This is a genomic window from Nostoc sp. DSM 114161 (assembly GCF_052692665.1).
Map to the genome: position 1 here is coordinate 3,810,844 of NZ_CP195141.1, position 57,671 is coordinate 3,868,514.

Consider the following 57,671-nt stretch of genomic DNA (forward strand, 5'->3'; position numbering starts at 1 on the left):
ATCTGTGCAAGTAGCCATCAATTCTGCCTTGAATGTGTCATCATCTACTTCCCAAACTACCAATTGGTTAGAACAGGGAAGGAACCTCTACAATTCAGGACGCTTCGCCGAAGCAGTGACGGCTTGGCAAACGGCAGTACAAAAGTATCATGACCGAGGCGATCGCACAAATGTTGCCCTAAGTTTGAGTTACCTCTCATTGGCACAACAAGAACTCAACCAGTGGGAAGCAGCTAAACAATCTATCGAACAAAGTGTAAAAATTTTGCAAACGGCTAAACCCTCCGCCGATGCAATTATTTGGGGGCAAATACTGAATACCCAAGCAAACTTAGAATTACGTACTGGGAAAGCTGAAACCGCCTTTGAAGTTTGGCAGCAAGCTCAAAAATATTATGAGCAAGCAGGCGACACAATGGGGAGTTTAGGCAGCCAAATCAACCAGGCACAAGCCTTACAAACTTTGGGATTTTATCGCCGCTCAAAACAACAGTTGGAGGTGCTGACGCAAAAGCTGTCAGCGATGCCAGATTCGGAAATCAAAGTTAGTGGATTGCGATCGCTCGGTTTAGCTTTGCACGCCATCGGCGATGGCAAAAGCCAAGAAGTGTTAGAACAAAGTTTAGCCATAGCCAACAAAATTGGTGCTAAAACCCAGTTAAGCTCGATTCTGGGGAATCTAGGCAAAGTGGCCTCTGACCTCCAAAACCCAGAAGCAGCATTAAATTACTTTGAAGATGCCCAAACAGCATCTACGAACCCAAATGAAGTTCTGCAAGCACGTTTAGCTCGGTTCAAATTGTTAGTAGATTACGACAAACTCGAATATGCCATTCCCATAGCACCTGAATTACAGCAACAGTTGGCACAACTCCCCCCAAGTCATGGTTCCCTTTATGCCACGATTAATTTTGTCGCAACCTTGAATCGATTGGAAAATCCTGAGCGAATTTTACCAATTAAAGACCTTGCACAACTAATGGCAGTTACAGTTAAGTCTGCTCAACAGATTCAGGATACAACCGCCGAAGCTTACGCGCTGTATCAATGGGGACAACTATATCGGCGGACAAAACAGTGGCCCCAAGCACGAGAATTAGCTGAGAAATCCCTTAGTATTGCTCGTCAACTGCAAGCTGACGATATCATTGCTCAATCGGCATGGCAGGTAGGACAGTTGTATAAACAACAGAACAATCGGCAAGAAGCGATTGCAGCCTACACGGAAGCAATTAAGTCATTAAAAGCACTGCGAGGGGATATGGTTGGTGTTAACCCCGATGTGCAATTTTCCTTCCGCGAAAGTGTAGAGCCTGTCTATCGGGAACTGGTGAGTTTACTTTTGGATGAGCAACCAACCCAGGATGCATTAATGCAAGCACGGGAATTGATTGAATCACTGCAAATCGCTGAACTCGATAACTTTTTCCGCGAAGCTTGTTTAGATAAAGCCCAGCAGATTGATGAAGTTGACCCCACAGCAACGGTGATTTATCCGATTATCCTTAGCGATCGCTTAGGAGTAATTTTCTCTAAAGCTGGACAACCACTGCGTTACTATGTCGCTCAAAAATCTCAAGTTGAAATCGAACAAACTCTCAATAATTTCTTAATTGCTCTCAACCCAGTCTCAGACTCAACACTTCGCCAGCAATTGTCCCAGCAGATTTATGACTGGCTGATTCGTCCAGCAGAAGTAGATGGAGCCTTCCAAGACACTCAAACATTGGTATTTGTTTTGGATGGTCGGTTGCGGAATGTTCCAATGGCAGCCTTGTACGACGGCGAACGATATCTGATTGAGAAGTATGCTGTGGCGCTCTCACCAGGATTGCAACTAATGGCGGCGCGATCGCTTTCATCAAACCACATTGACGCAATTGTTGGCGGTATCAGCCAATCTCGCGCTGGTTTTACTGCTTTGCCAGCTGTGGAATCAGAAGTGAAGCAAATCTCCCAAACAGTACCATCTTCGATGTTACTCAACCAAAAATTCACTAGTTTTGCCCTTGCCGATCGCGTCAAATCCGGTAGTGCCAATATTGTCCACCTAGCAACCCACGGACAGTTTAGCTCCCGTCTGGAAGATACCTTTTTACTTGCGTGGGATGGACAAGTTAATGTCAAAGAGTTGTCTGAACTCCTGAAAAATCGTAGCGGTAATTCATCAAAAGCGATCGAATTGTTGGTACTGAGTGCCTGCGATACCGCAACCGGCGACGATCGCGCCGTTCTTGGACTAGCAGGCTTGGCTGTCAAATCCGGTGCGCGTTCCACCATCGCCACACTTTGGCCAGTCAAAGATAAAGCAGCCCAAATGCTCATGACTCGCTTCTACGACCAACTACGGCTACCCAAAATCACTAAAGCTGAAGCACTACGACAGGCACAAATTAACCTGATTCGCCAAACTGATTTTCGCGACCCGTTCTTTTGGTCTGCCTTTGTTTTAGTTGGAAACTGGCTATAATTGCGATTTACGTAAAATTACTGTTAATTTACCCACTAATAAAACAGCTTTTTTATATAACTTTAGTTGTAATTCGTTTATAACTACTAGTATCCTTCCCTAATTAGCTAGCGTTTACAAATATTCCCTGATTTATCAACACAGTGATTTTAGTGTATTTTCTATCACTGTTTAATTAAACGAGGTCAAATACCATGAAACGTCGATATTTAATTAGTCCATTGACCATTATTGCTCTGATTGCCAGCAGTACCTGGGTTAGTGCCTATGCTGTAACATTTACTCCGCCTGCAAAAAATAGCGCTCCTCGACAGGCAACAGGAGGGGCGTCTCGTGGCAACCTTTTCACCCCAACCAAAGGGAATAGCGCCCCTAGACAAGCAACAGGAGGAGCTTCACGTGGCAACCTTTTCACCCCAACCAAAGGGAATAGTGCCCCTAGACAAGCAACCGGAGGAGCTTCTCGTGGCAACCTCTTCACTCCTGCCGAAGGTAACAGCGCTCCTCGACAGGCAAGTGGAGGTGGTTCCCGCCTTAGTACTTACTACTTGAATCCATCGGTTGTAGCAGCAGAAGGGCCCGCAGCGCTAATCGCACTTCTGCCCCAAAGCTTTTATGGGACAACGGTATCTGAACGTCCCACAATCTTGGTATATCTCCCTGCTTCTAATGCCGAAGAAGCTGTGTTTAGCCTCAAAGATGAAGCTGGTAATACACAATATCAAATGACCATTCCCGTTGCCCTGAAAGCTGGAGTAATCGCAGTCAAATTACCAGCCAATGCACCCGCTTTAGCCGTTGGGAAAAACTATCAGTGGTTCCTAGCGCTGAAAGTGGACGGAACGCTCAGCCCAAGTACGCCTTACATTGATGGTTGGATTGAGCGCATCCAGCCTACTGCCGAACTGGCAACAGTGATACAGCAGGAAGATGCTCTCAAACGTGCAGCTGCTTTCGGTAAAAACGGGGTGTGGTATGACTGTGTAGCAACAATGGCTGCGCTGCACACTGCCCAACCCAAAAATGTAACTATCATTAAGCAATGGGAAGAACTTCTCTCCTCAGTTAGCTTAAAGGATATTGCAACAGTTCCCTTAGTAGCGTCTGGTAATTAGGGGGTGGGGAGATGGGGAGATGGGGAGCAGGGGAGCAGGGGAGCAGGGGAGAGTTTTTGTACAAGTTCTTTCTGCTTTGGCCCTCTGCCCCTCCGCCTCTTCTGTCCCATGCCCAATACCAGACAAAAGCAATGCTAATCAATATTATTTGAGCCTGTAGCGGAATTATGTGGGGTAAATTCCAAGCTTTCATCCAACGCTTTGGCAGTATTTTGATTATTACTCCCAGTGTTGCTCTGATAGTTATTGTTGGGCAATCATTGGGACTTTTTAATTTGGCTGAGTGGAAACTTCGTGATGAGTGGATGCGGCAGCGTTCGTGCGAAGCAAGCACCCTTGTTGTGTGTTTGCAAAATACCATAGCTGAGGAAATCGTAATTGTCACAATTGATGAACGCGATATCCAATCAGTTGGTAAATGGCCAATTCCAGATTGGTCGTTAGCACAACTGCTAGAAAAAATCCACGCGCAACGACCCCGCGCCATCGGCTTGGATCTCTATCGGGATTTACCGGAAGGCAACGGATACGATCGCCTTGTAAAAATCTTCCGCAAAGCTGACAATCTGATTGGTGTTGAAAAAATTACTGGGGAGCGTGTCAATCCGCCACCAGAATTGAAAAAACTCGATCGAGTCGGATTGGCAGATTTGGTGTTAGATGGCGATCGTCATGTGCGTCGTGCCTTACTGACAGCGGCAGATGCCAAAGAAGACGGAAAAATTAAAGCAGGGCTGGCAACTCTTGTTGCCCTCAAGTATCTTGAAGCCGACAAGATAACGTTAGAATCTGTTGACGAAAAGCAGCAAAAGTTTCGGTTGGGCAAGCAAATCTATCTGCCACTACAAAATCAAGAAGCAGGTTATTCCGATGCCGATGTAGGAGGGTATCAAATTCTGCTCAGCTGGCATGGTTCAGAAACCGCGTTTCGCACAGTTGCTATGCGGGATGTGTTGGCAGGAAAAATTACGCCAGACCTCATGCGCGATCGCATGGTGTTTATTGGCTCAACTGCCGCCAGTACCAATGACTTCTTTAGCACGCCCTTCAGTTCCTCCTTGATTTCTGCCCAAAAACCCACATCTGGTATTGTCATCCATGCCAATATTGCCCATCAACTGGTGCAAGGGGCAAAAACAGGCAAAGCAAACCTGCACGGTGTTTATGGCATAGCTGTGTTATTGTCGATTATCTTATCGTCTGGGATCGGTTCTGGTGGTAGTTGGTGGTTAGCTAGTGCGCGTAATAGATGGCAAATACCAGGCGGTAAAATTCTTTGGGCAACTGTAGGCATCAGTGGCACATTTATTGGTGGTGGCTACGGGATGTTTTTGTACGGTGTTCTGATTCCAGTCACACCCGCTTTAACTGCATTCATCAGCAGCGTAATTGCCACAACCAATGCCTATAAACAGCAGAAGTTAGAAGAAGCAAATCGACAATTAGAAATTGCCAATGGTCAACTATTAGACTACTCTAAAACCCTGGAGTTCAAAGTTGAAGAGCGAACTCATGAACTTTTGGAGGCAAAACAAGCTGCTGATGCTGCTAACGAAGCAAAGAGCGAGTTTTTAGCTAATATGAGCCACGAGCTACGCACACCACTCAATGGCATCCTTGGTTTTGCTCAGGTGCTAGAAGCATCACAAAACTTAACAGACAAAGACCTAAAAGGAGTCAGCATTATCTACCAGTGCGGGACACATCTGTTAATGCTAATCAATGACATTCTCGACCTTTCAAAAATTGAAGCTCGCAAACTAGAATTGGTTGCGACTAATGTACATCTGTCCACTTTCTTACATAGTGTCACCGAGATTTGCAGTATTCGAGCCGATGGAAAAGGAATTGGATTTAACGTCTCAATAGACGATCGCCTACCAGTTGTCATTCAAGTTGATGAAAAGCGTCTACGGCAAGTCTTGATTAACTTACTAGGCAACGCTATTAAATTCACAGACAACGGTAGCGTGACGTTTAAAGTAGATGTACTGGAAATTGGGGACTGGGGACACTTCAACAAGCTCAGTGCATCGCTGGGGACTGGGGAGATGGGGGGCAGAGGGGCAGAGGAGCAGGGGAAGCAGGGGGAGAATAACCAATCCCCAATGCCCAATCCCCAATGCCCACTTGCCCTGAGCGTAGCCGAAGGGATGCCCAATGCCCAATGCCCAATCGCCAAGATTCGCTTCCAAATAGAAGATACAGGTATTGGCATGTCGCCAGACCAACTAGAGAAAATCTTTTTGGCCTTTGAGCAAGTCGGTGATGCAGGACGGAAGTCTGAAGGTACTGGCTTGGGATTAGCAATCAGCCAAAGGATTGCGGCATTGATGGGCAGCCAAATTCAAGTGCAGAGTCGCCTGGGTGAAGGAAGCTTATTTTGGCTGGATTTGACAGTATCAGTACCAGTTTCCCATGATTGGCAAATAGAAACCATCCCCTCAAACCAGAAAATCGCTGGTATTCGGGGTAATGTACCTCAAATTCTAATTGTTGATGATGATGACAACCACCGTTCCATATTGAGCAGTTTGCTACAAGAAATTGGCTGTGGCATTTTGCAAGCAAGCGATGGTAAACGTGGGCTACAAATGGCAACTGAATATCAACCGGATGCGATTGTGCTCGATCTAGCCATGCCCAATATGGATGGCTTTGAGCTAATGATTCACTTACAAGAAAATTCCCAAACTCGTTCTATTCCGATTATTGTTTCTACTGCCAGCGTATTTGAAGAAAATCGACAACGCAGTTTACAAGCAGGAGCAAAAGCATTCTTACCGAAACCTCTCCAAATTGATGAACTATTTAATGCGCTGCGTTCGGTACTAAAAGTTGACTGGATTTATACCCAATCCAAACCTCAGCAGTTATCTGTTAAGAATGAGCAAGTAAATAATAGTGAATTGATTTTGCCGTCTGGGGATATTTTGCAACAACTCTATCATCTGGCAATGATGGGAGATATTCCAGCAATAGAGGGAATCATAGGAGAGCTAATCAAACAAGACAGTAGGTTAACTCCTTTCGCAACTGAGTTGAGTAAACTCACTGCCAACTTCCAAACCGCAAAAATCCGTAAGTTCCTCAAATCATTTGTAACAACGGAGTTACGTCCATGATCGCTGAACCTCTTTTGAAGCCAATGCATATTTTGTTGGTGGACGATAATCCAAATAATCTGAAGGTGCTATCTGAAGCGATTGGGCGATGTGGTTGGAAAGCACTCATGGCAACAGATGGAGAGTCGGCGATCGAACAAATAGAATACGCCCATCCCGATCTAATTCTCCTCGATATTATGATGCCGGGTCTAGATGGATTTGAAACTTGCCGCAGGCTCAAAGCCAATGCCGTCACACAGAACATTCCGATCATTTTTATGACTGCTTTGTCCGATGCCACAGACAAAGTGAAAGGACTGGAAATTGGTGCAGTTGATTACATTACCAAACCTTTTCAACAGGAAGAAGTCATTGCTCGATTAAAGTTACATCTGAAAATTTCCCATCTGACGCGGACATTAGAACAACGGGTGCAAGAACGCACCGCTGAATTGAGTCAATCTCTACAACAGTTGCAACAAACCCAACTACAACTAATTCAGAGTGAGAAAATGTCCACCCTTGGGCAACTTGTTGCAGGTATAGGTCATGAGATTAATAACCCAATTGGTTTTATTAGTGGAAATTGTTCTCATATTGAGGAATATGTCAACGCTCTCTTTCGTTTGGTGAATTTACAACAGCAAAAGTTACCCCACTCAGACCCAGAAATCGAAGAATTTGTTGAAGAAATTGACTTAGAGTATATGGCTGAGGATCTACCAAAGCTTCTTTTATCAATGCACCAGGGAATTGGTCGTCTTAAGGACATCAGCCTCTCTCTAAGAACATTTGCTCGTGCTGATATTTCATCTAAGGTAGAGTTTCAAGTCCACGAAGGAATTGATAGTACTTTAATGTTATTAAAACATCGGCTCAAAGACCAAGGAGACCGCCCTAAAATCGAGGTTGTCACACAATACAGCGAACTACCTTCTATTACTTGCTATCCCGGACAACTGAACCAGGTATTTATGAATATTATCGCTAATGCTATTGATGCATTTGACGATCTTCATCAAAATCGGTTGAATCGAGAAATAGCCGCCTGGGATAATACGATCGCGATTACTACATCAGTCGATCGCCAGCAAAAAACCGTTACAATTTGCATCGAAGATAATGCTCTTGGTATGCCTCCTGAGGTGCAAGCGAGAATTTTTGAACCATCTTTCACAACTAAGCCTGTGGGTAAGGGAACTGGGCTAGGATTAGCTATCAGCTACCAAATTATTGTCGATAAACACAACGGACAAATTAACTGTTCGTCTATTTCTGGTAAGGGAACTAGGTTTATTATTACTCTGCCAATTTAGTTTTAAGTAAGTTAGCTGAATAGAAGAAAACATTTTTGATTGTTTGTTCAAAATAAGATATCTAAGCAAAAGCATTGAGTTGAGATTGGCGATCGCTTGTCAAATTCTCATCAAAAAACATTCCATAACAATCGAATTGGAATTAAATTACTGAGTTTATTACTTTTTAAAGTAAAAATTATTACTAAAATACTAGCATAAATACAGGAAACAGAATGAATCTTGATTAATCATTCAAAAATGTGTATAGTTAACAAATGCAAACAATAATTGGGAGACTTCAATCACCCCGTGGTTCGGCAACGAGAGTTTGATAAGGACGAGGCTTTAACAATCATCATGGATTTGTTCTGGCAGCGTGGTTATGCCAACACTTCCATGAAAGACATTGTGCAAGCCACAGGAATCCAGCCAGGAAGCTTATATGCTGCCTTTGGCGACAAAGAAAAGTTATTTCAGCAAGTATTTAAAAAATACACACAAGAATTCTTTCGCGCTTCTATGCCACGCCATTGTCCACCCTTGGAATGTATTCAACAATGGTTCGATCTATTGGCAAAAGCGATGATCGACGACTCGAAACAGAAGGGTTGTTTGATTATTAACACAGCCATAGAGCGCGAATCCCATTCACCCAGCACGATCGCGATTATTGAGGATCGTTTAGACGAAATTGAATCATTCTTTCGGCTGAATCTTGCTCAAGCAATTGAGGACGGAGATTTGCCGAAATCATTTGCGATCGATCCGAATGCTAAAGCATTGCTGGGATTAGTTGTGGGTATGTTAGCTGTTGCAAGAATCCGGCGTGATGCTCCAACCCTTAACAGTATTGCAGCAGGAGCCAGGACAATGCTTCAGTTAAGCTCATCCCGTTCCCGTTCCTAAGAGGCGATGGGATTTCATATTGACTGTTGACTGTTAACGTAACCGTTAACAGTTAACTTTTTGGGGTGTCTTTTCTTCGATCCCTAAAAGGAACCCAACGCTTTTTCAGAAACTAATTTTAGAATTTGGTCTTGACAATGATTTTGTTTAGTTTTATCTTGAATGAGTGTTCAAATTGAATAAACGTTCAACAACACCGCTAACACCTCAGGAGTAAACCTTATGTCCAGCTTAGTTGTACACGGCTTTCCAGTCAGTCCTAATGTTCGTTCTGCTCGCATTGTCTTAATCGAGAAAGGAATTGACTACCGCTTCAACGAAATCGGGTTTGACTATCTGGGGACAGACGAATACGCCAAGCTCAACCCATTTCGTAAAATGCCCGTATTGGAACACGGAGATTTCGTCCTGTACGAAACTCCAGCCATTTTAGGTTATGTTGATGAAGCTTTCGACGGGCCATCCTTGCAGCCTACCGATGCCAAAGCACGCGCTCAAGTGCGTAAATGGATTGGCATTGCGGCAAATTATTTCTATCCAGTCGGTGTAATGCAATTGTTTTTGCAACGAATCATGAGTCCAATTATGGGTGGTATACCTGATGAAGTTGTTGTTGCAGAGTCAGCAAACACTACCAGTCACCATTTAGATGTCCTCGAAAAAGAGCTGACAACATCATTTATTGTAGGTAATACATTGACCTTGGCTGATATCATAACTGGGTCAATGGTGTACTACGTCAATATGACCAAGGAAGGATCGGCACTGATTAAAGCTAGACCTAAAACAGCAGCGTGGTTAGACAATCTCAGCCAACGCAAGAGTTTTCAGCAAACTCTCGCTGGACTCCTGGAAGGAAAAGCACAAGGTTAGATCCAAATAGCAAGCAGATGTGCTTTGAAGTTGCACGGTTTAAATTGCTAAAGAAACGCAGATTTGAACGATGATTGGTTTTTCCATAAATTCAGACCATCATCAACACCTCAGATAACATAGGTGGGCGCTCAATGACATGAGGGCATTGTCAGAAGAGGCAGGGGAGCAGGGAGCAGGGTGAAAACTCAAACGCAGTTTGTACCCAACAGCAAGACTGCCCTAGAAAGGCGAGACACCCTCCCCATGTTCCACAACGCTTGTCGCAGTTCTTGAAAAGACTTGCTCCCCCTGCTTCTTGGGTCATTGTCGATCGCAAACTTCCGAAACAATCAATTCACTCTGATAAATACCCTCAGTCAACGAGTGTTCATTAAAAAATTTTCCCAGCAGAATATATTACTCAGGAGACTTTCAGCAATGCAGTTAGAAGGAAAGCATGTAGTTGTGGTTGGTGGTAGCCAGGGCATTGGCTATGAGACTGCCCGATTAGCAAAACACTTAGGTGCAGAAGTGACAATTGCAGGTCGCTCATCAAGCAAATTGGAAGAAGCATCTGAGCGGCTAGGAAAGGTTTACACCGGTCTAGTAGACATCACCGATGAAGCAGCAGTAGAGCGCTTGTTTAGCACAACGGGACAGGTTGACCACGTTTACATTGCAGCCGGTAGCTTTGTTGGTGGTAAGATTCTCGATGGCTCTGTTGACCAATTTCGCCCTGCTATTGAAAGCCGTGTTTGGGGAAGCGTTTATGTAATTCGAGCGGCTGTGCCAAAAATGCTTTCTGGTGGCTCCATTACCCTTACCGGTGGATTATCCACCGATCGCCCAGTTCCCGGCGCTTGGCCAACTGCGGTGGCGACCGCTGCGGCCGAACAAATGTCCCGTGCTTTAGCTGTAGAACTAGCCCCGATTCGAGTCAATGCTGTTTCCCCTGGTTGGACTGATACTCCCATGTGGGATGGAATTTTTGGCCCGGCTAAGCAAGAAGCTTTTCAAGACGTTGCCTCTAAAATTCCCACTAAGCGGTTAGTAACACCTGAAGAAGTTGCCAGCGCCGTTATTTTTCTGATGACCAATCCCTCAATTACAGCAGAGGTCATTCATATCGATGGCGGTCATCGCTACGTGTAGGTATATGGGAGGGCAATAGGCAATAGGGAAAAGTGAAAGATTAATTGCCTCTTGCCTTCACATATAAAGTATTTTTCCACGCAATCAAACTGGATATATAAATGCAGTATCGATTACTGGGACGAACGGGTTTATACGTCTCCGAAATCTGCCTTGGTACTATGACCTTCGGTGGCGCTGGCTTTTGGAAAGTGATTGGCGAGTTGGATATTGATGCAGCGACAGAACTCGTGAAAACTGCTTTCGATGGAGGCGTGAATTTTTTCGACACAGCCGATGTCTATTCAGAGGGGCAGTCTGAAGCTATTTTAGGAAAAGCGCTTGTGGAGTTGGGATTGCCTCGCGATGAAGTAGTAATTGCCACAAAAGTACGCGAGAGATTAGGAAACACCCCAAATCAAGTTGGATTATCTCGCCATCATATTTTAAATGGAATCGATCGCAGCTTAAAACGTCTGCAAGTAGAATATATTGACCTTTACCAGGTTCATGGCTTCGATCCACTGACCCCAATTGAGGAAACCCTAAGTACTCTCAACGATGTAATCGCCGCTGGTAAAGTCCGCTATATTGGATTGTGCAACTTTTCTGCTTGGCAGATTATGAAAGCATTAGCGATCGCAGATAAATATCAGTGGCATCGCTTCGAGTCTGTACAAGCATACTATTCTTTAGCTGGTCGCGATTTAGAGCGCGAAATTATTCCATTAGCTCAAGACCAACAGTTGAGCATTTTACCTTGGAGCCCTTTAGCGGGTGGTCTATTAAGTGGTAAATTTCAACGCCAGAAAGACAATCCCACAGGTGCAAGACGCACTAGTTTTGACTTTCCTCCGGTTGATTTAGAAAGAACATACAAAATTATCGATGTTTTGCAGCCCATCGCCCAAAGCTACAATTGTTCCGTGGCTCGAATCTCCCTCGCATGGCTACTGAGCCGTAGCTATGTCACAAGTGCGATCGTTGGTGCGAAATCTGTAGAACAATTACGCGATAACCTCATGGCTGCTGAGTTAACACTTACAGATGACGAACTTGCAGCCATCGATGAAGTCAGCCGTTTACCTGTGGAGTATCCCCAATGGATGCTCAATTACCAAGCTCAAGAGCGATCGCCTGGAGGGAGTCGTCCTCCCTCATAATTTAATGCGCTTCAGTTAGGGATATGGGGAGGCAGGGGGGGCAGGGGAGACAGGGGAAGCAGGGGGGCAGGGGAGGCAAAAATATTGTTGAAAATGACTCTTTCTTTGGGTGACCTACACGGCAATTTTGGGTTGGTCAAGTAATAGATGAAATCTGAATTTAAGTAGAAGGACTAAATTAAACCTAACTTGAGGTTGCCGGCTTTCGACTTCGCGGAAGTTGAGCGTAGTCGAAACTCAACCCTCATTTTCTCAAGGTTCGAGCATTGAGCGCAGTCGAAATGCGTCTTCTAAATAATTATGTCGACTTACTTATTAATTTTGAATTGCGAATTGATATAAGTCCTATTTTCCATAAGGGGGTTTTGATATGCATCGACCTCAACTTTACGGTTGGGCATTTAGCAACTATGTTCGTGCTGTGCGAATTTTGTTATTGGAGAAGAAGGTTGATTATCATTTTGAGACAGTGACGTTTCAAGATTTGACAGTGGATGATTTTACTCGCCTGCATCCGTTTCGCAGAGTCCCAGTATTAGTTCACGATCGCGAGATTATTTACGAGAGTCAAGCAATTTTACACTACATTGATGAGTCATTCGATGGAGGCTCTTTTCAACCCAAAACGCCTTTAGAGCGGGCGCGAATGCACCAATGGATGAGTGTGACAGTCAGTTATATTCAACCAATTGCCATCGGACAAATTTTTGTGCAGTGTGTCTACATTCCTGAAAACGGCGGACATGGCGATGGAGGAAAAATTAAGCGTGCCGTAACTGCGATCGCCTCTCATCTTGATGTGTTAGAAACAGCACTCACCGAAGCTTATTTGGTTGGTGATTCCATTACTCTGGCAGATATTTTCATGGCACCTGTTCTTTTGTCAATGAAGCTAGCCCCAGAGGGCGAACAACTAATTAACAGCCGTCCGCAATTAAAAACTTGGCTAGATCGCTTAGCAAAGCGCCCCAGCTTTTTGGACACCGCCGTACCCGTCCCCAAGTTTGGACTAGAATTAGTTGCCTGATTCAGATGCGGTTTTGAACCCCAGTTTATGAATCCAGATGTAGAGACGTTGCAATGCAACGTCTCTACAGAATTTTGATATTATGCACAATCGTTTTCATACATAAAATTAGCAACGCTCTTAATCCCTAGTCCTAAATCATCCAAGCAATGAACCTGAAAATCTCTGCCCTAGTATTGGCAACTTTAATAACCATATCTGCAAAAACAATCGCCCAGGCCTTGGATCGTACTGCCCCTCTGGCATTTCAAGGTCGTTATCTTGTTTCCATATCCGATGCAGATATGCTAGCTTCCGCCTATGTCGATGGTAAACTCGGATCTCCTGAAGGGCGGGATGCTATTAGTGTAATTCCTCTGACAGGAAAACATATCCGAGATTTACGCGCTTACGAAGTTGAGGCGAGTAATTCAGTTGCCGGGCCACCTGCGGCGGTAGCGGTTACGCCTGATGGCCGTTATGCATTGGTGGTTGAAACCCTTGAGCAAAGACCAAAGGGCGATTGGCAAAAGCAAACCTTTACGGATCTCAAGCATGGTAAGCGCTTGTTGGTGTTTGACTTGAGCAACCCTACTCGACCAACTCAAGTGCAAGAATTAGCGATCGCTGAGCGTCCTACATCTGTCAGCATCAATCGTGATGGTTCGCTTGTATCAGTTACTTTTCATCCCAAAGGAGCTGGGGCAAAAACTCCTCTAGCATTAATTCCTTTAACTAATGGCAAACTGGGGCAACCAATTTACCCTCCAGTGTCATCCTTACCACAAGGAGACGAACTAATCCATACAACTTGGCATCCTACTCAAAATACCCTAGCACTCGTTAACACAACCACTGCCGAAATCTCTTTTGCCAAAGTTGTGGGTAAAGATAGTAATCTTGGGCTTGAGTCTTGGGGAAATGTGGTCAAAATAGAAAAGGCTCCCTATATTGCACGATTCACACCAGATGGCCGCCATTTGATTGTAAATAATCTCTTTTGGGGAGCAGATGTACAAGGAACTTGGAATGAAGCCCCACGTGGTAGTGTGGTGAGTATTCGCCTAGAAGCCGGCGCACAAACCGATGGTTCCCCCCGCCATGCTTTGGTGTCACGAGCTATGACAAGTGTCAGCCCAGAAGGATTGACAGTTAGCCCCAATGGTCGGTATGTCGTCACTACCAATTTAGAGCGAAGTTACTTAACCTATAACGACAATCGCATCACTTGGTTTTCATCGCTGACATTGATGACCTTAGATCCCCAGACAGGGCAACTCAACCGAGTAGCAGATTATCCTTATGATGGGATTTTGCCCGAAGCTGCTGCGTTTGATGCCTCTAGCCAATATCTCGCAGTTGTCACCTACGACCATTTTGACGATCGCATCAAAGGTGGTTCCATAGATTTCTGGCGAATTGCTAGCGACCCGCTCGATCCCCAACCGCAGCTAGTACAGACTCGTTACTCTATTCCAGTCACACGCGGCGCACATTCAATGGTATTAGTTCCCTAAATCAAAGTTAAAGAGCAAAAAATTTCGACTTCTTGGTAATCTTGAGCAATTATACTTAGCGAAGATGCGATCGGTAAAACTTTTATTGATTAACAATCTCAACATCTGATTTAATAATTGAATTAACCTGAGAATCCCACTTAATTTTTAACAAGTTATACTGTAGATAAGACTGGTAATTAATTGTGTGAAGCAACTCTCGTGTAACTCAAAAATGTCGATTACCTATCCGTAGAGGCGCGACTAATCGCGTTTATACTCCAGTAGCTGCTTGGCTTAATAAGTTCAGAAATGAAACCACATTGCTAAATTCCAAACATACAGCAGATTTCAAATCAAGTGAGCTACACAACAATTCTTGCCAAACCCAGGTAAGCCGAAAAATATTCAATTTGCATAACCAAATTCAGTATAACTGTTGTGGGGTGGGCATCTTGCTTACCCCAATTATGCATGTTAAATGTGGAAAAGCCGATCGAGCTTGTTTTACTTTCTATGGATTATGCTGTATTTTGGATATGTTTTCCTTGTAGATAAATCCTTCTTAACCTGTCACCAATAATTCTGCAAAACTGATTAAATAATTAATTAAGATCTCTATTTCAGTAATTATTAAAAAATTCTTAACCTATTACGCAGTAAATATGCATAAAATCTTAAACATTCTCTGATACATTTTAGGAGTTTAGGATATTTAGGATTGCTGTATGTCAGCAAGAGATTTTCTCAAATCTAAGTTTGATTCGCTCTACCCTCATCTGAATGAAAGATCGATACGGCTGTGGGCTGCCGCAGAAGCTATTGCATTGGGTAGAGGTGGGATTACGCAAGTTTCTCAAGCTACAGGCCTTTCACCAAAAACAATTCGGGTCGGAATTCGTGAACTGGAAATTAAGCCAGATACTCGAATTAAAAACACGCAATTTACAGAGAAAATTAGATGTAAGGGAGGTGGCAGAAAACCTCTGTTAGAAATTGACCAAACTTTAATTCCAGACCTGGAGGGATTAATTCAACCGCTAAATTGTGAATATTCAGACTCACCTTTACGTTGGACTTCCGAAAGCACCACAAAAATAGCTGAAAAATTGCGAACTAAGGGTCATGTCATTAGTCCGAGAAAAGTTGCTTCCTTGTTGTCTGAACTTGGCTACAGGCTACAAAATAACCGTAAAACGAAAGAAGGAGACTGTCCCTCAGACCGTGATTTTCAATTTCAACATATTCACGATCGAGTGCGAAATTTCCAAGACCGCGGTCAACTTATAGTCTCACTTGACATCAAGAAAAAAGAAGCGATTCCTGCGGACAGCTTCGCTAACGGCAAGTACAATAACGATGTACAAGAATGGCAATCTCAAAAACAATTTCTCAAGGAGCAAACTGATTATTTCACCGATCCAGAACTTTTAAATTTTGTTCCATACGAGGCTTATAACTTAACTACAAACCCAGAGTGGGTAAATGTGGGAATTAATCAGGACACCGCAGAAGTAGCTGTTGAATCAATTCATCGCTGGTGGCAAGATATGGGCAAAAAAATGTACAAAAATGCTACAGAACTGTTGATTATAGCAGACTGTAGTGAAGCCGACGAGTATTGCTTGGGGTTATGGAAGGCCCAACTCCAAAGACTTGCTAACGCATTTAAACTGATCGTTGAGGTTGCACATTTTCCTCCAGGCACAAGTAAATGGAACAACATAGAACATCGGATGTTTTGTCTGATTACAGAAAACTGGAAAGGTAAACCGCTAACCATTAAAGAAGTAATAATTAATCTAATCAGTACTCCTACCACCAATCAACAACTGATAATTAAAACTCCACACGATCGCAATAAGCCTGAGATAGACTCAAAAATCAATGACAAAGAATTGTCAACAGTCTTTGTGCAAAAGTCTGGCTTCCATAATGACTGGAACTACCGATTTATACCTCAAAATACTTTGGAATTATGCTCTCCATTGAAAATGGGTAGCACACTCTTTGAGATAGACAAGCAATAAAAACTATACAGGTGTAAATTAGTTATAGTTGCATGAGTTGTTCTGATTGATACAAAACTAGTCATGCAACTTTACCGAAGATTTGAACAAAAAGCACTACTTCAATAAGTACCTATATTTTCTGAGGCTTACATACAGCCTTTTGCAAGTACATGAGGTACACCCCTCCCCAACCCTCCCCTTGGCAAGGGGAGGGTGCGCGATAGCGCGGGTGGGGTATTTCTGTACCTCACGAAGTTAAAATCTGCTGTAATTGCGGGATAATTTTGGAATTTACATCTCCAAAAATCTCTAGTGCTTGGTATGTCTGGTGTGTCTTAACATCAGCCTTAATCATTCCATTATTCACCAATACTCTTTGTGAAGTTGGATGGGAATTTTATCTAATGTAAGTTTGCATAGGTTTTACTTTAACAGCCAATACCATTTTTGACAATCGCAACCTAATTATAATCTACTGATATCCCTATAAATCCTGAGTATGACATCTTTTGCAAAAGCTAATGAGTTTCCAAAATAAGTAACTTATTTTTGCGCGATCGCTAATGGTCAAATCTTACTTGAACAGTCATTTCAGTTATGTTATTGTAATTTCGTAAAGATTAATTTCGCAACAGTAAACAATGCTAAACAACAGTTAAGCCAAAATTACATGTTTAGCATTGGCTACTACTCTTCCTGATTTAAGTTTTTTTCAGCAAAATAGCTCAGTTCCACGGCAGCAGTTCTGAATTGTGTAGTGCTATAGGGTTAGTAATGTTCAATTATTAGCTCTTGTAAAACAATACCTATAGGTATTGGTCTAAGGCTACTGAATTTATCTGCGTTAAGTGGAAATTGAGTAGTGTAATTCTTGTCTGTTTCTATCAAAGCTTACGCATTAAAAGCTTCCTATTTTGGTAGCTTCAATAATGTGTCGATTCTCATAATTTGCAACCACAACTCAAAAGAGCTAGAAAGGCAAAAATGGCAAGAAAATTCAATGTCGGAACTCAAGAAAATGATTCTATCCTGCTGATAGCGTCACAAGATAATAATACTGTTATTGCCCTGGCAGGCGATGACATAATCTCTACTGGATTAGGGAATGACTTTATTAATGCAGGTACTGGCAATGATGTTGTTAGTTCTGGAGATGGGAACGACGTTATCGACGCAGGCGAGGGTGATGACGTAATTGACGGACAAGAAGGTAATGATTTTATAAATGCTGGTGCTGGAAATGACCTGATTGATGGTGGCCTTGGCAACGATATCATCAGATCTGGAACTGGCAACAACAATATCAATGGTGGTTCTGGCGACGACATTATTTATCTTGCAGGTGAATCAAACACAGTTTTTGCTGAAGCTGGCGATGACAAGATCTTTGGTGGTGATAGTGTAGATGTGGTTGATGCAGGCGATGGTGACGACATTGCTTTTGGTGGTGGTGGAGATGACTTTTTAACAGGTCAAGGTGGTAGCGATCGCCTTAATGGTGGACTTGGTAACGACTTAATAGAAGGTGGAAGTGGAGACGACGAACTTTCTGGAGATGTAGGTAACGACGTAATATTTGGCAATGATGGCACAGATTCCTTGAATGGTGATGCCGGTAACGATGTCGTCAATGGCGGTCAAGGAAATGACGTGCTGACGGGTGGTACTGATAACGACACTCTGATTGGCGGTAATGGCAACGATGAACTGCAAGGCGGTAGTGGTAGCGATACACTAATTGGCGTCAATAACGATGCTAATTCTAGCTTTGGACACGGGGATATTGACGTTCTCACAGGCGGTCTGAGTGCAGATACTTTTGTTCTGGGTGACAAAAATACTGTTTACTACAGCGATGGTAAGCCAGGATCTTTTGGATTTGAAGATTACGCCGTTATCAAAGATTTTGAATCTGGAGTTGATACTATCCAGCTTAAAGGTTCAGCATCAAATTACTCATTGATAGCATCTTCTGGGGATCTTCCAAGTGGAACAGCTATATACTATTTTGACAGTTCAAACATTCTTAGCGAACTGGTTGGTGTGATTGAAGGACAACCACTAGCTAATTTCAATCTGAATAATACCAGTCAGTTCTCTTTTGTAAATGACTCGTCCACAAGCATATTCATTGAAAATGCTGGCTTTGAAGAGCCAGAATTGGAAGATGGAAGCTTTAATATTGCAAACGTACCTGGTTGGGTAGTTTACGACCCCAATGGCTACATACCCGAAAATCCCAACGGAATTGAGACTTCCAATTATGATGTATTAGATCCCAACACCGAATACTTCATTAATGAAGCACCAGAAGGTGAAAACGTTGCCGATCTTTATGTAGTTCAACCCCCTGGAAGTGGTGGTGTTTTAGGTCTATTCCAACAACTCGATACTGTTTTAACAGCCAATACCGAATATACCCTACAGGTAGAAGTAGGTAATATCGGAGGTATCTATATCGGAATTGACTTGAGTGGCTTCCCTGGATATCGTGTGGAATTGCTAGCAGGCGATACAGTTATCGCATCTGACAATAATAGCGTATTCATTGAAGATAAAACCTTTGAAACCTCCACAGTCAAATTCACTACTACCGAATCAAACCCCTATTTAGGTCAGAATTTAGGTATCCGATTGATCAATCTCATAGATGGGCCTGGGTTGGTAGTTAATTTTGACGACGTTCGCTTAACCGCGCAAACCCTACCAGAGATATCTGCGTCAAATAGCTAGGTTAATCATCGTCTGTCTGTCCCAAGACTGATATCAAGTTCGGGTAGCCACTTGTGATTAAAATCTCTAGGCGTTCCAACGTCAGTCCTAATGATAATATCAAGTTCGCTTAATTACTTATAAATTCTGAAACACCCCACCCGCCTTACGGCACCCTCCCCTTAGCAAGGGGAGGGTTGGGGAGGGGTAACGCCAGGACTGCAATCATAACTAATCATCCGAACTTGATATAAGTATCCAACCGGACTTGATATTACACATTTTTCTCGTATGTATGCATTCATCCTAGTGTGAATGCTTGAATCCGACTTCTTTGCAACAACAATCTACAAAAGGAAAAAGCAAAAATGGCAAGCTTATTTATTACCGGAACCGAAGGAAATGACTTTATCATTCAGATTTCCTCAGAAGACGATATCACCGTTAATGCCCTTGGAGGTAATGACATTATCTCTACTGGAAGCGGCAACGACTTGATTTATGCAGGTGCTGGGGACGACATTATTCCCACCAGAGAAGGCGACGATACTATTTATGCAGGTGATGGCAACGATTTGGTTCCTGGGCAAGAAGGTAATGATTTTATAGATGGTGGTGCCGGTGACGACTTTCTTGGAGGCGGGCCTGGTAACGATACGATAATTGCTGGTAGTGGCAACGATAGTATCATTGGTGGTGCTGGTAGCGATATTATCTATCTTGCAGGTCAAGCAGGTGAAGTGAACGTAGTCTTTGCCGAGGGTGAGAATGACATCATCTATGGTGGTGATGGCGTTGACTTGGTTGATGCAGGTGACGGTAATGATAGTGTTTTTGCTGGTGCTGGAGATGACTTTTTTACCGGCGAAGGTGGTAACGATATACTCAATGGCGAACTCGGTAACGATACCGTAGTTGGCGGTAGAGGAGACGACAGGCTGTTTGGCGATGTAGGTAACGATATACTCTTTGGAAATGATGGCACAGACTTATTAAATGGTGGTGCTGGAAACGACATCTTAGATGCTGGTGCAGGAGCAGACAGACTAATTGGTGTCAATACTACTTCTGGCTTTGGCAAAGGTGAGATTGACGTTCTCACAGGTGGTAAAGGAGCAGATACTTTCGTTTTGGGCGATCGCAACGCTGTTTACTACAATGATGGCAATAAATCATCTGTTGGAAATCAAGATTACGCTCTCATCAAAGACTTCCAATTAGGTAGCGATCGCATCGAACTCAAAGGCCCAGCATCAAATTATTTATTGATCCAATCTTCTGGTAACGTTCCCAGCGGCACATCTATATTATTTACTGGCGGTTCCAACATTCTTCCCGAACTAATCGGCGTAATTGAAGGACAAGTAGCTACAACTTTAAGCCTCACCAATAGCAGCCAATTTTCTTTTGTTTAACCCAGTTAAACGCTTTGAAAAGCTAAAAATCTAAGCTTTTCCAGAATGTAGGCAATCTGTATTTGTGATGATAATAGTTGTGGTATTTGGTACCACAACTATTCACAAAATTTGAATAAATTTCAAGTCAATTTAGACTAGATTGAGAACGTAACTATCATGGTTGCGTCCCATGTTAGCGACTACCAAATGATAGCTTTAATAAAAATTGTTACACCACTTTACAAAAGTTATGAATAGCTCTATGCTGGAAACAAAGCTGAATTTAGAAACTTGCGATATTCAAAAAGCAGTTAAAATTCTTGGTTTAGAAATCTCTGACCTAGAATTGGATGAACTCAAATCTGGCAATAATATTTCACTGAAAAACAGAGATTTAAGTGAAATTGGCTCAGTATTCATCCTTGCAGACGCTATTTTAAGAACCAAAATAGTCAAAGTTAAAAATGTCACCTTTGATGATTTACAAAAGGTAACAGAAGACTTTTCACAGCACTCTGGAATTCCAATTTATTGCTGGGATTCTGAATCTAGCGGTAAGTGCTGCCTCTTACTAACTCTAATAGATGGTCAACCTAATATCCGATTGTCAAGGGGGAGGTCAAATTGATACCTGTAAAATTATCTGCCTTGGGGATTTATTTACCGACTCAGGTCATGACAAACCACGATCTAGCTAAAATTGTCGATACGTCTGATGAATGGATTCGTACAAGAACTGGGATAGTTGAGCGGCGAATCGCTTCTAGTGAAGAAAGCACCTCTACTTTAGCAACAGCCGCTGCAAAACAAGTCTTGGATAAGCGCGGTATCGAATTACTAGAAATAGAAATGATTCTAGTGGCGACTATGATGCCTGATATGCCATTTCCATCAGTCGCTTGTAAAGTACAAGATAATATAGGAGCCTTTAATGCCTTTGCTTTCGATATATCTGCGGCCTGTTCGGGATTCGTCTATGGACTGGAAACAGCAGCTTCTTTTATCAAAGCTGGTGCGGTTCGTAATGCCTTGGTTATCGGTGCAGAAGTTCTTTCTAGATGTATAGATTGGCAAGATCGTTCTACATGCGTGTTGTTTGGAGATGGTGCTGGAGCAGTTTTACTAGAGTCAGGGGAAGAAAATTGTTTTCTTGGTTCTGTACTGCGTACTGATGGTTCGGGTGGGGATCTGTTGTATATGCCTGGCGGCGGGACTAAACAGCCGGCTTCAGTTCAAACTGTGGAAAACAGACAACATTTTCTAAAAATGAATGGCCCGGAACTATTTCAAGCGGTAGTACCTATCGTCTGTGAAGCCATCACCGATACTTGCAATAAAGCTGAGATTTCCATTGAAGATGTTGAATTGATTATTCCCCACCAGGCTAACATTCACATTATTGAAGAAGTAGCCGTGTATTTGGGAATTCCAATTGAGCGTTTTATGTGCAATCTTCACAAATATGGGAATACCTCTGCGGCTTCAATTCCAATTGCTTTATATGATGCTGTTCGAGATGGAAAAATTGTCCCAGGCGATTATGTAATGACGGTTGGGTTTGGAGCAGGACTAACTTGTGGAGCCAGTTTAATTCGCTGGGATAAATCCTTTGTTTGCTAGAGAATCGTTTAGATATTACAAAAATCAAATGTTTATAGAAGACAAAATTTGTGTGTCTTCTGTTCAGTCAGCAATTCAAGTCAAGACCGGAATAGATATTATTTCGGTCAAAGATATCAAAGATTTAGTGGATGCACCGATAGGAGTCTGGCTGACAGAGCGAGAGTGGAAAGATGCTTTAGCTCTTGGCAATGCAAATCATCGGCTTCAAAGATTAGCAGGAAAATTCGCTTGTAAAGAAGCAATTCTTAAGGTTTTGGAAGCGGGTATTAGTCAAATTGAACTGGTTGATATAGAAATTTTGCACGATGTTTCTGGAAAACCAATTGTGATTTTACATGATACTGCTCTCCAATTTTGGCAACAAATTTCAGCTAGTCATTTGGATGTCAGCATTAGCCATGACAAAGATTTCGCGATGGCGATCGCCATTGCAATCTGTTTAAAAAATTAAAGTTTTAAATACTTAAAAAGGTGTTAAAATATGTCAAGAATGGAAGCATTTGTTTTCCAAAATAAGCGGGGAGAAAACCTTGTAGGTGTTTTACATCACGGACAAGGAAATGAGCCTAGACCTTGTTTAATTGTTTGTCACGGTTTTGCAGGTACAAAAATTGGCGGAAGTCGCCGATTTATAGAATTTGCTCGCTATGCAATCCAACATAATTTCTCAATATTTCGCTTTGATTTTGCAGGTTCAGGTGATAGTGATGGCGATCTAGTAGACCTGACTCTAGATAGAGAATTAGAAGATTTAGAAGCCGCAATTGATTTAATTGCCACTATAGACGGTGTTGACCCAAACGCCATTGGATTAGTTGGACATTGCTTAGGTGCAGTCACCGTTATCCGAGAAAGTGCGAGAAATTCAAGGATATATAAAACTGTCGCCTGGGCACCGTTTACCGATTTAGCGGGTACTGTTATGCGGTTGATAGGTGAAGATTCATTTTCTGTTTTAGAAGATGGCGATGAAGCGGAATTTATCTACCACGGAGAACTAATGAAATGCGGGCCGGCAATTCTCACCCAATCTCCTGAGCTTGATATGTTCAAAGAGATTGAACAAGTTAATCAGCCTTTATTAATTATTCATGGAACTGAAGATGCAACAGTTCCCTTACAAGAAGTTAGGCAATTAGTAGAGCAAGTGCAAATAACTTCTAAAAATCCACCAAAATTACAGATAATAGAGGGAGCGCATCATTCTTTTCCATTCCATCAGCAAGAATTGTTTGAGCTAACAATTGATTGGTTTAATAAATAAACTAGCTCTTTTTGTTATCAGTTATTTACAATAAATAACCGACAACAGACAAATATCACCAATAATTATGCAAATTAATTTGCATAACATCTCAATTACAACCTCTAAACATTAAAGGAGAAGAATATGGTTACTATCAATGAAAAAGTCACTCAAATACAAGCAGTTTCTTTTGAAGATTTTTGTAATGCTGTTGCCCAAAGATTAAACATAGATCCAAGTAAACTTCGTCCTGATGCTTATTGGGTAGATGACGTAGGCATATCTTCTGTAGATATTGTCAAAATTGTGATGCTAATACGTCAAAAATTTCATGTGAAGATATCCACAACTCAAGCGGGAAAAATAAAAACTGTAGAAAATGCTTATCAATTACTCGAATCAGCATTAAATAATAAGTAGGATAAATTTAATTACTGACAATCAAACAATTTTGGATTTTAGATTTACACCATAGTTGTCTGTTGTGCGTTATCACTCTTTAAGTAGTGGCTCGAATTAAGAATTTCAAATTATTCTTTTCTCAAATAGCTTGGTTCTCAAAGAGTGAGTATACAATCATTAGGTTCGATATCCTACACCAATGGATACTTATAAACTTTAAATCTTTAATCTAAAATCCGTCTTGAAAAGTTAGAGCGGAGGTTTCCTCCAATCTAACTTTTGTCTCCGACACGCTACGCGTAGCTTGCTTCGACCTAGGAGTATGCAAAATTTCAAGTCTAAAATTTGCAAATTGAGGTTTTATTTCAACCATGAAAACATTAAGAACGGCTGATTATGCCTTAGTGTTTCCAGGACAAGGTTCTCAATATGTGGGAATGGGTCTAGAGATTTTTAAGGAGTTCATATCAGCAGAAAAAATTTTTGAATCTGCCGAACAAGTTAGCAAGTTAGATATTCGCAATCTCTGTTTTTTTGGTGATGAAGAAAACTTAATGGAAACTTCCATCACACAACCTTGTTTATTAGCGACAAATATAGCACTATACACTGTTTTTCAAGAGCATTTTGCGAGAAAACCAAAATTTGTCTGCGGGCATAGTGCTGGAGAATATTCTGCATTGGTGGCTGCTGGAGTATTATCTTTTGCAGATGCTATGAATTTGCTCCAGGTTAGAGGAGCTTTGATGTCGAGAACTCAGGGGGGTGGTATGCTAGCCCTCAAAGGAGTTACATTCGAGCAAGCAGAAAAACTATGCAGACAGAATGTCCAGCCAGGTGGCGTGTTAGTTCCTGCTAATTTGAACTCGCCAGAACAAATTGTGATATCTGGTGATATAGATTCTATAGAAGAAGCTCTTATTTTTGCCTTTGACAATAATCTCAAAGCAATTCCTTTACCTGTTTCTGGGGCTTTTCATTCTCCTTTAATGCAAGAGGCTGCACAAGATTTTGCTAATATAATTGGTAATTTTCAATTCAATGATGCTGGTATACCTGTAATTTCAAATGTTACGACCAAGCCAGTCATCAACGGTTATGAATGGAGCCAGTTATTAGAGCAACAAATAACTTCTGCCGTTCGTTGGGAGGCTTCAATACGTTATATCTACGAAAGGGGAATTGAAGTTTTTGTTGAAGTCGGGCCAAAAAAAGTTTTATCAAAGTTAATCAAAAAAATTGTTCCGTCTGCTGTAACTTTGAATGTAGAGAATGTGAAATCTTTGCAGGAGACATTGCTCCAACTACAACAAGTTTCCGACCTACAACTTGTCTAATCTAGAGATTTTGCAATAAATCTAATAATTGCAAATACATTTTACTCAAATAAATAGTAGAGGAAAATTAATGGTTCATGTATTAGTCACATTAATACCTAATCCTCAAGCATCGGAAGCTGCTGAGAATTATAAAAAACGGGCTGTAGAAATTCGTGATGAATATGGAGCAGAAGTAGTTTTACGTATGCAAGCCAAAGAACGATTACTGGGTTCTTTTGAAGAAGAATCTATCCGGGTTTTAAAATTTCCTTCTGTTGACCATGTACGAGGATGGCTAACAGATCCACGTTACTTAGAAGTTTTGCCATATCGAGACCAAGCTTATCACAAAGTAACTATTACTGTTTTGGAAGATTTGTGATTGCGAAGAACTTTTGATAACCAAAAGAAAAATATTTCTTTCGCACATCGTTTAGAACTTTTATATCTCATAAACACAATCAGAGGTGGATCGTGAATTTGAATACATATGCAGTTGTTGGTAGTGGCGCTACTGGTATTGCTGTAACTTACTATCTACGTCAACGTGGTTTTAATGTTGAATTAATTGAACAAGATGATGCCATTGGTGGACGTATTCGCCCATTCCTCTTAGGAGATAGACCAGTACAATTGGGAGGAAAAAATATTGGTAGAACCTACCGTCTTTTTAGAGAGTTTACAGCAGCAATGGGTAACAATCCCTATGAATTTTTCGGGCTGAATTCTTCTCAAGTTCAGAACAATAAACTATTGACTTTAGATAATAGTCGCCGGATTAAAGCTACCTTGGAATTTATGAGCCAAGGTACTCCTAGAGATATTTGGCGGTTTTGGAATGTTTGTGGAGCCGTGATGCGGAATATGCAAAATGGTCTTTTGGGCGGCCCTTACTTCAATGACCTTTGTAGACGTTTTGGAGACCAACCTCTGAGTGAATACTTCAGTTCTAAATTCTGTCAGGTTGTGATGCGACCTATGACTGTTCGGATGAATGGAGCAGAACCAGAAGAAGCTTATGTTGGTAATTTGGGTAGTAATCTCCGCATGGTTCTTGATACTTACGACCAGCTGATTCATGGAATGCAACCTGTATTGGAGCAATTTGCTAAAACTGGGCCTGTGAGATTAAACAGCCGTGTAGAGTCTTTAATTGTACGCAATGGACGTGTTGCGGGTCTGCGTTTACGCGATTCTTCTGGCGTACAAGAAAGAGAGTATGCAGGTGTGATATTAGCAACTCCAGCAACAATTTCTTCTAAAATAGTTGCATCCCAAAACTCACAGCTAGCTAAAATTTTAGACACTGTTAACTACTATCCTGTAACTGTGGTTGTAGCAGAATACGCCCGCGATGTTTTCTCCAAAAAAGTACGCGCTTTAGTCTTTAATGACACATATCCTATTAGCAATGCGGGAGCTTATGGTATTAATGAGCGCAACGTCATTCGATACACCTTTAGTGGTCGTACTGGTCGCCGCTATATGAAGGATGGTGCTACTCCTGAAGAATTGATTCGTTTAGCAGAAGAAGCTCTAAATCAATACATTCCTATTAGTGGTTCGGATCGGATCAAATATGTTGCGAAATATCATCCAGTTGGGTTGTGTGCATATACTAGCAATTACAATCAATTTGCTAATAATCTCCAAACTCAGCTTTCCCAACTACCAGGGCTTTTCCTCACAGGTGATTACATGAAAGGAGCATCTTTAGAAGCCTGCTTTGAAGCTGGTAAAGTTTGTGCGGCTCAAGTAGTTCAATCTCAAGAATTCCAAGTTTCACAAAAATCGGAATTGGCTGCAATTTAGCAAATAGTAATTCAAGATGTAGAGGATCGCAATTTGAGAGGGCAGTGTTTTAGCAACAACAGCCCTCTCTTTTCATTGGGACTGCTTTGAAAATAAAACGGTTGGTAGCGATGGGGGTAATAAGAGAATAGAACATGAGTCTCCAACTTCGCCTTCGTTGGAGACTCACGTTAGATTACATTGCAACTTGATTGCTAGACTTTTCAAGTATAAACTTGCTCTGTTTTCTTTATTCGGAAGATACGTATTATATATATAAGTATAATTAAAGTTCATTTAAACGGCTTTGTTGCATGAAAGAAAAAAAAGACACACCAATTTGCTATTAGAACAGAAGTTAGTTTTCTACTTTGTAACTGTCTGGCTTGCCCAAGTGGATCGTGCGATTAAGCGCGGCACATTGTAGGAACAACTCAACAGCCTGATTGTCAAAAAAGCGTCTTCTCAACTTACCGCCAAAGATGGTTTTGAGGCGAAAGATAGCAGTTTCGGACAAAGAACGGCGATGATAACCAGACTCTTGTTTCCATTGCTTGCGTCCCACTTGGTTACAGTAGCGCAGGTTTTCATCTCTAGGATGCGGGTGTGCTATCTCGTGTGAGTTTTGTTGAATTTTGGCATTGCTGCGAGGTGGAATTGTCGCTTTGGCTCCTCGTTCGGTAATAGTGTCATAACAGCCAAAAGTGTCATAGCCACCATCACCAGAAACTTGCTCTATCGGCTGTTCAATCTGCTCCAATATGTCTGGTAGCACCTCACAATCAGCTACATCATTAGTAGTTACTAGCGCACCCAGAATTTCACCACTTTCCTCATCAGAGCCTAAATGCAACTTGCGCCATGTCCGCCTTTTACCAACCCCATGTGTGCGAACAATGAAAATCTCCAATCAATTTGGATAAAAGGCGATCGCTAGTTTTCTCAGGACGGGCGATTGCCTTTGTTTTTATGGACAACGTTGTGGGGAAGTCACAACGCATTCACAGATTTTTGGCGTAGCCGTAAATTGAATCTCAAAGCTAGTGCGATTTGAGCATGACCAAGGCAAACAGGGATGGTTGCAAAAGCCTACTTTTGATTGCGCTTGTTTGTGCTGGCTGTTTTGATAGCGATTTACTTGCCAAGGTTCTGTAAGAGAAGAAAATCATTTTTCCTTTGCTCTTGTACCTATTAGTAACAGAAATGTCCCAACAAAAGCAGAAAGCTAATACACTTAATACCGCAATCGATAACTTTATAAAAACCACCCATAACTACTGGTCTGGACTTTTTCATTGTTACGAAATTGAAGGGTTTCCCAGGACTAATAATGACTTAGAACATGCTTTGGTATGCTACGTCATCATCAACGTCGTTGTACAGGTCGTAAGGTTCCTCCCTCATCTCTCGTTATTCGTGGCTCTGTCAAACTTGCTTGTGCGTTCGGCTTTGCCGTTACCGTTCGCGCAGCGTCTCCTACAGGAGAAGGCATCGCTACTAAACTTCATTCTTTTACCACATCTGATTTAGCACAGGTTGATATTCATACTTAGCTCGAATTACGCTCTCAATTGCAAAAACACCACGCATTGCCAGAATTGAACAGTATCGATTTCGCACAGACCCCAAGGCTTACTTAGCTAATCTAGAGAGTCGTCTTCTCTAGTGAGTTTTACCACACTAGATTTTTAATTCTTTTCTTAATCCCAGCAGTGCTTAAACATTTTATACATTTTACTGAAAGCTATGTTTTAGCGATCGCCTAACTTTGGAGTGGAGCATCGTCACTCGTTTTTGCCCGACTTCAGAAAATCGCGTTGCTCCCAGAAACTGCCAAATATCGTCAACAATAAAACTTGGTTCGCGAATATTTTCCGCGAACCATCCCCTCCTTTTCCACATCCCGTGAAAAGTCAGAAACTAATCCGTTTGATTAAGCCCAGTTACGTACTACAACAATTTTGAAACTGCGTTCCTCAGAAAAATCGTAATCTAGAGAACCAAAACGCTCTAAAGCCCACTCACGTAAATCTTGCACAGCAGGGGCAAAGATATCATCAGGAATAGCCCAAGATGCACTTTGGGTTTTATTTTCATAATTTTCTAGCAGTTTGCCAAGAGTCTGTTTAAACGGCCATTTAGCTGCAATTACTGTTTCTAAAGTTGCGCCTTGTGCTTCCAATTTTGCTAATACTTCCTCTTGTGTCGCACCATAACGAGGTAAAGGATGACCATAGCCATCTAATATAGCCCGCCAACGCTGAAAAAATTCCCACCTATCAGGATGAGTACCTTCAGGAGGTTGGGTAGCATTAGCCTGACCATGACTATAGAGGTAAATTCCACCAGGTTTTAAGACGCGCCGGATTTCTGCTAGTGCTTGTTTCCAAGCTGAAATTAGATGAAATACATGAACCGTCAATGCGACATCAAAAGAATTATCTTCAAACGGTAAAGCAGTAGCATCTCCTTGAACAGTTATTAGTTTGTGGGAAACACCATCTAATTTTTGGTGCAGTTCTGCTAACATTTTTCCTGAGACATCTATACCTGTATATGAATAACCCCTCTTAGCAATGGGAACGGCAATTCTACCTGTACCAATACCAGTTTCATAGAATTTAGTTTCTGGTGTTGGCGAAACTAAGTTCAAAATAAAGTCAGTCACCTGTTCAGAAACCCCTGGTGGCAAGCCTCTGGTAGCATCGTAAATATCAGAAACTCTGTCAAAAGAAACAGTAGCGATCATAATATATATCCTTGATACAGCTTGGTTAGAAATAAGTTAAAAATGCAGTTAATATCGTACTTCGGAATAAATTTTAAATCTTGTAGCGGAATTTATTGGAAGAATAATTAACAATAACTTCTATAGATTTTTGATTTTAATTCCACATTAAATCAATTAATTTGCAACTGGATTTGTTCTTAATTGCATTAATTTCACCATTTGGGGCAATTGTTGTATAAATAACAGTGAACCCAAAATGCAGACTATACCACCTAAAATCAATGTATTGGTAGCTTGAAAGTAATTTGCGAGAGTTCCTGCTAGGAGATTCCCGAATGGAGCCATACCCATAAAGCACATAGCATAAAAACTCATCACCCTGCCCCGCTTGCTATCTTCCACAATAAATTGCAGCAATGTGTTGCTTGCAGCCACCTGAAGTGTAGAACTCCAACCAACTAAAACCAAAGCTAACTGAGAAATCCAAAAGACTTGAGAGATAGAGAAAAAGATAAATCCAATCCCCATCATCCCAGGGCAGAAGGCAATTAGACGCTCTAAACCTGCTACATTTTGCCGAAAACTCAGATAAACACAGGCAAAAACCGAACCCATAGCAGCTGCTGCGGTGAGAAACCCTAATGTTTCTGAGCCTCCGTGTAGAATTTCAACTGCAAAGATGGGTAGAAGTGTTGTATATGACATACCAACTAGACTAGCTGTTGCTAGTAACAGCAAGATAGAACGCACAGGTAGGAAATGGTAAGCATATTGAAACCCTTCTTGCAACTTTCGCCAAGGATTACTTGTCTGTATTTTTACTGTATGAAGCGTAATATGCATTGCAGCGATCGCCCAAATAGCCACAAGATAGCTGAGACTATCGTAGAGAAAGCAATAGCCTGCGCCAAACTTAGCAATAAAAATCCCACCAAGAGCAGGGCCAATCAGACGCGCTCCATTGAGAAAAGCTGCATTAAGCGCGATCGCATTTGCCATCAGTTCGCGACTAACCATATCACTGACAAATGCGTGACGTACAGGAACATCTAACCCTTTGAGCAACCCTAACAATGTACTCAGGATCAGCAATGTCCAAAAATTAGCCCAACCCAAAAATGTGATGACTGTCAAAATTACAGATAAAGAAATCCCGGCAATTTGAAGTAACAATAATAAATGATGGCGGTTGTAGCGATCGGCTAAAATTCCTGAAATTGGAGCTAAGGCAAATACTGGTAACTGTCCAAAAAATCCTGCTATTCCCAATACTAAAGCCGAATCGGTTAATTGATAAATCAACCAAAGAACCGCTACCTGTGTCATGAAATTGCCTGTCATCGACAAGGCTTGTCCTGCAAAATAGAGGCGATAATTACGCGATCGCAACGCAGGCAAATCGAGATTCAATCTAAATTGAGATAATAATTTCATATATAGGATTACGCAACTTTCACTAGAGCCAATAAGCTAAATTAATCTGTATAAATTTTATGACCATTAGGGAAGTGAAAATCAAAATTATCAATTCCCCACCAGAGAGTTAAGCCCAATTTCGCACTACAATAATCCTGAAGTTGGTATCACTAGATAAGCCGTAGTCTAGAGAACCGTAGTGTTCTAAAGCCCATTCGCGTAAATCATTAAAGGCTTTGACAAAGATATCATCAGGAAGATGCCAACTAGGACGATAGACTCTGTTTTGATAGTTTTCCAGTGATTGACTTACAGTTAATTCAGATTTCCATTGAGCTGCAATTACTATTTCTAAACTTGCATCTTGAGCGCGTAGTTCTGCTAATACTTCTTCTTCTGTCGCACCATAACGAGGTAAAGGATAACCATAACTAGCAATAATATCTTCCCAACGTTGTCGAAGAATCAGATTGTGATTAGGATTTGCTGAGTTGGAATCCATAGTCCCATGAGTATATAGATAAGGGCTACCGGGTTTGAGAACTCGGCGGATTTCGGCGAGTGCTTGCTTCCAAGCAGAAACCAGATGGAACACATGAACCGTCAGTCCGACATCAAAGGAATTATCAGGAAACAGTAAAGCTGTAGCATCTCCTTTGACAGCTGTAAGGCGGTGGGAAATACCTTCTAGCTTACGATGCAACTCAGCCAACATCTTTTCTGAGATATCTATACCTGTGTAGGAATAGCCTCTTTTGGCAATGGGAACAGCAATTCTGCCTGTACCAATACCAATTTCAAAAAACTTAGTCTCTGATGTCGGTGAAACTATGTTGAGGATAGTGTCAGTCGCTTGCTCAGAGATTTCTGGCGGTAATGCTCTTGTGGCGTCGTAAACATCAGATACACGGTCAAATGAAATTGTTGATGTCATATTTTTTACATTTGTAAATAGGTTAATTGGCAAATAGAAGACAAATTGATAATTAATAAATTTACATCGCCAAGCTTTTTTAAAGCAAAAAATAGTTAAAGCTACAACATTTACCCAAGGTGAATATTCAAATACATAAAAAGGTTCAACTATTTGACCATTAGGCATTTGACAAGTGTCAGCCCGTAGTGTTCGATTGACCTCTCCCCAACCCCTCTGATTTGAAAAGTTCAGAGCGCCGGCTTCTGGTGCTCCGACTTTTCGCTCCGGCGCAAAGAAGGGCTTAAATATCTGTAGTTACTGACGAAAAATTAGCTTTTGAAGCCTCTGTACCACTTGCTACAACGCTCTGAATCCGCGCAACGCAGTGGCTCCTCGTGCTAGGGGAGAGGAATGGAAGCGGGGTTTTTGCAATCCATCTACTCACGTCAAATTTAGCTGACTCCTACCTTAGCTGGCTGTTTCCAAACTGCATCTGCATACAGTGATGGCTCGAAGTCTGGTGCCACATTATCACTAGTAATTCTGGCTTCGTGTAATGACCAATCAGCAAAGAATAAGTCGTGACTGATACGTGATACTATTGCTGGCACATCACGCCGGATGCTAGGTACATCGCCAATGGGCAGACCGAAGCTGACAAAGCCAGCAGGATTAAACACATGAATATCCTTTAAGTAAGGCGCGCTGCCAGGGACTTTTTCTTGGTATTCATGGGCGTTGCCAAGGTAAGGGTAAGTACTGAGTTGTTCATTGCGCTGCTCGGTTGGTGGCTCGTAGCGATCGCGCCATAAAGCTATATGATGGGCAAAATCAGCGAGTTCCGGCCGCTTGGTTGGATCGACAAAATAGCCCGTACCCGCGATCGCAAAATCGAACTCGAAAACATTATCATTCACCTGAGCCACAATGCGATCGCCCTGAGTATGAGTCTCTCTCCAAGGCGCAGATAGGTGCAAGTGGAAATTAGAAAACGCAGTTACTCGTTCAATTGCGTCTGGTGGTGGTGTAGAGCCAACCTGATTAAACCGCCAAGCTTGAAACCAACGAGCCTCATCCGGCAGTTGTGCATAGTTGTAGTAAGCACCAGGATAACCCCGCACACGAATTACTGGCAGAGATGCAATTTGAGACCGCCGTGCAAACAAATGTACTTCTTTGGCACCTGATTCTAGTGCCACTCCTGCCGCATCGAAAGCCGAAGCCGCCGCACCCAAAACTGCTACTGTTTTACCACGCAACGCACTAAAGTCTATTTCATCAGAGGTATGTGCATACAAAGTGCGTGGGAGAGATGCTAATACAAGCGGTATGTTAGGGCCACCAGTGCCAGCTACACCATTAGCAAAGATAATCTTACGTGTCGTTTCCACCTGCGGAACACCGCTCACTTCCAGATGTATACGAAAGAAACCTGCTGCTGGCTCAATCCGCACTAACTTCGTCTGATACCTAACTGGAATATTCAAGAAATGCCGATACCAACTGAGATACTCAGCCCATAATACTCGTGGAATCCGGTCAATGGCTGCGTATGCCTCAACACCGTGCCGTGCCTCGTACCAAGCTTGAAAAGACAGCGCGGGAATGCCCAGTTCTGGCCCTGGCAGATTTTTTGGTGTACGTAATTTTTTCATCCGCGCTCGTGTCAGCCATACACCTGCATGGGTTTCGTCAAGAGCCGCGTCGATAACTGTCACGCGACCAATACCAGCACGTCGTAGGGCAAAGGCGAAAGTACTACCACTGCCACTACCACCTACTATTGTGACATTGTGGTCAATGCCTGGGCGATCGCTCACCCAGTTTTCGGGATCGGGACCGAGTAGGCGCAACGCCTCACGTGCGGCAAAATCGAGGTCAGTCGTTGTTGTCATATCTGTCTTTCAAAATGAAACAAGGTTTTACGAAGATTAGTACTGGGAGAACCAGAATTTTAAGCGCGGCCGGGTTACGCCTACGCTTTTAAAGAAAAACGTTTGAGTTGGCTGAAAATTCTAAACAATTTGAATTCCTGCTTGGGAACACGTTCGCGACGAGTAGATTGTTGTGGTGGTAATTCCCAAATATCACGTATCCCATTTTCTTGCTTATCTGATAATTCAAAAAGTTGAGACTGATGTTCACAGAAGCCAGGTTGGCCATTTAATAATTCTCTTTCTATTCCGTCAAACATACATATTTTCTCCCTAATTGAAAATAAGTTATTGGCATTTGGCGATATCTTCTTTCAAACTGCTGTCCCAGAGTTGTTTGACATCGACTTTTTTAGGAATTACACCCGCTTGGAAAAAGGTATCAGCAACCTTTTGCTGAGAAGCTATGGCTTCGTTAGACACAGGAAGTAATTCTTGACGACGCTGTTGTTGACCTTGCTGGGCATCTTGATAAACAATGTTTTCGTCAACATCAATGGCAGTTGCATAAGTCTTCGACCATTGTTTGAGATTAGATTCCCGCCAAGTTTGGGATTTTTGTAAACGACATAAGAAATCAGCAATTGCAACTTTCTTTTGCGGATCGGCAATAGCATTTGGTGAAGCGATAATCACGAAATTACCGCTCAAAATATCTTTTGCCGATTCCAGCACCCGCGCCCCTTCTTTTTGCGCTTGGGGGATAGAGTAACCGTAGGTAGCCCAAGCATCCAGTTCGCCTTTCCGAAAAGCGGAAAGTCCATCGGGTATCGATAAAGGAATTGCATTGATATCCTTAATCGTCAGCCCGACTTTTTCCAACATCTTAATTAGGAAGTAGTGGGCAGTTGTGGCTTTAACGTATCCGACTTTCTTACCTTTGAGATCGGCGATGGTTTTTGCAGTCGAATTCTTCGGTACAAGGACAACTTGACCAACCGTAGGCCCCTTGAGAGTGGCAATAATTTTTACAGATGCCTTCGATTCAATCGCAAAAATCGGTGGAATTTCACTAGCTGAAGCCAGGTCAATCGCGCCAGCATTGATTGCCTGTACCATCAAATTACCCCCAGTAAACTCAGTAAATTGAGTTTTGTAAGGAAAATCATCTAGCCCAGCTAACTTCAAACCTAAATCCCAGCCACCTTTGTACTTAGCAACACGCAATAGAGTTGTATTCGATGTTGCAATTTGTGATGCACTAGAATTAGCAGCGATCGTTGTTGGATTAGTAGACTTAACCTCTGAACAAGCCGTTGCTAAAGCGAGTAAACAACCCAGAGGCAAGATAAAATTCTGCCGCAACCAATTGTTAGACACGTCAATTCTTAGGTATAAAAAGACAAAATTTTCTGATAATCTCTTTGCGTACCTCAGGGTTAACCTCCGCGTGCCTTTGTGTTAAAATTAGTCATTGGTTAATAGTCAATAGTCATTAGTTTTTTTACTCCTCTGCTCCCTTGCCCTACCTAACCGCAGTAGTTCCCAACGGACACACAGATGCAGCAATATCGACTCGTTGCGGAATAATTTTTTTCTCTAATAACCAGTCAGCTGTTTTCTGAAGTTTGGCGACATCTTCAGCATTCGGAAATACGTAAGACTCCGATCCTCGATTTTTAGTCACCTGCTTGGCTACAGCATCTGATAGTTTTAACTCTTTAACTAAAAAATCTGATGCAGCTTTAGTATTCTGATTGAGCCAGTCACCATCTTGGCTCAAAGCAGTCAGAGCAGCTTTCACTGCAATGGGATTTTCTTTAGCTGCATCACTACGAACAATCATAATGCCGTAGGTAGGCGCAGGATGTGTAGTAGTAATTCTTTGCGCTTTATGTTCTAATTCGGCAATAGAAATATAAGGCTCCCAAACAGCCCAAGCATCAACAGAACCTTGGTATAGAGCAGGTGCAGCATCATTCGGTGATAAGTAAACTCGCTGGACTTTATATGAAGGAATATTTTCTTTTTCCAAAACCTTTAATAATAGATATTCGCCTGCACCACCTTGATTGACTGCGACTTTTTTACCTATTAAATCAGCAGGTTTACGAATGGGAGAATCGCCACGAACTAAGATGGCATTACCCAAAGAATCTGGACGAGGACGCTGTACATAGCCAATACAAAGAGGTTGTCCAGCAGCAATACCAGAGATGGAAGGAATATCACCACACCCGCCAATATCTGCTCGATTACCATTGAGAGAATTTAACAGTGTGGCGCAACGGTCAAATGGCCCAATCCATTCAACTTTAATATTTTGCGTTGCTAACTGACGCTCTAACTCACCTCGTTGACGCGCCAAGGGAATAATCCCGCCTTTTTGGTAGCCTAAGCGGATCGCATTATTTTTTTCTGTTGTTTTGGTAGTAACAGTATTTGAGGTTGTATCTGATTTAGCTGAGACATTGGTGGCTGTTTGTTGGCTGCAACCAGAAGCGATCGATTCAATCAAAAAAGCTGCGATCGCTAATATCTTACCAGCAGGATATTTCAATTTCTCCGAAAAGCGGTGTTTTGTGAAATTATTCACCACAATTGACTCCTTGATATCAATTTTTAGGAGTTGAAGCAGCCATATTGATAATGATAGTGGAGAAAATACGGTAAACCAGTCGATTTACAGTATTTAATAAAATTAGCATACCATCTTTTGATAGACTGCCCAAATCAAATCAATATTTCTTTATCTCTGAAGCAGAGAATAAAACTCTTGTAAATGCAATTATTGACATACTTTTCTTTGCATCTATACGCGAGACATTTTTTTACAGGTACAAGCCTTCCCTGATATTCTTTAATTACTTTATCTCTCAAGGCTGTGTTTGGTTGTATCCAATCATTAAAGGTAACAACTTGAATTTCCAAACATTCTTGGGCTGCTAGATTATTATTTACAAATTTCAGGATATCCTGAGAAACTATGCCAGTTACCCTAACTTTAATTACTTCTTTTTGCTCTGTTTGGCTAATTGTCTTCCTGTTATCAGTATAATTTTGAGGTGTTTGTTAACTGCAACTAGCAAAGGCTAAAGAAGCAGCAAGCGAACCTAAAGGTGTTAAAAAAATCTGCGTCTATTCATAATAATTTTAATTAAGAAGGATGATTAAAAGCTTTGCTGAATATGAAATTTTAAACGCAAAGGTACGCGGAGGTTAGCGCAAAGCTATAAGTCCTTTATCAACTTCTAAAGCGTTTAAAATTTCAACCCTCAATTCCTCCTAAAAGAACCCTCTCTGCGGCAACGGCGTACCATTTATCTCATAGTCCCCAATTGCACGCGCCTTAAAGTGATTTGGGTTGTGTGAGGACAAAGTACGAGCATTGCGCCAGTGGCGATCGTAGTTTGAGCTTTTCTTTGTTGTGGAAGCCCCACCAACTTCAAACAGCAAGGTAGCCGAACGTAATGCCAAGTCATCGACAATCAATTTGGCTTTGGCTGCACTCAGAGAAGTTTCTAACGCCGCAGCTGTCTGTGCCTCTTCACCTTGAGCTTTGGCAGCAGGAAGGCGATCGAGTCCATCAGCTGCCGCCAAAACAATCGCCTCAGCAGCAAAAGCATTGGCAGCAACCTGTCCAACAGTCTGCTGCAAAATTGGATCTTCAGTTGCTTGCTCGGTTACGGCATGATAGAAAGTCCGAGGTCGAGTACGGACGAGGTTTGTGGCATCGCGCAGAACGCTGCGAATAATGCCAGCGTTGATTGCTGTGAGGAATAATTGCGGAATGATGTTGTATGGCAGGTTGTCTTTGTCTGTGTCTGTTTCAAAAATTACTTCATCTGCCTCTACTCGGACGTTAGTAAAGTTAGTCGTTCCTGTGCCTGTAAGTCTTTGCCCGAAGCCGTCCCAGTCATCCACAAGGTCAATACCCTCACGGTTAGTAGGAATTAGTATGAACGCTGTAGTGCCATCTGGTACTAGTACACGCACAAAAATCAAGTCTGCATAAAGGCTGCCAGTGCTGTAATACTTCGTCCCATTCAGACGATAGCCGTGGCCATCGGGAGTTAATTTTGTATTCACGACTTGCCCGCCGCCAGCCCGTTTAACTTCTAGTTCGGTGGAAGCGAGTCCAATAATTGCACCATCGGCAACGGCTTTAAGCCAGCGGCGATTCCTTGGAGTGCGCTCAGAACGTAAAATTCGCTCTGTGATAGAGAAATGATTCCGCACAATGTGAGCGACATTCGGATCGGCATCTCCTAGTTTAATCACGACCTCGAATAGTTCCCGTGCAGTGCTACCACCACCACCTTCGGCTAGGGGGATTCGCAATGCACCTAACCGAGAACGCCGGATTAATTCAATCACATCAAAAGGCAGGATACGATCGCGATCGCGTTCACTTGCTCCCAGTGCAATAAAATCAAAAAGCTGCTGGAGTTCCGGCGAATTTGCTCTTACAGGAGCCAAAAACTGAATTGTCGTATCTGCAAGTTTCTCTGGACTCTTAATCATTAGTTTTTATCTCCGAATATCCTGTGAAAAATCTATGTTGGTGAACTGTTTAATCAAATCTGCAAACTGAGTTAGATAAGATTACAATAGGTGGGCTACGTATAAAGTAGTTAAGTAGCCTTTAGTAATTTGACCATTGAACTTGGTATTAATTAATTGGGCGATCGCATCAAAAAAACGCGCCCTTTTAAGACTATCTAAATTTATATGACCGGAGTAAGTATTTAAAAGGTTGAGATAACTTGCACTGTCGTATGTTGCATCCCATCGATAAGAGCGATAGACTACTTCACCAAACAAACCTATTTGCTGAATCTCACCTATTTTACTAGCGACTTCATGCTCGCGAGGAAGAGGCTTGTCATCCTTAACTAATTCAGGAACCAAGCGGCGATATAGCTCCTGTACCTCCTCAAAGAAGCCATTACTAGCATCACTATGTACGTGTTCATTCCAAAATAGCGCGATCGCTCCTTGGGATGTGAGGGCTTGAGCCATTTTTTTGTAAGCAATACTTGGGTCAAGCCAATGGAAAGCAGTCGCACAAATCACTAAATCAAAGGCATTTTCTTCTATTATCCAATCCTCAAAAGCGATGTTACGCACTTGTACTTGGGGATAAGTAGCCAGATTTTTTTGGGCAACTGTAGCAAGATTCTCACCCAACTCAATGCAGAGTATACGATAACCCCGGCGGGCAAAGGGCACAGTTGCCTGACCAGTACCACAACCAATCTCTAATATCCTTCCGAAGGAAGTGATTTTTGAGAGAGACACCACATCGTCAAAAAGCGCTTCTGGATATCCTGGTCGAACTTGGTCATACAACAGTGCTACTTGATTAAAAGTGGTTCTTAAATCACTTCTCTCATCTGTCATTGAAGCATAATCTATTGTCAATTTTTTTAGGCTTAATTTTCATTGCAAATCTTCAGGCTTAACATCTGATGGAGTATGAGCAGCATATTGTTCAGGGGAGAGAGTCGCATCCCTAACATTAATTTTCTTGGTGATGAATTTTTGCTCATAGAACAAGTCAGCAATTTTCTGCTGTCCTGATAAAAATTCTTCACTCAGGGGAAATTTTTTATTTTGCGGTTAGACTTTGTTTACTAACTCTCTCATCTAAATAATCTACTGTAAACCGACCAATTTACAGTAAATTCTAATTGCACCGAACTTACCACAAGCTAATTTAAAAATCAAGCAGCGAGGATAACGGTGCTATTGATGCAAGTGGTAAAAGGAATGAACAATAGGTGTAATATTAGCGATCGCAGTTTACACCAGACTGGTTTGGAAGAAGCGATTAGCAGAACGCGCCAGACCCAGATTTTCACGCAGCGTTGTACCCTCATACTCTTTGCGGAAAATCCCACAACGTTGGAGTTCTGGCACAACCCCATCTACAAAATCGTTCAACCCTTCAGGAAGATAAGGAAACATGATGTTGAAGCTGTCAGAGCCTTCCTCAAACAGCCATTTTTCCATCTCATCGGCGATGGTTTGGGGTGTACCAACGAAAGCCAACCCGCCATAACTGCCAACGCGTTGCGCCAGTTGTCGAATAGTTAGATTTTCGCGTTGCGCTAAGGCTATTACTCTTTCTCGTGAAGAGTGACCAGCGTTAGTTGGTGGGATTTCTGGTAAGGAGCCATCTGGCTCGAAACCGGAAATATCGTAGCTAAGCGCACTATTCAGGCTGGTAATTCCACTGACATAGTGTACTAAGCTATCTAAATAAACACCCTTGGACTGAGCTTCGGCGATGGTTTCTCCCACGATGACTAAAGCACCAGGAAGGATTTTTATACTGTCTGGGTCGCGCCCAATTGCCCGCGCCCGTCCTTTGATGTCGGCAAATAAAGCCTTGCCAGCTTCCAGATTACCAGCAGGTGCAAACACAGCCTCGGCGGTTTCGGCGGCTAATTGCCGTCTGGCTTCCGATGCGCCCGCCTGAACGATTACCGGCCAGCCTTGAACAGGTCTAGCAATGTTCAATGGCCCTCGCACCGAGAGATATTTTCCCTTATGATTCAGAACGTGAAGCTTGTCGGGATCGAAATAAATCCCGGCTTCCACATCTCGAATGAAGGCATCGTCAGCAAAGGAATCCCAAAGGCCTGTAACGACATCATAAAATTCTCTAGCTCGTCGGTAGCGTTCGTCATGCTCTATTTCTTTTTCTAAACCAAAGTTGAGTGCTGCGTCTGGATTAGCTCTAGTAACGATGTTCCAGCCAGCACGACCGCCACTGATATGGTCGAGAGAGGCGAAGCGACGAGCGATGTGCTAAGGCGCGTCATAAGTTGTGGAAGCAGTGGCTACCAATCCGATGTGTTCGGTGGCGGTAGCGACGTTATTTTTTTACCTAATAATTCGACGTGGAATTGACCAGTTCTGCGATCGCAAAACTCAATCCGATACCCAGCACAAACATGACACCAAAAGCTTTAATTCTTTGATGCTGAAATAAGTTTCTCTATTTTAAAAAACCTAATAACTCATTGATGGTTTGCTTTAACATAAATTAATCCTGATTAATGTCACATTTTCTCAATGCAATCTTGGTTTTTAACAAATATTTTGAATTATTTTTAGGCATAAAGAATTATCTCGTCTCTATGCCTAAAATCCCAAAATTTGTTAACTTCTTTCCAAAAAATTAATTCTATTAGAAATAATATAATATAGCAAATAACTTATAATTGTTGTGTTAGTGGCAACTAATTTTGATTTTTTATGTAAATCAATCAAAAATATTGAGATTTTTATAATTTTAAAAAATTATGAAAATATTACTAATTAAATTAATAATTAGTAATATTATTTCTTATGAATACAGCTTCAATAATTAATAAAATATTTGTTCTCTTACTTATTTATATTCCTTAAAAGTTTGAATAAATAGTGGGCATTAACTAGTGTATTTTATATGTAAAGGTAGTTTTACTAAAAAATGCCCACCCTACTGCTTAATCATTTACGCTCACAAGTTTGGGCAATTTAGTGACAGGGATATCCAAGAAATAAGATAAAACTTCTCGCCGCCAAGCATCGTAAAGTATTGGCAAATCATCAATTTCAATCCCAATAGCTTTTTGACTCAACCGCCAATGATCCCAAAGATAAGGATTTCGTCGGCGTTGACCTTCTTCATCAGCTTCTAGAACCTGTGCAACTAAATCCTGTTTTTCTGTTGGCGAAGCTCGATCGAATTTACGTTGCCACCAGTCTACAACTCCCAGGCGATGTGCTGCTTCATCTGGCAGGATTCTTTCTGCGGCATACTTAGCTGAGTCTGGGTCATTGATTTTGCTGGTACGACTATTGATGAATAGCAAAGCCACAATATGAAGTTCATAGTGCAACTCAAATGCTAAAAAGCCTTGCCAATTACGAATGGGTAAATCACCCATATAATCCCAATGCTTTTGTACTTGCTTTTGAATATCCTCAATTGCGTTTCGTCCTGATATCGCCTGCGCTCTTAAACGAGTATTTTGCGCGTGTGCGCCATCATCCCCTATTTGTCTGCTCAAAAATAGCTGTAATTCTGGGTCGGGTATTTGGTCAATTATCTTAGCGCAGACTTGCACAATAAATAGATCGTGGGCTGCACCAGCAACACGGAAATGGTAGAAATTCTCTTTTTCTTCTTCAGTTTCTGGTGGTCTGGGTTCTTCTAGTCGCTTTTTTGGTAAGTGAGGGGCGTGTTTATCAAGCAGTTTGTCAAAAATTTCCAGTTCTAAATCAGTAGTCCAAGCTGGACGAGTAAGTATTGCAGTCATGATTTTCCTTTATAAACGGGACTTGAGAAGTAACGTTAGCGGTAGCACTAGCCTCTAATACCAATTCGCCAAAATTAGGCAACAGATACAAACCACGAAAGTCTTGCTGCATCTTACGTTTCTTAATTGCGAATTGCGTTAGCGGAGCGGGGCGTTAGCCCATTGGGAATTGCGAATTGCTATTAATGCCCGAACTCGTGGCATAATCTCCGCAGAAAAACGCTCCATTTCTGTGGCAAAGGGCTGGAATTGCAGCATGAAAGTACCGACTCCTACCTTGGTAAATTCAGCAATTCGATTAGCTACAGTTTCATAACTACCAACTAGTCCTGCTGCTGTACCGCCATTGCTCCCCACACCAGGATACTCAGCCATGTTCTTAAACATGACTACCTCAGAATCTACTCCTTTGAGTAGTTCGGAGCGATCGTCTTGTGCTAGTACCATTGCTCTTAAATTTTGATATTCTGCTTCTGCTTCTTCGTCTGTCGGTCGAGCAATAACAAAGGCTGACATGGCGAAGCCTAGAGGTTGAGCGCGAAATTTAGTTTTTTTCGTAACTTGAGCAATAGTTTCGCGGATGACTTCAATCGGACGACCGTTGAGGAAAAAGGTATGCGCTTCTTTTGCGGCTAGTTCTTGGGCTGGTTCTGACTCTCCACCTACATAGATGCGCGGATGTGGTTTGGCTATGGGTGGTGGGCTGAATTTTAAGTCATTAATCTGAAAATAGTCACCGTGAAAGTTAACTTTTTCTCCACTCCACAGAGCTTTGACAACTCTAATCCATTCGTCAGAATATCGATAGCGTTCATCGTGGGGAAGGAAGTCGATCCCTGGTTTTTCCATTTCTGGTCTGAACCAAGCACTTACTAAGTTAATCGCAAAACGTCCGTCGCTAATTGCATCAATACCTAAAGCCATCTTTGCTAAGACGGCAGGATGAAATAGTAATGGTTTAACTGCTGCAATAATCTCGATAGAGTGTGTCGCTTCTGCAAGTGCTGCTGCGGCTGTCCAGGTTTCTAGCTGGTCAAGCTCTTGGTTCCTGGGATTGATAATATGTTGCGCTATTAAAGTTGTGGTAAATCCGCACTTTTCGGCCAATTGCATAAGGCTCTTGGCTCGTGAGTAACTAGCGTCACGAGGTTCAAGAGGATGGTTCATAACGCCGCAGTTGCCGTAAACGGGAATCCAAATCCCGTAGCGTGGTTCAGACATAGCTTTCTCGAACCTTGATAATTAGGTGCTAAAAGTTGATTTTGCACTAATTTAAACTACGGTAATTTAATCGTTTTACTGTAGTATACTATGAGATTTGCACACATAAGCATAAAAAACAAGGGGGGTATTAGAGATTAAGTTACTCATCTTTGGGGAAACTCAAGCCAGATGCCCCTCATATCCTTAAGGAGGCAAGAATGTCAGAACCTCGATACGGTATTTGGTCGCCTGTGGGCGGTAACTTTGGCCCTCTCAATACACCAGATGAGCCGATTAATGCTAGTTATGAACGCACGCGATCGCTAGTATTAGAAGCAGAACGTTTAGGATATGTCACAACCTTAGTAGCACAGCACCTTGCCAACCCCCGCAGTCTAGAGTTAGACCAATTAGAAACTTGGACAGCTTGTGCAGCATTGGCTGAAGCTACAGAAAGCATCGAAATTATCGCCGCAATCAAACCTTTATTATTTCATCCCGCCGTTCTAGCCAAGATGGCCTTAGGAATTGATGCTATCAGTCGCGGGCGTTTTGCCATAAACCTAATTAGTGCTTGGTTTTGCCCAGAAATGGAGCGTACTAATATCCCCTTCCCTCCCCATGATGAGCGTTATCGCTACTCTGGTGAATGGTTGGAGGTGGTTCGCGCTTTGTGGAGTGGCGAGAGGGTAAACTTCGAGGGTGAATATTTCAACATCAAAGATTTGAGCCTACGGCCTTTATCTGTTGCTCAACCCTATCCTCGTATTTATCTTGGAGGCGCATCAGACCCAGCGCAGATTTTAGCAGCCCAACAAGCTGATGTTTATTTCATCAATGGTCAGCCAATTGAAGATGTCCGTAAAGTAATTCAACAAGTTTCAAACCGTCCCCGTTCCTTACCTCAACCAGTCCGTTTTGGTCTGTCAGCCTTTGTTATTGCCCGTCCCACAGACGAAGAAGCGCAAGCAGAACTCGAACGACTCATGGCACTGCAAAAGCTAGAAGAACAATATAAATTGAGTGTTGCCAAAGGAGTTGACCCAGAAGCCGTTATGTTTCAACTCTTTGCCAAAAATCCGGGTGTTGGCGGCAATGGTGGCACAGCCGCAGGACTAGTTGGTAGTTATGCTACTGTAGCCACTCGCGTTGCAGCTTTCGTTGATGCAGGTATCGATACTTTCATGTTGCAATTTAATCCCTTTCTCACAGAGATGACACGTTTTGCCGAAGAAGTAATGCCTCGCGTGCGACATCTGCAAAAAGTTGCTCCCTTGTTAACCCAGCCCTTCGGTTAGAGAACAGAGTGGTGAATTTAACTTGTAACGCTGAATGTTTGGCAAATTAACAATTAGGGTATCATACTAACAGTAATTTGCCGTACATACTCTTTGTATAGATTATGCAACCTCTATCTATTGCATATTTTAGTCAGACAAAGCAGCAGTTATTACCTGCGGTAAGTGCGATCGCTAAGGCAATTAATAGACCACAAAGCAGATAAGCAAAATACACCAGTATAACTTTCTTTTGTCACTCTAGGCAGAGGAAAAAGAGAAATAGTCTGACCAAAGAGATAAAAATAGATGATTGTGCAAGGTATTCATGATGGAATGGCACTAAGAAAAGCTCTAAGCTATGCGGAGTAAGAGCTACAGCTGGTAATCTGGAGGATAATAAAGCAGCCTACAAACACCAGTATGATTATTGACAGCCAAACTTGACGTGAGAGTGAGAAGAAAATCACACTTATTCCGATCGCAGCTTGAGCTACAACAATCACACGCTCTAAGCCCACAATTCCTCGTCTCATCGTGAGATACAAACAAGCAAACAACGAACCAATGGGTGCTGAAGTACTGAGGTGAGCCATTGTAGTTGCATCACCATTTAAAACTTTTGCTGCATCCAATTAGTAAAGGTAAGAATCGTTAAAGCAAGGGAAACGCTAATTCCCAATATCTGCATCACCATTAACAAGTCACGCCGACTCCAGCGATCGGATAATACGCCTGAAAAGGGAATCAGTAATAACGTCGGTAAAAATTGTACAAATCCTGCAACGCCTAATAACCAAGCTGATTTAGTTAAGTCATACACCAGCCAAGGAATAGTCAACTGCTGGGTCATAAATGTCCCAGACATTGATAGTAACTGTCCTCCAAAAAACAAGCGAAAATTACGCCAGCGCAAAGCGGGTAAATAGTGGTAAGTGATATTACTGATGCTCTACCCTAGTTGTCTATACCAAATTCTCATGAGGAAAATTTTATTATGATTTACTAATAATTAGATTAACTAAGAACTGTCAAATAATCGCGTAGTTTGCTGCCCAGGCATCGCTAATCTGTCTGAGCTAAGGCTTTTGCACATTGACATCGGATTGCTATAGAAGGGGATTGGTCTGTAAAAACGTAGGAAGTTACTATTTAGCACCTGTATACTACGATAAATCTATCGGAATAGTGTATGATAATTTCAGTTATGCTCCCAGCATGGGAATGTTGTTAGCAGATATTGGGTATCGGCAAAATTCCCAAGGAAATAGGCGAGCGTGAACACCTCCCGACAGATAAAACTCTGGAGAATCCTAATGGGCTACAAACATATAGAAGTTAAACAGGTAGCTGGTTTCATCGGTGCAGAAATCGGCGGCGTAGACCTTTCCCGCTCTCTTTCTGAGGATCAAGTCCAAGAAATTCGCAAAGCGCTATTAAAGTGGAAAGTTTTGTTCTTCCGCGGCCAGAACATCGATCATGCTGCCCAGGTCGAGTTTACATCTCGTTTTGGCGAAGTGACTTTCGCCCATCCCTTGGGAGAGCCGGAACCAGTTCCGGGATTTCCCCAGATTAAACCCGTAGACCGTAAGCTTTATGAAAAGCAGTATGGTTTTCGCACTGGCGGCCCTTGGCACACGGATGTAACGGCGGCGATTAACCCACCAGCAGCGTCAATTTTACGCGCAGTTAATGTCCCTAATTTCGGTGGTGATACCCAGTGGAGTAATCTCGTTGCCGCTTATGAGGGACTCTCAGCACCCCTGCGATCGCTAGCTGATACATTAAAAGCGGAACATCGCTTCAATGGAGGCGGTTATCAACCCCGCAATGGCAAATTCGACGAGCGCATTGCTGTCAATCCTTTAGTTTCTATTCACCCAGTCGTCAGAGTTCATCCTGAGACTGGTGAGCGTGCCTTGTTCGTAAACCCTGGCTTCGTCTCCCGCATTGTTGATGTATCACCAGAAGAGAGCAGGCTGTTGCTAGAGTTGTTCTTTAACCAAGTCACCAAACCTGCCTATACCACCCGCTTCCGTTGGAACAACGGTGATATCGCCTTCTGGGACAACCGCGCCACCGTACATTTGGCTCCTCAAGATTTGGATCATTTGGATGTTGAACGTCTCCTCTATCGCACCACCATCACAGGCGATGTTCCAGTAGGAGTTGATGGTTACCGTTCAGAAGTGGTTCAAGGTGAAGCTTTCAGCGCTGAAGTACCAAGCGTCTTCAAGCAAAAAGCTGAGTTTAAGGAAGCACAACCAGTCCTTTCGTAAAGCTGAGTTATAAGTCAAACCAATTCGCAATTTCCAATTCGCAATTAAAATCAGTGGTAGGTTCAGAGCTAACACTGATTTAAGACCACTGATTCTTTGAATCAGTGCTTGCTTTGAAACCCGCTAATTAGCAATTAAGCAATTAAAAGATTTCTTGTATTTAACTGCGAATGGGCGAAAAAGCGAATTGACAATACTTATAAACGCAGACATTAACCCTTGTTGCTCTACAAGGGTAATTTTTGCATGACCAGTTGCTCGTATAGCCTAAATCTTAAGGAGACCTGATTATGACACTCACGGCAAGCCGGATTGAGATTACACCCACCGGAGCGGCTCTTGGTGCAGTGATTACCGGATTTGATGTTAATTCTGTGGAACCAGAGGCGATCCTGCAACTCAAACAGGTATGGCGCGATCGCCATCTTCTCATTTTTAAAAACCAAATATTAACTGACGATCGGTTGTTAGCCTTTGCCAATTACTTTGGTGATATTCTTCAACAACCTGCTTATATCCGCAAAGGAGAAACAGAAGAATACCTGCCGCCCCTAGTTCTCACTCTCGCAAATGCTGCTCCTGAAGAAAGTTCAGTCAATATTCGACCGAACTATCAGGAACTTTTACCTCACATCGATCACTACTGGCTTCCTGTGCCATCTAGCGGTTCTTTCTTATATGCCGTAGAAGTACCTGAGAATGGCCCCAATACCTATTGGGTAAATTTGGCTCAGGCTTACGACGAGCTAGATGATGCTACCAAAGAGCAAATTTCTGGCTTACAAATTCGCTACTTCAATTTCTATGGCAGTAAGGATCGGGATGAGTATGGTCAACCTAAATATGCAGCTGGTCGCGCTCCTGAACCAGGCGAACGAGTAGCAATTCATCCTCTGGTTCGCACACATCCAGATACAGGTAAAAAGATCCTCTTTTTCAATGCAGCTAGCGATGTAGACATCGTGGATTATGACCATGTAGAAGGAGCAAAACTAGTTGCAAAGTTGCAAGAGCATATCAAACAACCCCGATTTGCCTATCGTCACCAATGGAGCAAGGGCGACCTGCTTTATTGGGATAACCAAGCAACAGCTCACTACCGCCCTGAATTTGATGCCAATGCCACTCGTATTCTCAAACGGGTTAGCCTTCGGGGTAGTCGTCCTTTCTAAAGGTTTAACAATTTAAGAATAATGAGGTCGTTGATCGTTGACAGTTAACACTCAACGGTCAACAGTAGCCATTGCGTTGGGGAGGCAGCGCGTTGGACGGGTTCCCCGGCTTGAAGCGACTGCCGTCGGCTATGCCGACTTGTAGCAAAGGCGTTCAACAGCCAACACCACGGGATTGACAGCCATGATTAAACCTTATGTCAGGAAACGATTAATTTCCAGGCGAGATTTGCTTTATACCTTATATGGGTTCGCCTCTTTCGCTACATTGGTAGGCTGTGGAGCAAATGGTGGTAGAAGTAGGGCTGAAGTTTAACGATGTTCAAGGTGTGAATTTGACTGTTGCTGATGGACAAGCAGCATTTTTAAACAAAACTGTTGATGCCTATGTAGCGATCGACCCTACACCGATCAAGCTTCAACAAGAGGGAACGATCCGAGTGTTGCGGGATGCTCAGGGAATTAAAACACCAGGATCTTTCTACTTAGCTGCCAGGGAGTTTGCTAGTAATAACCTTGAACTCTTCAAAGCAATTCTAGAAGAGTACTACCAAGTTGGAGAGTGGGCAAATCAAAATAGGCAAGCAGCCGCTCAAATCCTTGCTCCCAAATTAAAGGTTGATGTGGCAACGATGGAAACAATGTTATCTCGGCGCAAGTACGATATGCAACCCATTAATGAGCAAGTGCTGCGAGATCAACAGCAGGTTGCCGATCTCTTGTACCAGTTAAAAATTGTGCCAAAACAAGTCGATGTCCGGGAAGCAACTCTGACTTCTCAGCAGTATGCGGCAATTATACCGGATAGTATCAGAAATAAGGCATGATTTAGCGATCGCAAACTAGCTAAACGAAAATAAAAAGTGTGTGTCAGAAGATGCAAGACTGGGTGAAAAAGAGGATAACTAATGCTAAATAGCTAATATGTCCTTTTCCTGACAGCTATTGCCTTTTTTCCACATCTATGGGATTTTTATCTTAAGGAAGTACGGTTTGGCGACCAAATTATCGTAGTTTAAATCGGGAAAATCGTCAGAAACGCGCTACAGTATTTGGTTGCTTGTTAGCGGTAAATTTGACCCTTTAGCTTAAATCCCTAGAAACAATCCAAATGTGCATATTCAATAAATTCAGTAGGGGTCAGATTTTTGCTCAGTCGTTGCTGGGCATTTTGTTGTTAACTGCTTGTTCTTCCCCAACCTCAAATTCTCAGTCTTCAACCACCTCTACTCCCAGCGCGTCTAATCCAACAGCAGCGAGCGATACTTTAAAGCTTCTCTATTGGCAAGCACCAACTATTCTTAATCCCCATCTAGCTCAAGGTAACAAAGACTTTGAAGCCAGTCGAATTACTTACGAACCCTTGGCCAGCTTTGATAAAGATGGTAAATTGGTCCCCTTTCTCGCAGCAGAAATCCCCTCCTTAGAGAACGGTGGAGTAGCAAAAGATGGTAAATCAGTGACTTGGAAACTCAAACAAGGAGTCAAATGGTCTGATGGTAAACCTTTTACGGCTACAGATGTGGTGTTTACCTATCAATTTGTTAGTAATCCAGCTGTAGGTGCAACCACTGCTGCTAATTATCAAGCTGTCAAAAGCGTTGAAGCCTTGAACGACTATACTGTTAAAATCAATTTCCAGGAGCCTAACCCAGCTTGGTCATTGCCGTTTATTAGTTCCAATGGGTCAATCATACCTCGTCATATATTCGAGAAATACAACGGTAGCAACGCCAGAGAAGCGCCAGCTAATCTACTTCCTGTAGGAACTGGCCCCTACAAAGTGGTAGACTTCAAGCCTGGTGACATTGTTGTTTATGAAGCTAATTCCTTTTTCCGCGAAGCAAATAAACCTTTTTTTAAGCGAGTAGAACTTAAAGGTGGTGGAGATGCAACTTCAGCTGCTAGAGCAGTATTGCAGACTGGAGATGTAGATTTTGCCTGGAACCTCCAAGTAGAAGCTCCCATCCTGAAACAGCTGGAGGCAGCAGGAAAAGGTAGATTAGATATCATCTTCGGTTCTTATCTAGAACGGATTACTATTAATCAAACTGACCCTAACAAACAAACGAAAGACGGTGAACGTTCCAGCATAGAGTTCCCCCATCCTTTTTTTAAAGACTTGAAAGTGCGTCAAGCTTTTAATTATGCTATTGACCGTGACACTATTAATCAACAGTTATATGGTCAAACTGGTCGTGCTGTTACAAATATCGTGGTAGCGCCAGATATTTATAATTCAACCAATACGAAATATGAATTTAACTTAAAAAAAGCTGCTGCTTTATTGGATGAAGCTGGATGGAAAGATACCAACGGTAACGGCATTCGGGATAAAAATGGTGTAGAACTCAAAGTTTTGTTTCAAACTTCAGTCAACCCAGTCCGCCAGAAAACTCAGGAAATTGTTAAACAATCGCTAACTTCTATTGGTGTAGGGGTAGAACTAAAAAGTATCGATTCAAGTATTTTCTTTTCTAGTGACCCTGCTAACCCAGATACTCTTGCTCACTTTCACGCTGATTTACAAATGTTTAGTGGTGGCAATAGTAACCCAGACCCAGGTACTTATCTGAAGGCGTGGACTTGTAGTGAAATTTCCCAGAAGAAAAATAATTGGTCGAAACCAAATAGTTCTCGTTACTGTAACCCTGAATATGACAAGCTTTGGTTACAGTCCAATACAGAATTAGACCCACAAAAACGCCGACAATTATTTATTCAGATGAACGACTTGTTGATTAAAGAGCAAGCTGTAATTCCTCTAATTTCTCGCGCTAATGTTAATGGAGTTAGTAACAGACTCGCTGGTATAGATTCAACTCCTTGGGACGATCGCACCTGGAATATTAAAGATTGGCAACTCAAGTAAGTGAGGATTGAAGATTTTGAAGCAAGGAAACTTGCTCTCTTTCCCTGAGCTAAATATCGAGGGTTGGCTCGACGTTGCCAAGAGTCGTAATGTAATTAATTCATCACTACTTGGCAAGATTTAGACTAGCTATCAGCGAGGATTGTCGGAATTACATTTGAATGCTTCGCTCAACGCTGAACCGTTTTATCAAGTTAATGGTTATATAAATGAAGGTTTTGAAGAACATATCTTGCGTTCCGGTCGAAAAATGCCATCTGTTCGGATGAGAAAAAATTGTAATTGAAGGCTAGTAATAATAGTGTTGTGTTTCCATGAATTGACTATAATCTCGGATCTAGTGCATCTCGTAAAGCATCACCTATGTAGTTAATGCTTAACACCGTGAGAAATATCGCTGTACCAGGGAAAATAACTATGTGAGGAGCATATTCTAGAAAGTTTTGCCCTTCGTTCAGCATTCGCCCCCAAGTTGGGACATCAGGTGGAAAACCTAAACCAAAAAAGCTCAGGGTTGATTCGGTAAGAATTGCAGTACTTACCGAAAGAGTAGCAGCAACTAGTACGGGACTAATGACGTTGGGCAAAATATGAACCCAAATCAACCTTGCAGGGGAAGCACCAAGGGCGCGTGCTGCGGTAACAAATTCTAACTCCCGCACTGTCAAAAAGCCTGCTCGCACTAATCTAGCTACAGACATCCAGTTGAGTCCACCAATCACCAATACTATCAACACAAATATACCTATCTCTGGCCCGGCGATCGCCTTGAGCGCATCCCGAAACAAAAATATTACCAGTAATAATAATGGCAGTCGTGGTAAAGCTAGACACAAATCTGTGAAACGCATTAAAACAATATCCAACCAGCCGCCATAAAATCCAGCAAGTGCGCCGATGAGTGTACCGAGAGTTATGGCTACTAACATCGAAAAAATTCCTACTGCGATCGATATTCTTCCGCCATGCAACACTCTGGCTAATATATCTTGACCTAAATCATTAGTACCAAATGGATGCGCCCAACTGGGACTAAGAGTAGATTTGGCAAAGTCAATTTTGTTGAAAGGAATTTGATAAATAAAAGGCCCAAAAATGACGCTTAACACTATGATGAGCAAGATTACCATCCCAAACATAGCTTGACGATTACGCCGAAACTTGCGCCATGCTTCTTGAGTGAGTGTTTCTGGCTGAGAAACAAAATTGGTGGATGGTGGAGAAACTGAACCCTTGGATGCTTCGGAAGTTTGATTAAGCGATCGCTTCAACATAAAAGATGTTATAAATTTAATTTGTATACTACCGAGCAGAAAGTTAAAACCACTTTTGAATAGACTTTTTATAACCTTTTGGCATTTTCAAAAAATTGACTTGTTCAAGGGTAAAAATCCCTATGTCTTTTTTGTTCATTTTTAAATATTTAGCTACTTCGTATACTTGACGCGAGGATCTAGTAAACCATAGAGAATATCGGCAACGAGATTAAAAATAACAATCAAAATTGCATATATAAATGTAATTGCCATGACTACTGGTGTATCATTCTTATAGATAGAATCAATTAATAAAGCACCAATACCTGGAACACGAAAAACCTTTTCTGTTACTAGAGCGCCTGTAAAAACGCTGGGAATATCCAAAGCTACCAATGTAACTACAGGAATTAACGCATTCCGCAAAACATGACGATTGATTACCAAGAATTTGGGTAATCCTTTAGCATAAGCAGTACGCACATAGTCTTGATGGATATTCTCTAAAATTTCTGAACGTACAAAGCGCATTAGCATTGCTGTCTGCCAGATTCCTAATACAGATATAGGCATAATAGATTGTTTAACTTGAGCGAGAAAACTCTGCAAATCTGTTACCTGTAAGGTACTGTTATAGATGAAAGGAAACCATTTTAACTGGATACTGAAGATAATAATAAATAGTAAACCAGTAAAAAATGTTGGTAAAGAAAACCCAAAGAAGACTAAAGTAGTCAAAACTGTATCAACAATGGTATTACGTTTGAGAGCCGAGATTACCCCCAAAGGAATAGCTAATAAGACACCAACGAGGTAAGCAGAACCTACTACCCACAAGGTTGTTGGTATGCGTTGGAGAATTAAACCAATTACGGGACTACGACTAGTAAAAGAATAGCCCATATCTCCACTGATAAAAGCGGTAAACCACTTGACATAGCGAATATGAATTGGTCGATCTAAACCTAAAGATTTTCGGATATTTTCTCGCACTTCAGCTGTGATGGAAGGATTCATGGCAAATTCTCCCATTGGATCGCCTGGTGCTAATGCCAGAATAGCAAATATCACAATACTGATGGCAATTAAAGTCGGAATAGCAATTAGTAATCGATTGATTAAATATTTACTCATTAGCCATTACAAAATCAGCTTGACCGATAGGATACATCTGGTAATTCAGGGGTATTATCTCTCAACTGCACGATTTTATAGGTTTACAACGCAATTCCAATATTAGTAGGTAGACGTGCAATATGGTTCGGATAAGCACTCTTCATCTTTGATATCGGCTGGGAAAAGAATAAGGGGAAAGGGAAAGGTTTGAAATTATCCTTTTCCCTTCCACCTAACCCTATTGGGACATCGCCTGGTTCAAGTCGGGATGATGAAACTACCTAGCTTGACCAACTTTTGTAGCTTCAGGAACTTCAATTAATTGCCCTGTTTTAACATTGTAAATATAACCATAAATAGGAATTTCAAGAGGAACTAATGGATGCAAACGAATCCTTTGCACATCTACATAGACGCTTTTCGCAAGATCGTCAATAGTCAGCCAATTGATAAACTTGCCTTCGCTCGATCCCCCATCAGATCCAATATCAAACCAACCTGTTTCATCCAGTTTGGCTGTTTTGAGGCTACTAGCAAGTAAATTACTGATGATTTCATTTGTGAAGGTTTCCATCCCGCAATTAGTATGATGAATTACGAACCATTCACGAGTACCAAGTAATTTGTAAGAAATTACTAAAGAGCGAATTGCATCATCGCTAGCACGTCCACCTGCATTGCGAATTACATGAGCATCCCCTTCAGCTAATCCAGCAAATTTAGCTGGGTCAAGTCGAGCATCCATGCAAGTGAGAATTGCAAACCGACGAGATGGGGGTATGGTGAGATTACCCTTATCACCGAAGTTTTCAGTGTAAGTAAGATTAGCGGCCAGAACTTCTTCTACAATTTGGCTCATTTTTAGTATGTGTAGGCAAGCACTTGATTAGTAAACCAAAAGCTAAATTTATATCTATTTACTCTAGTTTCGATAAAATTATGAGTATATACTACAGTAAATCGATAGGAATTTGCTATTTTATCAAGAGTAATTTGCCACAAATTAATACAAAAGGCAAGTTACAGAAAGTCGGCGCTTGATTGCTCATGTCCCATTTGCAATGCCCAAAAACTTCACGCATAAGGGGATGGAGTTTTTCATTGTTCCCTATTCCTTACCCTGAAGGGGTTTCTAACACATCAGGTGTGTTTTACCACTTTTGCTCAGGAACCCAGTTGTAGTTTTTATCTTTAACATCAATTTTCTTGGGAATAACCTTGAGTTCGTAGAAGGTGTCTGCCATGTTTTGTAACCCTGTGAGAACTTCATCAGTCACAGGTAATACTTTGCGATCGCCTCCGCGTTCCTCTACAATTTCCATTGTGGCTAAATCAACTTTGTAGAGTTTGGAAAGTAGTTTGGCTGAGTCTTTATTGTTGTTTTTAGCCCAGCTACCTGCTTTTTCCAATTCTTGCAAAATTATTTTCAAAATATCTGGACGATCGCTGACAAAATCTGGTGCAGCATAATAAAATCCAGGGCTTTCTACAGAAGCTTTATCGCCAAATACCGTAGTATTATCTGCCAACAGACGAGTACGCAGCTTACGTTCAGCTTCCGCAGTATAAGGGTCCCAAATTACCCATGCGTCAAAATCATTGCGCTCAAATGCTGGTAAAGCTTCGGCTGGAGTTAGATAGACAGGTTGAATATCTGTATATTTCAAACCTACTTTCTCTAAAGCACGTACAATCATGTATTGTGAACTTGAGCCTTTAGCAAAAGCGACTTTCTTACCTTTTAAGTCAGCAAGAGTTTTGATAGGTGAATTTTCTTTCACCAAGATTGCTGAACTTCTAGTACTACTTGTACTCGCAGCCACTCGCACGAAAGGTTTGTCACTGGATTGAGCAAAGACACTACCTGTACCGCCACCACCACCAAAAACGATTGCACCTACACCCATTCCCTCAAGTAAAGGTGCAGTCGAGGAAAATTCATTCCAGGTTACAGAAATACCTTGAGGTTGTAAGCGCTTCTCTAGACTACCTTGGGCTTTGAGGATATTCAGCAGCGCCATCCCTTTTTGATGCCCCATTTTCAACACAGTTAACTTGCTGGCTTCGGGTTTTTCTGTTGGTGCATTCGCTGAATTACTGGGAGCGCAAGATGCGATCGCTAAACTCAAGCCTAAACCCATGATAAATAGTAATCCAAACGAGCGAATTCCAGGTTGCTTGAAAAACTTAAATAGACCTCTCTTATTGAGCCAACCTAAACACTGATTTAGCCGTTTATTGAACATATTTATTCCTTTATATTTTGGTACTGGATTTATATTAAATTGTTTTTTTTATGCATATAAAAGTTTTATTTGGATTGCAATGAATTAGAATTTAAGCATTAAGCGTAGGGTGTATTGTGCCGTCGGCTAACGCACCGTTAAATGTTGATACTGAATCCGTGCAGCGCTTGGCCACAACTTGCACAATAAATAGGTCATGGGCTGCACCACCAACGCGAAAATGGTAGAAATTCTCTAGTTATTCTGATGTGGCGATCGCTTTTGACTCCTGTAACCGCTTTTTCGGAATATGGGGAGTATGTTTATTAATTAACCTAATCAATAGTTTCATTTTCAAATTCAATTGTCCAAGCTGGACGGGTGATAGTAGCAGTCATATTTTACTCCTGTGTGTGAGTTGTTCACTTGTATCGAAGAGAGCCGATCAATCTGCCAATCTTGACTTTTTCTCAAGCAAATTTATCAGTCGTAATCTCGCGTCTTTTCATTGTTTGTTCGTAAAATTTAATGATGTGTTGTGCTATCCAATTTGTTGTCATCAACACATTTTATGCAACTGTGGGATAGAGTCCTTGGCTCATAATTAGTTAGGGTTTGAGAGAATGGTGAGTCTAGTTGCTGTAAATGGGAATTTAACTCCCATAGCTAGGCTCAGACAAGCTTTTCAGAACCTTTACAATAGGCACTTCGCAGTTAATTTTTAATTTTTTGAGCAACAAAATACTGTAAATTGATAAATAAATCGTATTTTATCATACGAGATTTGCATATATGACGATAAAAAACAAGGGGTGACAGTCTTAAGCTTGCTTCTTTAGGTAAACTATGGTAGGTTCATATTGCATTAAAATACAGTAACTCGACTGATTTATCGTAGTTTAATAAAAAATGTTACCAATCTACTCCAAAGAGTTGCTGTGCTAGATAATTTCAAATCTAACTTTGGGTAAATAGTAATGAGCCGGAAGACTTTATTAATCCTGTGCGATCGCGTCTGTTAAAAAATTAATCAAATAATTCTGCCAATAGTTTAACGTTGCAATCATCTGAGTCTTAACTGGCTGCATTTATTAAATAATCTTCTATTCATAGGAATTGAGAATCATGGTGCAAACTTCCATCATCCGCAATGGTACTCTTGTTAAACCACCAACCTTTACCTCTGTAGAAGCAGAGCGTCGTCATCGCAAAGAACGCTTGGCTGCTGCGTTGCGAATCTTTGCCCGTTTAGGTTTTGCCCAAGGACTAGGAGGACACATCACAGTCCGCGATCCTGAACTCACTGACCATTTTTGGGTCAATCCCTTTGGTATTCACTTCAGTCGCGTTCGTGTATCAGACTTGATCCTAGTGAATTCTGAAGGTAAAGTTGTTCAAGGTGATGGCGCACTCAATCAAGCAGCTTATGCTATTCACTCGCAAATCCACGAAGCCCGTCCAGATGTAGTAGCGGCGGCTCATGCTCATTCCTTCTATGGCAAAACTTGGTCATCGCTAGGTAGGTTAATCGATCCGATTACCCAAGATTCTGCTGTTTTCTACCAAGATCATGTTTTATTTGATGATTACAAAGGCGTTGTGTTAGATACCAGTGAAGGAAAACGCATTGCGAAAGGATTAGGTAATAGCAAAGCCGCAATCCTCCGCAATCATGGATTATTAACCGTAGGACACAGTGTAGACGAAGCAGCTTGGTGGTTTATCCGTCTAGAAGATGCTACTAAATCCCAATTATTAGTAGAAGCTGTAGGTAAACCCATCCCCATTGAACATGACCTCGCCTTAAGTATTCAAAAACGTAATGGGAGCCACGAAGCAGGTTGGCGTGCATTCCAATATTTATGGGATGAAATTACCCACGAGCAACCAGATTTATTGGATTGATAGCGATTGAGAATTAGGGACTGGGGAAAACTTTCCTCATCCCTAATTAAAACGATTTTCAGGAG

Annotated in this window: 49 protein-coding genes and 1 pseudogene (1 of these 50 running past the window's edge); 29 read left to right on the forward strand and 21 right to left on the reverse strand. The window is 42.0% G+C overall.

Features of this window, described 5'->3' with window-relative positions; genetic code table 11:
- The 21 genes from NSTC745_RS16530 to NSTC745_RS16630 all read left to right on the forward strand — a co-directional run.
- Positions 1-2,470, forward strand: partial view of a CHAT domain-containing protein gene (locus NSTC745_RS16530; protein WP_445638105.1) — the 3' portion only. 92 nt of this gene lie to the left of the window's left edge; only the last 2,470 of its 2,562 coding nucleotides appear in the window; its start codon lies off the left edge, out of view; its stop codon occupies positions 2,468-2,470.
- A gap of 194 nt (positions 2,471-2,664) precedes the next feature.
- Positions 2,665-3,585 (forward strand): DUF928 domain-containing protein, encoded by a 921-nt coding sequence (locus NSTC745_RS16535; protein WP_445638106.1) that lies wholly within the window; start codon positions 2,665-2,667, stop codon positions 3,583-3,585.
- 167 nt (positions 3,586-3,752) lie between these two features.
- Positions 3,753-6,710: a CHASE2 domain-containing protein gene (locus tag NSTC745_RS16540; protein ID WP_445638107.1), complete on the forward strand. Its 2,958-nt coding sequence runs from the start codon at positions 3,753-3,755 to the stop codon at positions 6,708-6,710.
- On the forward strand, positions 6,707-8,008 hold the full coding sequence (locus NSTC745_RS16545) for a sensor histidine kinase (RefSeq protein ID WP_445638108.1): 1,302 nt from the start codon (positions 6,707-6,709) through the stop codon (positions 8,006-8,008). The genes NSTC745_RS16540 and NSTC745_RS16545 overlap by 4 nt, the downstream gene beginning before the upstream one ends.
- Before the next feature lie 291 nt (positions 8,009-8,299).
- Positions 8,300-8,896 (forward strand): TetR/AcrR family transcriptional regulator, encoded by a 597-nt coding sequence (locus NSTC745_RS16550; protein WP_445638109.1) that lies wholly within the window; start codon positions 8,300-8,302, stop codon positions 8,894-8,896.
- A gap of 222 nt (positions 8,897-9,118) precedes the next feature.
- Complete coding sequence (locus NSTC745_RS16555; protein ID WP_445638110.1) at positions 9,119-9,769, forward strand: glutathione S-transferase family protein; 651 nt, start codon at positions 9,119-9,121, stop codon at positions 9,767-9,769.
- Positions 9,770-10,189: 420 nt separating this feature from the next.
- Positions 10,190-10,903, forward strand: coding sequence for an SDR family oxidoreductase (locus NSTC745_RS16560; RefSeq protein ID WP_445638111.1), 714 nt, complete (start codon positions 10,190-10,192; stop codon positions 10,901-10,903).
- Between the two features lie 101 nt (positions 10,904-11,004).
- Entirely contained in the window at positions 11,005-12,045 is a 1,041-nt protein-coding gene (locus NSTC745_RS16565) for an aldo/keto reductase (RefSeq protein ID WP_445638112.1), read from the forward strand.
- 370 nt (positions 12,046-12,415) lie between these two features.
- Positions 12,416-13,072, forward strand: coding sequence for a glutathione S-transferase family protein (locus tag NSTC745_RS16570; protein WP_445638113.1), 657 nt, complete (start codon positions 12,416-12,418; stop codon positions 13,070-13,072).
- A gap of 149 nt (positions 13,073-13,221) precedes the next feature.
- Positions 13,222-14,568 carry a hypothetical protein gene (locus tag NSTC745_RS16575; protein ID WP_445638114.1) on the forward strand — a complete coding sequence of 449 codons (1,347 nt, stop codon included), beginning with the start codon at positions 13,222-13,224 and terminating at the stop codon, positions 14,566-14,568.
- A 707-nt stretch (positions 14,569-15,275) separates the two neighbouring features.
- Complete coding sequence (locus NSTC745_RS16580; RefSeq protein ID WP_445638115.1) at positions 15,276-16,577, forward strand: ISAzo13 family transposase; 1,302 nt, start codon at positions 15,276-15,278, stop codon at positions 16,575-16,577.
- Positions 16,578-17,543: 966 nt separating this feature from the next.
- Positions 17,544-19,292, forward strand: a complete 1,749-nt coding sequence (locus NSTC745_RS16585) for a calcium-binding protein (RefSeq protein WP_445638116.1) — start codon at positions 17,544-17,546, stop codon at positions 19,290-19,292.
- 347 nt (positions 19,293-19,639) lie between these two features.
- Positions 19,640-20,686 (forward strand): calcium-binding protein, encoded by a 1,047-nt coding sequence (locus NSTC745_RS16590; RefSeq protein WP_445638117.1) that lies wholly within the window; start codon positions 19,640-19,642, stop codon positions 20,684-20,686.
- A 244-nt stretch (positions 20,687-20,930) separates the two neighbouring features.
- Positions 20,931-21,296: a hypothetical protein gene (locus NSTC745_RS16595; RefSeq protein ID WP_445638118.1), complete on the forward strand. Its 366-nt coding sequence runs from the start codon at positions 20,931-20,933 to the stop codon at positions 21,294-21,296.
- Complete coding sequence (locus tag NSTC745_RS16600) at positions 21,293-22,288, forward strand: beta-ketoacyl-ACP synthase III (RefSeq protein ID WP_445638119.1); 996 nt, start codon at positions 21,293-21,295, stop codon at positions 22,286-22,288. Before NSTC745_RS16595 ends, NSTC745_RS16600 begins: the two co-directional genes overlap by 4 nt.
- Before the next feature lie 52 nt (positions 22,289-22,340).
- Entirely contained in the window at positions 22,341-22,742 is a 402-nt protein-coding gene (locus NSTC745_RS16605) for a holo-ACP synthase (protein WP_445638120.1), read from the forward strand.
- Between the two features lie 39 nt (positions 22,743-22,781).
- Positions 22,782-23,555 (forward strand): alpha/beta hydrolase, encoded by a 774-nt coding sequence (locus tag NSTC745_RS16610; protein ID WP_445638121.1) that lies wholly within the window; start codon positions 22,782-22,784, stop codon positions 23,553-23,555.
- 126 nt (positions 23,556-23,681) lie between these two features.
- Positions 23,682-23,957 (forward strand): phosphopantetheine-binding protein, encoded by a 276-nt coding sequence (locus NSTC745_RS16615; RefSeq protein ID WP_445638122.1) that lies wholly within the window; start codon positions 23,682-23,684, stop codon positions 23,955-23,957.
- Positions 23,958-24,310: 353 nt separating this feature from the next.
- Positions 24,311-25,276 carry an ACP S-malonyltransferase gene (gene fabD, locus NSTC745_RS16620; protein WP_445638123.1) on the forward strand — a complete coding sequence of 322 codons (966 nt, stop codon included), beginning with the start codon at positions 24,311-24,313 and terminating at the stop codon, positions 25,274-25,276.
- Positions 25,277-25,346: 70 nt separating this feature from the next.
- A complete protein-coding gene (locus NSTC745_RS16625) occupies positions 25,347-25,640 on the forward strand; it encodes a DUF1330 domain-containing protein (protein ID WP_445638124.1) in 294 nt (97 codons plus the stop codon).
- Between the two features lie 92 nt (positions 25,641-25,732).
- On the forward strand, positions 25,733-27,070 hold the full coding sequence (locus tag NSTC745_RS16630; protein WP_445638125.1) for an FAD-dependent oxidoreductase: 1,338 nt from the start codon (positions 25,733-25,735) through the stop codon (positions 27,068-27,070).
- 337 nt (positions 27,071-27,407) lie between these two features.
- On the opposite strand, the pseudogene NSTC745_RS16635 reads toward NSTC745_RS16630, so the two are convergent.
- Positions 27,408-27,941 (reverse strand): annotated as a pseudogene (locus NSTC745_RS16635) (IS5 family transposase); the annotation flags it as partial.
- Between the two features lie 460 nt (positions 27,942-28,401).
- On the opposite strand from NSTC745_RS16635, the gene NSTC745_RS16640 reads away from it, so the two are divergent.
- Complete coding sequence (locus NSTC745_RS16640) at positions 28,402-28,602, forward strand: hypothetical protein (protein WP_445638126.1); 201 nt, start codon at positions 28,402-28,404, stop codon at positions 28,600-28,602.
- Positions 28,603-28,783: 181 nt separating this feature from the next.
- Here the strand turns inward: NSTC745_RS16640 and NSTC745_RS16645 are convergent, their stop codons facing one another.
- From NSTC745_RS16645 to NSTC745_RS16700, 12 genes are all read right to left on the reverse strand, one after another.
- Positions 28,784-28,951, reverse strand: coding sequence for a hypothetical protein (locus NSTC745_RS16645; protein ID WP_445638127.1), 168 nt, complete (start codon positions 28,949-28,951; stop codon positions 28,784-28,786).
- Between the two features lie 31 nt (positions 28,952-28,982).
- Positions 28,983-29,798 (reverse strand): class I SAM-dependent methyltransferase, encoded by an 816-nt coding sequence (locus NSTC745_RS16650; RefSeq protein WP_445638128.1) that lies wholly within the window; start codon positions 29,796-29,798, stop codon positions 28,983-28,985.
- Positions 29,799-29,954: 156 nt separating this feature from the next.
- Positions 29,955-31,214: an MFS transporter gene (locus NSTC745_RS16655; RefSeq protein WP_445638129.1), complete on the reverse strand. Its 1,260-nt coding sequence runs from the start codon at positions 31,212-31,214 to the stop codon at positions 29,955-29,957.
- 109 nt (positions 31,215-31,323) lie between these two features.
- Positions 31,324-32,298 (reverse strand): methyltransferase domain-containing protein, encoded by a 975-nt coding sequence (locus NSTC745_RS16660; protein WP_445638130.1) that lies wholly within the window; start codon positions 32,296-32,298, stop codon positions 31,324-31,326.
- A gap of 266 nt (positions 32,299-32,564) precedes the next feature.
- On the reverse strand, positions 32,565-34,007 hold the full coding sequence (locus tag NSTC745_RS16665; RefSeq protein ID WP_445638131.1) for an FAD-dependent oxidoreductase: 1,443 nt from the start codon (positions 34,005-34,007) through the stop codon (positions 32,565-32,567).
- A gap of 80 nt (positions 34,008-34,087) precedes the next feature.
- Positions 34,088-34,306, reverse strand: a complete 219-nt coding sequence (locus NSTC745_RS16670; RefSeq protein WP_445638132.1) for a hypothetical protein — start codon at positions 34,304-34,306, stop codon at positions 34,088-34,090.
- A 28-nt stretch (positions 34,307-34,334) separates the two neighbouring features.
- The gene (locus NSTC745_RS16675) at positions 34,335-35,366 is read right to left on the reverse strand and encodes an ABC transporter substrate-binding protein (RefSeq protein ID WP_445638133.1); all 1,032 of its coding nucleotides are present in this window, start codon (positions 35,364-35,366) and stop codon (positions 34,335-34,337) included.
- 145 nt (positions 35,367-35,511) lie between these two features.
- Positions 35,512-36,582, reverse strand: coding sequence for an aliphatic sulfonate ABC transporter substrate-binding protein (locus NSTC745_RS16680; protein WP_445638134.1), 1,071 nt, complete (start codon positions 36,580-36,582; stop codon positions 35,512-35,514).
- Positions 36,583-36,719: 137 nt separating this feature from the next.
- Positions 36,720-37,022: a MetQ/NlpA family ABC transporter substrate-binding protein gene (locus tag NSTC745_RS16685; protein WP_445638624.1), complete on the reverse strand. Its 303-nt coding sequence runs from the start codon at positions 37,020-37,022 to the stop codon at positions 36,720-36,722.
- Positions 37,023-37,271: 249 nt separating this feature from the next.
- Positions 37,272-38,510, reverse strand: coding sequence for an acyl-CoA dehydrogenase (locus NSTC745_RS16690; RefSeq protein ID WP_445638135.1), 1,239 nt, complete (start codon positions 38,508-38,510; stop codon positions 37,272-37,274).
- Positions 38,511-38,591: 81 nt separating this feature from the next.
- Positions 38,592-39,389: a class I SAM-dependent methyltransferase gene (locus tag NSTC745_RS16695; RefSeq protein ID WP_445638136.1), complete on the reverse strand. Its 798-nt coding sequence runs from the start codon at positions 39,387-39,389 to the stop codon at positions 38,592-38,594.
- 402 nt (positions 39,390-39,791) lie between these two features.
- Entirely contained in the window at positions 39,792-40,799 is a 1,008-nt protein-coding gene (locus NSTC745_RS16700) for an NtaA/DmoA family FMN-dependent monooxygenase (protein ID WP_445638625.1), read from the reverse strand.
- 31 nt (positions 40,800-40,830) lie between these two features.
- On the opposite strand from NSTC745_RS16700, the gene NSTC745_RS16705 reads away from it, so the two are divergent.
- Positions 40,831-40,986 (forward strand): hypothetical protein, encoded by a 156-nt coding sequence (locus NSTC745_RS16705; RefSeq protein WP_445638137.1) that lies wholly within the window; start codon positions 40,831-40,833, stop codon positions 40,984-40,986.
- A gap of 499 nt (positions 40,987-41,485) precedes the next feature.
- On the opposite strand, the gene NSTC745_RS16710 is transcribed toward NSTC745_RS16705, so the two are convergent.
- Together NSTC745_RS16710 and NSTC745_RS16715 are read right to left on the reverse strand one after the other, a co-directional pair.
- The gene (locus NSTC745_RS16710) at positions 41,486-42,301 is read right to left on the reverse strand and encodes a hypothetical protein (RefSeq protein ID WP_445638138.1); all 816 of its coding nucleotides are present in this window, start codon (positions 42,299-42,301) and stop codon (positions 41,486-41,488) included.
- Between the two features lie 138 nt (positions 42,302-42,439).
- Positions 42,440-43,522 carry an LLM class flavin-dependent oxidoreductase gene (locus NSTC745_RS16715; protein ID WP_445638139.1) on the reverse strand — a complete coding sequence of 361 codons (1,083 nt, stop codon included), beginning with the start codon at positions 43,520-43,522 and terminating at the stop codon, positions 42,440-42,442.
- A gap of 200 nt (positions 43,523-43,722) precedes the next feature.
- On the opposite strand from NSTC745_RS16715, the gene NSTC745_RS16720 reads away from it, so the two are divergent.
- Positions 43,723-44,802, forward strand: a complete 1,080-nt coding sequence (locus NSTC745_RS16720) for an LLM class flavin-dependent oxidoreductase (protein ID WP_445638140.1) — start codon at positions 43,723-43,725, stop codon at positions 44,800-44,802.
- Between the two features lie 338 nt (positions 44,803-45,140).
- Here the strand turns inward: NSTC745_RS16720 and NSTC745_RS16725 are convergent, their stop codons facing one another.
- Positions 45,141-45,377 (reverse strand): hypothetical protein, encoded by a 237-nt coding sequence (locus NSTC745_RS16725; protein ID WP_445638141.1) that lies wholly within the window; start codon positions 45,375-45,377, stop codon positions 45,141-45,143.
- Positions 45,378-45,394: 17 nt separating this feature from the next.
- Positions 45,395-45,649: an MFS transporter gene (locus NSTC745_RS16730; RefSeq protein ID WP_445638142.1), complete on the reverse strand. Its 255-nt coding sequence runs from the start codon at positions 45,647-45,649 to the stop codon at positions 45,395-45,397.
- A gap of 448 nt (positions 45,650-46,097) precedes the next feature.
- Between NSTC745_RS16730 and NSTC745_RS16735 the strand changes: the two genes are divergently transcribed.
- The 4 genes from NSTC745_RS16735 to NSTC745_RS16750 all read left to right on the forward strand — a co-directional run bounded on the left by NSTC745_RS16735 (position 46,098) and on the right by NSTC745_RS16750 (position 51,104).
- Positions 46,098-47,060 (forward strand): TauD/TfdA dioxygenase family protein, encoded by a 963-nt coding sequence (locus tag NSTC745_RS16735; protein WP_445638143.1) that lies wholly within the window; start codon positions 46,098-46,100, stop codon positions 47,058-47,060.
- Between the two features lie 290 nt (positions 47,061-47,350).
- Entirely contained in the window at positions 47,351-48,232 is an 882-nt protein-coding gene (locus NSTC745_RS16740; RefSeq protein ID WP_445638144.1) for a TauD/TfdA dioxygenase family protein, read from the forward strand.
- A gap of 287 nt (positions 48,233-48,519) precedes the next feature.
- Positions 48,520-49,059, forward strand: a complete 540-nt coding sequence (locus NSTC745_RS16745; RefSeq protein WP_445638145.1) for a hypothetical protein — start codon at positions 48,520-48,522, stop codon at positions 49,057-49,059.
- Between the two features lie 284 nt (positions 49,060-49,343).
- On the forward strand, positions 49,344-51,104 hold the full coding sequence (locus tag NSTC745_RS16750) for a peptide ABC transporter substrate-binding protein (RefSeq protein WP_445638146.1): 1,761 nt from the start codon (positions 49,344-49,346) through the stop codon (positions 51,102-51,104).
- 323 nt (positions 51,105-51,427) lie between these two features.
- On the opposite strand, the gene NSTC745_RS16755 is transcribed toward NSTC745_RS16750, so the two are convergent.
- The 4 genes from NSTC745_RS16755 to NSTC745_RS16770 form a co-directional block, all read right to left on the reverse strand.
- On the reverse strand, positions 51,428-52,378 hold the full coding sequence (locus NSTC745_RS16755) for an ABC transporter permease (RefSeq protein ID WP_445638147.1): 951 nt from the start codon (positions 52,376-52,378) through the stop codon (positions 51,428-51,430).
- A gap of 153 nt (positions 52,379-52,531) precedes the next feature.
- Positions 52,532-53,494, reverse strand: coding sequence for an ABC transporter permease (locus tag NSTC745_RS16760; RefSeq protein ID WP_445638148.1), 963 nt, complete (start codon positions 53,492-53,494; stop codon positions 52,532-52,534).
- 259 nt (positions 53,495-53,753) lie between these two features.
- Entirely contained in the window at positions 53,754-54,335 is a 582-nt protein-coding gene (locus NSTC745_RS16765; protein ID WP_445638149.1) for a beta-class carbonic anhydrase, read from the reverse strand.
- Positions 54,336-54,627: 292 nt separating this feature from the next.
- Complete coding sequence (locus tag NSTC745_RS16770; protein ID WP_445638150.1) at positions 54,628-55,722, reverse strand: aliphatic sulfonate ABC transporter substrate-binding protein; 1,095 nt, start codon at positions 55,720-55,722, stop codon at positions 54,628-54,630.
- Between the two features lie 1,104 nt (positions 55,723-56,826).
- Between NSTC745_RS16770 and NSTC745_RS16775 the strand changes: the two genes are divergently transcribed.
- Positions 56,827-57,606, forward strand: a complete 780-nt coding sequence (locus tag NSTC745_RS16775; RefSeq protein WP_445638151.1) for a class II aldolase/adducin family protein — start codon at positions 56,827-56,829, stop codon at positions 57,604-57,606.
- Positions 57,607-57,671 lie beyond the last annotated feature (65 nt).

Excerpts from the sequence above, each read along its gene's own strand:
- NSTC745_RS16535 (WP_445638106.1), top strand. The coding sequence starts at position 2,665 with ATGAAACGTCGATATTTAATTAGTCCATTGACCATTATTGCTCTGATT.
- NSTC745_RS16540 (WP_445638107.1), top strand. The coding sequence starts at position 3,753 with ATGTGGGGTAAATTCCAAGCTTTCATCCAACGCTTTGGCAGTATTTTG.
- NSTC745_RS16545 (WP_445638108.1), top strand. The coding sequence starts at position 6,707 with ATGATCGCTGAACCTCTTTTGAAGCCAATGCATATTTTGTTGGTGGAC.
- NSTC745_RS16555 (WP_445638110.1), top strand. The coding sequence starts at position 9,119 with ATGTCCAGCTTAGTTGTACACGGCTTTCCAGTCAGTCCTAATGTTCGT.
- NSTC745_RS16560 (WP_445638111.1), top strand. The coding sequence starts at position 10,190 with ATGCAGTTAGAAGGAAAGCATGTAGTTGTGGTTGGTGGTAGCCAGGGC.
- NSTC745_RS16565 (WP_445638112.1), top strand. The coding sequence starts at position 11,005 with ATGCAGTATCGATTACTGGGACGAACGGGTTTATACGTCTCCGAAATC.
- NSTC745_RS16570 (WP_445638113.1), top strand. The coding sequence starts at position 12,416 with ATGCATCGACCTCAACTTTACGGTTGGGCATTTAGCAACTATGTTCGT.
- NSTC745_RS16575 (WP_445638114.1), top strand. The coding sequence starts at position 13,222 with ATGAACCTGAAAATCTCTGCCCTAGTATTGGCAACTTTAATAACCATA.
- NSTC745_RS16580 (WP_445638115.1), top strand. The coding sequence starts at position 15,276 with ATGTCAGCAAGAGATTTTCTCAAATCTAAGTTTGATTCGCTCTACCCT.
- NSTC745_RS16585 (WP_445638116.1), top strand. The coding sequence starts at position 17,544 with ATGGCAAGAAAATTCAATGTCGGAACTCAAGAAAATGATTCTATCCTG.
- NSTC745_RS16590 (WP_445638117.1), top strand. The coding sequence starts at position 19,640 with ATGGCAAGCTTATTTATTACCGGAACCGAAGGAAATGACTTTATCATT.
- NSTC745_RS16595 (WP_445638118.1), top strand. The coding sequence starts at position 20,931 with ATGCTGGAAACAAAGCTGAATTTAGAAACTTGCGATATTCAAAAAGCA.
- NSTC745_RS16610 (WP_445638121.1), top strand. The coding sequence starts at position 22,782 with ATGGAAGCATTTGTTTTCCAAAATAAGCGGGGAGAAAACCTTGTAGGT.
- NSTC745_RS16615 (WP_445638122.1), top strand. The coding sequence starts at position 23,682 with ATGGTTACTATCAATGAAAAAGTCACTCAAATACAAGCAGTTTCTTTT.
- fabD (WP_445638123.1), top strand. The coding sequence starts at position 24,311 with ATGAAAACATTAAGAACGGCTGATTATGCCTTAGTGTTTCCAGGACAA.
- NSTC745_RS16625 (WP_445638124.1), top strand. The coding sequence starts at position 25,347 with ATGGTTCATGTATTAGTCACATTAATACCTAATCCTCAAGCATCGGAA.
- NSTC745_RS16640 (WP_445638126.1), top strand. The coding sequence starts at position 28,402 with ATGCTACGTCATCATCAACGTCGTTGTACAGGTCGTAAGGTTCCTCCC.
- NSTC745_RS16645 (WP_445638127.1), bottom strand. The coding sequence starts at position 28,951 with ATGTGGAAAAGGAGGGGATGGTTCGCGGAAAATATTCGCGAACCAAGT.
- NSTC745_RS16650 (WP_445638128.1), bottom strand. The coding sequence starts at position 29,798 with ATGATCGCTACTGTTTCTTTTGACAGAGTTTCTGATATTTACGATGCT.
- NSTC745_RS16655 (WP_445638129.1), bottom strand. The coding sequence starts at position 31,214 with ATGAAATTATTATCTCAATTTAGATTGAATCTCGATTTGCCTGCGTTG.
- NSTC745_RS16660 (WP_445638130.1), bottom strand. The coding sequence starts at position 32,298 with ATGCCTAATGGTCAAATAGTTGAACCTTTTTATGTATTTGAATATTCA.
- NSTC745_RS16665 (WP_445638131.1), bottom strand. The coding sequence starts at position 34,007 with ATGACAACAACGACTGACCTCGATTTTGCCGCACGTGAGGCGTTGCGC.
- NSTC745_RS16670 (WP_445638132.1), bottom strand. The coding sequence starts at position 34,306 with ATGTTTGACGGAATAGAAAGAGAATTATTAAATGGCCAACCTGGCTTC.
- NSTC745_RS16690 (WP_445638135.1), bottom strand. The coding sequence starts at position 38,510 with ATGATTAAGAGTCCAGAGAAACTTGCAGATACGACAATTCAGTTTTTG.
- NSTC745_RS16695 (WP_445638136.1), bottom strand. The coding sequence starts at position 39,389 with ATGACAGATGAGAGAAGTGATTTAAGAACCACTTTTAATCAAGTAGCA.
- NSTC745_RS16710 (WP_445638138.1), bottom strand. The coding sequence starts at position 42,301 with ATGACTGCAATACTTACTCGTCCAGCTTGGACTACTGATTTAGAACTG.
- NSTC745_RS16715 (WP_445638139.1), bottom strand. The coding sequence starts at position 43,522 with ATGTCTGAACCACGCTACGGGATTTGGATTCCCGTTTACGGCAACTGC.
- NSTC745_RS16720 (WP_445638140.1), top strand. The coding sequence starts at position 43,723 with ATGTCAGAACCTCGATACGGTATTTGGTCGCCTGTGGGCGGTAACTTT.
- NSTC745_RS16725 (WP_445638141.1), bottom strand. The coding sequence starts at position 45,377 with ATGGCTCACCTCAGTACTTCAGCACCCATTGGTTCGTTGTTTGCTTGT.
- NSTC745_RS16730 (WP_445638142.1), bottom strand. The coding sequence starts at position 45,649 with ATGTCTGGGACATTTATGACCCAGCAGTTGACTATTCCTTGGCTGGTG.
- NSTC745_RS16735 (WP_445638143.1), top strand. The coding sequence starts at position 46,098 with ATGGGCTACAAACATATAGAAGTTAAACAGGTAGCTGGTTTCATCGGT.
- NSTC745_RS16740 (WP_445638144.1), top strand. The coding sequence starts at position 47,351 with ATGACACTCACGGCAAGCCGGATTGAGATTACACCCACCGGAGCGGCT.
- NSTC745_RS16745 (WP_445638145.1), top strand. The coding sequence starts at position 48,520 with ATGGTGGTAGAAGTAGGGCTGAAGTTTAACGATGTTCAAGGTGTGAAT.
- NSTC745_RS16750 (WP_445638146.1), top strand. The coding sequence starts at position 49,344 with ATGTGCATATTCAATAAATTCAGTAGGGGTCAGATTTTTGCTCAGTCG.
- NSTC745_RS16755 (WP_445638147.1), bottom strand. The coding sequence starts at position 52,378 with ATGTTGAAGCGATCGCTTAATCAAACTTCCGAAGCATCCAAGGGTTCA.
- NSTC745_RS16760 (WP_445638148.1), bottom strand. The coding sequence starts at position 53,494 with ATGAGTAAATATTTAATCAATCGATTACTAATTGCTATTCCGACTTTA.
- NSTC745_RS16765 (WP_445638149.1), bottom strand. The coding sequence starts at position 54,335 with ATGAGCCAAATTGTAGAAGAAGTTCTGGCCGCTAATCTTACTTACACT.
- NSTC745_RS16770 (WP_445638150.1), bottom strand. The coding sequence starts at position 55,722 with ATGTTCAATAAACGGCTAAATCAGTGTTTAGGTTGGCTCAATAAGAGA.
- NSTC745_RS16775 (WP_445638151.1), top strand. The coding sequence starts at position 56,827 with ATGGTGCAAACTTCCATCATCCGCAATGGTACTCTTGTTAAACCACCA.